The organism is Streptococcus sp. 1621 (genome assembly GCF_013276615.1).
In the GTDB taxonomy this organism is placed as follows: Bacteria; Bacillota; Bacilli; order Lactobacillales; family Streptococcaceae; genus Streptococcus.
Window position 1 is genome coordinate 1 of record NZ_VMLJ01000001.1, and the last position, 57,671, is coordinate 57,671.

At 40.3% G+C, this 57,671-nt stretch carries 49 protein-coding genes; 10 read left to right on the plus strand and 39 right to left on the minus strand.

Annotation, left to right across the window (positions count from 1 at the left end; translation table 11 throughout):
* Positions 1–76: 76 nt before the first annotated feature.
* Together HT697_RS00005 and HT697_RS00010 are read right to left on the minus strand one after the other, a co-directional pair.
* Positions 77–514, minus strand: coding sequence for an Rrf2 family transcriptional regulator (locus HT697_RS00005; RefSeq protein ID WP_001166796.1), 438 nt, complete (start codon positions 512–514; stop codon positions 77–79).
* Between the two features lie 75 nt (positions 515–589).
* Entirely contained in the window at positions 590–1,432 is an 843-nt protein-coding gene (locus HT697_RS00010) for a metallophosphoesterase family protein (RefSeq protein WP_164226489.1), read from the minus strand.
* Between the two features lie 111 nt (positions 1,433–1,543).
* Between HT697_RS00010 and HT697_RS00015 the strand changes: the two genes are divergently transcribed.
* Together HT697_RS00015 and HT697_RS00020 are read left to right on the plus strand one after the other, a co-directional pair.
* A complete protein-coding gene (locus HT697_RS00015) occupies positions 1,544–2,194 on the plus strand; it encodes a metal-dependent transcriptional regulator (RefSeq protein ID WP_054384446.1) in 651 nt (216 codons plus the stop codon).
* 163 nt (positions 2,195–2,357) lie between these two features.
* Positions 2,358–2,771, plus strand: coding sequence for a hypothetical protein (locus tag HT697_RS00020; RefSeq protein WP_078465556.1), 414 nt, complete (start codon positions 2,358–2,360; stop codon positions 2,769–2,771).
* Between the two features lie 38 nt (positions 2,772–2,809).
* Here HT697_RS00020 and dtd read toward each other — a convergent pair whose 3' ends face one another.
* Together dtd and HT697_RS00030 are read right to left on the minus strand one after the other, a co-directional pair.
* Positions 2,810–3,253, minus strand: a complete 444-nt coding sequence (gene dtd, locus HT697_RS00025; protein ID WP_173219879.1) for a D-aminoacyl-tRNA deacylase — start codon at positions 3,251–3,253, stop codon at positions 2,810–2,812.
* Positions 3,254–3,282: 29 nt separating this feature from the next.
* Positions 3,283–5,505, minus strand: a complete 2,223-nt coding sequence (locus HT697_RS00030; RefSeq protein ID WP_173219876.1) for a bifunctional (p)ppGpp synthetase/guanosine-3',5'-bis(diphosphate) 3'-pyrophosphohydrolase — start codon at positions 5,503–5,505, stop codon at positions 3,283–3,285.
* Positions 5,506–5,784: 279 nt separating this feature from the next.
* Here HT697_RS00030 and HT697_RS00035 point away from each other — a divergent pair, with 279 nt between their 5' ends.
* From HT697_RS00035 to HT697_RS00045, 3 genes are all read left to right on the plus strand, one after another.
* Positions 5,785–6,099: a hypothetical protein gene (locus HT697_RS00035; RefSeq protein ID WP_016397434.1), complete on the plus strand. Its 315-nt coding sequence runs from the start codon at positions 5,785–5,787 to the stop codon at positions 6,097–6,099.
* 86 nt (positions 6,100–6,185) lie between these two features.
* Positions 6,186–6,413 (plus strand): hypothetical protein, encoded by a 228-nt coding sequence (locus HT697_RS00040; RefSeq protein WP_316043872.1) that lies wholly within the window; start codon positions 6,186–6,188, stop codon positions 6,411–6,413.
* Positions 6,414–6,535: 122 nt separating this feature from the next.
* The gene (locus HT697_RS00045) at positions 6,536–7,165 is read left to right on the plus strand and encodes an MBL fold metallo-hydrolase (RefSeq protein WP_173219873.1); all 630 of its coding nucleotides are present in this window, start codon (positions 6,536–6,538) and stop codon (positions 7,163–7,165) included.
* A gap of 127 nt (positions 7,166–7,292) precedes the next feature.
* Here HT697_RS00045 and pepO read toward each other — a convergent pair whose 3' ends face one another.
* Entirely contained in the window at positions 7,293–9,185 is a 1,893-nt protein-coding gene (pepO, locus tag HT697_RS00050) for an endopeptidase PepO (protein ID WP_173261572.1), read from the minus strand.
* A 177-nt stretch (positions 9,186–9,362) separates the two neighbouring features.
* On the opposite strand from pepO, the gene HT697_RS00055 reads away from it, so the two are divergent.
* The 4 genes from HT697_RS00055 (at position 9,363) to tpx (ending at position 12,505) form a co-directional block, all read left to right on the plus strand.
* Entirely contained in the window at positions 9,363–10,085 is a 723-nt protein-coding gene (locus HT697_RS00055) for a metal ABC transporter ATP-binding protein (protein ID WP_173261575.1), read from the plus strand.
* Positions 10,082–10,930 (plus strand): metal ABC transporter permease, encoded by an 849-nt coding sequence (locus tag HT697_RS00060; RefSeq protein ID WP_000559787.1) that lies wholly within the window; start codon positions 10,082–10,084, stop codon positions 10,928–10,930. Before HT697_RS00055 ends, HT697_RS00060 begins: the two co-directional genes overlap by 4 nt.
* Before the next feature lie 31 nt (positions 10,931–10,961).
* Positions 10,962–11,891, plus strand: coding sequence for a metal ABC transporter substrate-binding lipoprotein/adhesin PsaA (psaA, locus tag HT697_RS00065; protein ID WP_054392830.1), 930 nt, complete (start codon positions 10,962–10,964; stop codon positions 11,889–11,891).
* Between the two features lie 122 nt (positions 11,892–12,013).
* On the plus strand, positions 12,014–12,505 hold the full coding sequence (gene tpx / locus HT697_RS00070; protein ID WP_000256026.1) for a thiol peroxidase: 492 nt from the start codon (positions 12,014–12,016) through the stop codon (positions 12,503–12,505).
* 93 nt (positions 12,506–12,598) lie between these two features.
* Here tpx and HT697_RS00075 read toward each other — a convergent pair whose 3' ends face one another.
* From HT697_RS00075 to pbp2b, 18 genes are all read right to left on the minus strand, one after another.
* Entirely contained in the window at positions 12,599–15,307 is a 2,709-nt protein-coding gene (locus tag HT697_RS00075) for an FtsX-like permease family protein (protein ID WP_173261579.1), read from the minus strand.
* Position 15,308: 1 nt separating this feature from the next.
* On the minus strand, positions 15,309–16,010 hold the full coding sequence (locus tag HT697_RS00080; RefSeq protein WP_061439708.1) for an ABC transporter ATP-binding protein: 702 nt from the start codon (positions 16,008–16,010) through the stop codon (positions 15,309–15,311).
* A gap of 216 nt (positions 16,011–16,226) precedes the next feature.
* The gene (locus HT697_RS00085) at positions 16,227–18,638 is read right to left on the minus strand and encodes a glycoside hydrolase family 95 protein (protein WP_173261582.1); all 2,412 of its coding nucleotides are present in this window, start codon (positions 18,636–18,638) and stop codon (positions 16,227–16,229) included.
* A 52-nt stretch (positions 18,639–18,690) separates the two neighbouring features.
* Positions 18,691–19,383, minus strand: coding sequence for a phosphoglycerate mutase (locus HT697_RS00090; protein WP_000240129.1), 693 nt, complete (start codon positions 19,381–19,383; stop codon positions 18,691–18,693).
* Between the two features lie 144 nt (positions 19,384–19,527).
* On the minus strand, positions 19,528–25,662 hold the full coding sequence (locus tag HT697_RS10185; RefSeq protein WP_240149757.1) for a ZmpA/ZmpB/ZmpC family metallo-endopeptidase: 6,135 nt from the start codon (positions 25,660–25,662) through the stop codon (positions 19,528–19,530).
* A 183-nt stretch (positions 25,663–25,845) separates the two neighbouring features.
* Positions 25,846–28,638 carry an isoleucine--tRNA ligase gene (gene ileS / locus HT697_RS00100; protein ID WP_173261585.1) on the minus strand — a complete coding sequence of 931 codons (2,793 nt, stop codon included), beginning with the start codon at positions 28,636–28,638 and terminating at the stop codon, positions 25,846–25,848.
* Between the two features lie 252 nt (positions 28,639–28,890).
* Complete coding sequence (locus HT697_RS00105; RefSeq protein WP_345789520.1) at positions 28,891–29,772, minus strand: DivIVA domain-containing protein; 882 nt, start codon at positions 29,770–29,772, stop codon at positions 28,891–28,893.
* An 8-nt stretch (positions 29,773–29,780) separates the two neighbouring features.
* On the minus strand, positions 29,781–30,566 hold the full coding sequence (locus tag HT697_RS00110) for an RNA-binding protein (RefSeq protein ID WP_173261589.1): 786 nt from the start codon (positions 30,564–30,566) through the stop codon (positions 29,781–29,783).
* On the minus strand, positions 30,563–30,826 hold the full coding sequence (locus HT697_RS00115; protein ID WP_000576512.1) for a YggT family protein: 264 nt from the start codon (positions 30,824–30,826) through the stop codon (positions 30,563–30,565). The genes HT697_RS00110 and HT697_RS00115 overlap by 4 nt, the downstream gene beginning before the upstream one ends.
* Positions 30,826–31,365, minus strand: coding sequence for a cell division protein SepF (locus tag HT697_RS00120; protein WP_173261592.1), 540 nt, complete (start codon positions 31,363–31,365; stop codon positions 30,826–30,828). Before HT697_RS00120 ends, HT697_RS00115 begins: the two co-directional genes overlap by 1 nt.
* 9 nt (positions 31,366–31,374) lie before the next feature.
* Complete coding sequence (locus HT697_RS00125; protein WP_173261597.1) at positions 31,375–32,046, minus strand: YggS family pyridoxal phosphate-dependent enzyme; 672 nt, start codon at positions 32,044–32,046, stop codon at positions 31,375–31,377.
* 4 nt (positions 32,047–32,050) lie between these two features.
* Positions 32,051–33,310 (minus strand): cell division protein FtsZ, encoded by a 1,260-nt coding sequence (gene ftsZ / locus HT697_RS00130; RefSeq protein WP_000144272.1) that lies wholly within the window; start codon positions 33,308–33,310, stop codon positions 32,051–32,053.
* 16 nt (positions 33,311–33,326) lie between these two features.
* Complete coding sequence (gene ftsA / locus HT697_RS00135) at positions 33,327–34,700, minus strand: cell division protein FtsA (protein ID WP_173261600.1); 1,374 nt, start codon at positions 34,698–34,700, stop codon at positions 33,327–33,329.
* A gap of 218 nt (positions 34,701–34,918) precedes the next feature.
* Positions 34,919–35,623 (minus strand): TIGR02206 family membrane protein, encoded by a 705-nt coding sequence (locus HT697_RS00140; RefSeq protein ID WP_173261603.1) that lies wholly within the window; start codon positions 35,621–35,623, stop codon positions 34,919–34,921.
* A 97-nt stretch (positions 35,624–35,720) separates the two neighbouring features.
* The gene (murF, locus tag HT697_RS00145; protein WP_173261606.1) at positions 35,721–37,091 is read right to left on the minus strand and encodes a UDP-N-acetylmuramoyl-tripeptide--D-alanyl-D-alanine ligase; all 1,371 of its coding nucleotides are present in this window, start codon (positions 37,089–37,091) and stop codon (positions 35,721–35,723) included.
* 84 nt (positions 37,092–37,175) lie between these two features.
* Positions 37,176–38,219: a D-alanine--D-alanine ligase gene (locus HT697_RS00150; protein WP_173261609.1), complete on the minus strand. Its 1,044-nt coding sequence runs from the start codon at positions 38,217–38,219 to the stop codon at positions 37,176–37,178.
* Between the two features lie 175 nt (positions 38,220–38,394).
* Complete coding sequence (gene recR / locus HT697_RS00155) at positions 38,395–38,991, minus strand: recombination mediator RecR (RefSeq protein ID WP_000966754.1); 597 nt, start codon at positions 38,989–38,991, stop codon at positions 38,395–38,397.
* Positions 38,992–39,001: 10 nt separating this feature from the next.
* A complete protein-coding gene (pbp2b, locus tag HT697_RS00160) occupies positions 39,002–41,059 on the minus strand; it encodes a penicillin-binding protein 2B (protein WP_173261612.1) in 2,058 nt (685 codons plus the stop codon).
* A gap of 296 nt (positions 41,060–41,355) precedes the next feature.
* Here pbp2b and HT697_RS00165 point away from each other — a divergent pair, with 296 nt between their 5' ends.
* Positions 41,356–42,207: a MurR/RpiR family transcriptional regulator gene (locus tag HT697_RS00165; protein ID WP_000360356.1), complete on the plus strand. Its 852-nt coding sequence runs from the start codon at positions 41,356–41,358 to the stop codon at positions 42,205–42,207.
* A gap of 61 nt (positions 42,208–42,268) precedes the next feature.
* Here HT697_RS00165 and HT697_RS00170 read toward each other — a convergent pair whose 3' ends face one another.
* The 16 genes from HT697_RS00170 to HT697_RS00245 all read right to left on the minus strand — a co-directional run bounded on the left by HT697_RS00170 (position 42,269) and on the right by HT697_RS00245 (position 57,585).
* Complete coding sequence (locus HT697_RS00170; protein WP_000384863.1) at positions 42,269–42,619, minus strand: type II toxin-antitoxin system RelE/ParE family toxin; 351 nt, start codon at positions 42,617–42,619, stop codon at positions 42,269–42,271.
* Positions 42,609–42,896 carry a hypothetical protein gene (locus tag HT697_RS00175; protein ID WP_173261615.1) on the minus strand — a complete coding sequence of 96 codons (288 nt, stop codon included), beginning with the start codon at positions 42,894–42,896 and terminating at the stop codon, positions 42,609–42,611. Before HT697_RS00175 ends, HT697_RS00170 begins: the two co-directional genes overlap by 11 nt.
* 96 nt (positions 42,897–42,992) lie before the next feature.
* Entirely contained in the window at positions 42,993–43,877 is an 885-nt protein-coding gene (locus HT697_RS00180; protein ID WP_173261618.1) for an ROK family protein, read from the minus strand.
* A gap of 17 nt (positions 43,878–43,894) precedes the next feature.
* The gene (locus HT697_RS00185; RefSeq protein ID WP_173225706.1) at positions 43,895–44,812 is read right to left on the minus strand and encodes a dihydrodipicolinate synthase family protein; all 918 of its coding nucleotides are present in this window, start codon (positions 44,810–44,812) and stop codon (positions 43,895–43,897) included.
* Between the two features lie 173 nt (positions 44,813–44,985).
* Complete coding sequence (locus tag HT697_RS00190) at positions 44,986–45,630, minus strand: YesL family protein (RefSeq protein WP_173261621.1); 645 nt, start codon at positions 45,628–45,630, stop codon at positions 44,986–44,988.
* Between the two features lie 134 nt (positions 45,631–45,764).
* Positions 45,765–46,217 (minus strand): YhcH/YjgK/YiaL family protein, encoded by a 453-nt coding sequence (locus HT697_RS00195; RefSeq protein WP_000575436.1) that lies wholly within the window; start codon positions 46,215–46,217, stop codon positions 45,765–45,767.
* A 227-nt stretch (positions 46,218–46,444) separates the two neighbouring features.
* A complete protein-coding gene (locus HT697_RS00200; RefSeq protein ID WP_001192007.1) occupies positions 46,445–47,284 on the minus strand; it encodes a carbohydrate ABC transporter permease in 840 nt (279 codons plus the stop codon).
* A gap of 15 nt (positions 47,285–47,299) precedes the next feature.
* On the minus strand, positions 47,300–48,166 hold the full coding sequence (locus HT697_RS00205; protein WP_162278974.1) for a sugar ABC transporter permease: 867 nt from the start codon (positions 48,164–48,166) through the stop codon (positions 47,300–47,302).
* 253 nt (positions 48,167–48,419) lie between these two features.
* The gene (locus HT697_RS00210) at positions 48,420–49,748 is read right to left on the minus strand and encodes an ABC transporter substrate-binding protein (RefSeq protein ID WP_173261624.1); all 1,329 of its coding nucleotides are present in this window, start codon (positions 49,746–49,748) and stop codon (positions 48,420–48,422) included.
* A gap of 114 nt (positions 49,749–49,862) precedes the next feature.
* Entirely contained in the window at positions 49,863–50,561 is a 699-nt protein-coding gene (locus HT697_RS00215) for an N-acetylmannosamine-6-phosphate 2-epimerase (RefSeq protein ID WP_049512393.1), read from the minus strand.
* Between the two features lie 180 nt (positions 50,562–50,741).
* Positions 50,742–51,845: a Gfo/Idh/MocA family oxidoreductase gene (locus tag HT697_RS00220; RefSeq protein WP_050073351.1), complete on the minus strand. Its 1,104-nt coding sequence runs from the start codon at positions 51,843–51,845 to the stop codon at positions 50,742–50,744.
* A gap of 239 nt (positions 51,846–52,084) precedes the next feature.
* A complete protein-coding gene (locus HT697_RS00225; RefSeq protein WP_172925310.1) occupies positions 52,085–52,918 on the minus strand; it encodes a carbohydrate ABC transporter permease in 834 nt (277 codons plus the stop codon).
* Positions 52,918–53,802 (minus strand): ABC transporter permease subunit, encoded by an 885-nt coding sequence (locus HT697_RS00230; protein WP_000237988.1) that lies wholly within the window; start codon positions 53,800–53,802, stop codon positions 52,918–52,920. The genes HT697_RS00225 and HT697_RS00230 overlap by 1 nt, the downstream gene beginning before the upstream one ends.
* Positions 53,803–53,880: 78 nt before the next feature.
* Positions 53,881–55,218, minus strand: coding sequence for a sugar ABC transporter substrate-binding protein (locus HT697_RS00235; protein WP_173261627.1), 1,338 nt, complete (start codon positions 55,216–55,218; stop codon positions 53,881–53,883).
* An 18-nt stretch (positions 55,219–55,236) separates the two neighbouring features.
* The gene (locus HT697_RS00240; RefSeq protein ID WP_173261630.1) at positions 55,237–55,689 is read right to left on the minus strand and encodes a YhcH/YjgK/YiaL family protein; all 453 of its coding nucleotides are present in this window, start codon (positions 55,687–55,689) and stop codon (positions 55,237–55,239) included.
* A 996-nt stretch (positions 55,690–56,685) separates the two neighbouring features.
* Positions 56,686–57,585, minus strand: coding sequence for an Rpn family recombination-promoting nuclease/putative transposase (locus tag HT697_RS00245; protein ID WP_173218885.1), 900 nt, complete (start codon positions 57,583–57,585; stop codon positions 56,686–56,688).
* Between the last annotated feature and the right edge of the window lie 86 nt (positions 57,586–57,671).

A 57,671-nucleotide genomic window follows, 5' to 3' on the forward strand; every position in this document is an offset into this window, starting at 1 on the left:
TAGCTTCCTAGTTTGCTTTTTGATTTTCATTGAGTATAAAAACCTTTTCATAAGCTTTTTTGTTTTAAAGAAAAAATCACTCCTTCATCTGACTCTCTGCATCAGCCACGACTTGCTCTAAACTGGTCTGACCAAGTTCAGCCTCCATAGCCAGCTGAATTCTCTCCAATTTTTGATCCAAAACATCATGAATATGAGCTCCAACTGGGCAATTTGGATTTGGATTGTCATGGAAACTAAAGAGTTGACCGGTCTTACCAAGACACTCAACCGCTTGATAAACATCTAAAAGACTAATGTCCTTGAGATCCTTGACAATCTCTGTTCCGCCCGTTCCACGCGCTACTGAAATCAGCTCTGCCTTCTTCAACTGGGACAAGGTTTTTCTGATAATGACAGGATTGACCCCGACACTAGCAGCCAGAAAATCACTGGTCACCTTGCTTTCCTTCCCCTTGAGGGCAATAATAATCAGCATATGAGTCGCAATGGTAAATCTACTTGGAATTTGCATCCTCTTCTCCTTTTTATGAGGCTAGCCTGCCTCTACTCTTCTTTTTCTATTATTATACCCTTTTCAGTTGTAATGTCAATCGTTACCACTTTTCAACCAAGCATCTAATTCCCTATCATAACCCTCTTTCTGGGCCAATTCTCTCAAAAATTCCTGATGATGAGTATGGTGGATCCCATTGACCAGACTTTCATAATAAACCTCAAAATAGGGAAGTTTGAGGTCTTTAGCCAACTGCAATTCAGCTGCCACATCGTAGTCTACCCGTCGGAAGTCCATATCTACCAAGCCCTTGTCATCAAACTCCAAAATCATATACTGGGCCCGCAAGTCCTTCCGTAGCTGAGCGTCTAAAAAGAAAGGTTGCCCAATCGAACCAGGATTGACAATCAATTGTCCACCAGTCCCGTAACGAAGCAACTGCTGGTGAATATGACCATAAACAGCAATATCGCAAGGCGGATTGGTCACCAAGCGATCAAAATCCTCTTGCGCTCCAGTATGAATCAACTCTCGTCCCCAATTCTTATCAGGAAGATGGTGGCTAATTCCTACCGTCAAATCCCCAAACTGACGATGGATCTGGAGTGGTTGATTATGGAGCAGTTCAATTTCTTCTAGGGAAATCTCCTCTAGAACATACTGGCACTGGCGCAAGAGATAGCGTTGGCTGGGACGAGTACTATCCAATTCCTTACGGATACCATGCCACAGACTATCTTCCCAATTTCCCAAAACTCTAGCTGTAATCGGTAGTTGAGCCAACAAGTCCAAAATCCTTCTACGCCCTGTCCCTGGCATGAGAATATCTCCCAAAAGCCAGTATTCATCCACTCCTCGCTGCCGAGCATCTGCCAAAACAGCCTCCAAGGCGGTGGTATTTCCATGAATATCTGAAAGAAGAGCTATTTTCGTCATATCCATCTCCTCGTTTTTTCTCTTGCAATAAGTATAACATAAAAAGTCACAGCTAGAGAAATCTAGCTTTTTTTGATATACTAGATAAAGATATTAGACAAGAGGAAGCGAATGACCCCGAATAAAGAAGACTATCTAAAATGTATTTATGAAATTAGCATAGATTTGCATAAGATTACCAACAAGGAAATTGCTGCCCGCATGCAAGTCTCTCCCCCTGCCGTAACTGAAATGATTAAACGGATGAAGAGCGAAAATCTCATCCTCAAGGACAAGGAATGTGGCTATCTACTGACTGACCTCGGCCTCAAATTGGTCTCTGAGCTCTATCGTAAACACCGCTTGATTGAAGTTTTTCTGGTTCATCATTTAAACTATACGAGTGACCAGATTCACGAGGAAGCTGAGGTATTGGAACATACTGTCTCTGACCTCTTCGTGGAAAGACTGGATAAATTGCTTGGATTTCCCAAGACCTGCCCTCACGGAGGAACCATTCCTGCCAAGGGAGAACTCCTAGTTGAAATCAATAACCTCCCACTAGCTGACATCAAGGAAGCTGGCTCCTACCGCCTGACTCGGGTGCATGATAGTTTTGACATTCTCCATTATCTGGACAAGCACTCACTTCACATCGGTGATCAGCTCCAAGTCAAGCAGTTTGATGGCTTCAGCAACACCTTCACTATCCTTAGTAAAGACGAGGACTTACAAGTAAGTATGGACATTGCAAAACAACTCTATGTCGAGAAAATCAACTAATTTCTCCAATCCCCTACCAACCCTGAAAGTTTGATTTTCAGGGTTTTCTTATCTATTTTTTATATCAAAAAAGATAGTAAACGCTTTCACACTCCAACTAAATATTGTATAATAATTATATTCAATATTACGTCACTAACAGATGAAAAAAGGAGGTTTTAGCATGAAAAAAATCATCTTCATCAAAACCATTGAGCTCCTTGCCATCGATGGAATTATGCTGGCATTTTTGACATTTAAAGAGGGGCTCACTTGGGATTGGATTTTAATTTATAGTGGTTGGCTCATTTTCTTTCACCCTGTGCTATTGGCCTATCTTTCAAACCAGCTTTGTGACCACTTTAGTCACCTCTATTCCCAGATTAGACCAAAATTCTGGCATTTTGCCTTACAAATCCTTCTATGGGATAGCCTGATGATTCTCTCCTTGATATGTTTGAGTGGTGTGCCACTTCTCCTTCAGGGAACTCTCCTAATCCTAGGACATCTCATCTCTTCCTATCGCATAAGCCAAAGACTGAAAAGAGACTTCCCAAAAGCCTATCAAGAAACGATTTCATTTTGGAGTATTTTATGATAGATGAGAAAAACCAAGCCGACTGGGCTTGGTCTTTCTTATCTATTTTTAGTATCTAGGATAATGGTAACTGGTCCGTCATTGACCAGCTCAACTTGCATATCCGCTCCAAAGATACCTGTCTGAACGGGTACTTCTTGCGCTAATTTTTGATTGAAAGCGTCATAGAAGTCTGATGCCATATCAGGCTTGGCTGCACCTGTAAAGGCTGGACGATTGCCTTTCTTAGTATCCGCAAAGAGGGTAAACTGAGAAATAGAAAGGAGTTCTCCTTCAATATCTTTGACAGACAGGTTCATCTTGCCTTCTGCGTCTGAAAAAATCCGCATGTTGACAAGCTTTCTCACAGCATAGTCCAAATCTTCCTCTTGGTCCTCTGGTCCTACACCAACCAGCAATAAGAGCCCCTGATTGATTTTCCCCTGAATCTGACCTTCGATACTCACTTGGGCTTTTGTAACCCGTTGGATAATGATTTTCATAATAGCCTTTCTAGTAAGAGCTCGGGCAATTAACCGTTAGTCCGTTTGACAGAGTAGACTTCTGGCACACTCTTAATCTTGTCCACAACCGTGGTCAATGTAGAGAGGTTGGCAATGCCAAAGGACACATGGATATTGGCAAACTTCATATCCTTAGTTGGTTGGGCGTTGACTGTTGATATATTCTTGGTTGTGTTTGAAAGAACTTGCAGTACATCGTTCAACAGTCCTGTACGGTTGAGACCGTAAATATCAATATGGGCCATATACTCCTTATTTGAGTTTGAGTACTGGTCTTCCCATTCCACATCAAGGAGACGTTGCTCGTAGTTTTCTTGGGCACGCAGGTTCATACAGTCCACACGGTGAATAGCCACACCACGGCCCTTGGTAATATAGCCGACAATATCGTCACCAGGAACAGGATTACAACACTTGGCAATCCGCACTAGGAGACCTGAGGCACCTTCAATGACCACACCACCCTCATGCTTGACCTTGAGGGTTTCTTTGTTTTCAACCTTGACTTCGCCACCCTTGACAAGTTCTTCTGCCTCCGCCTTGGCCTTGGCACGTTCTTCCTCACGACGTTCCTTTTCAGTCAGACGGTTAAAGACAGTAATAGCTCCAATTTCTCCAAAACCAATAGCCGCAAAGAGGGATTCTTCTGTCTTGTAGCTGGTCTTTTGTAGAACTTGGTCCATGTGGCGCTTGTCCATGAATTTATTTGCCACATAGCCGTTTTCTTGGAACTGGGCCATCAACATCTCACGACCCTTGTTGACTGACAGTTCCTTATCTTGGTTTTTAAAGAACTGACGAATCTTGTTACGCGCCTTGCTGGTCTTGACCATATTGAGCCAGTCACGGCTAGGACCAAATGAATTCGGGTTGGTGACAATTTCAACCTGATCCCCAGTTTTTAACTTGGTTGTCAGAGGAACCATACGACCATTGACCTTGGCACCAGTCGCTTTTTCACCAACCTTGGTATGGATTTCATAGGCAAAGTCAATCGGTCCTGAATCTTTGGGAAGAGAACGGACAGCTCCATCTGGGGTAAAGACGTAAATCTCCTCAGCCAGATAGTTTTCCTTGACAGAGTCCACAAATTCCTTGGCATCATCAGCCTGGTCTTGGAGCTCCATCATCTCCTTGATCCAGTTCATCCCAATAGCAGATTCCTTGCTGTTAACCTGCCCCTTAACGCCTTTCTTATAAGCCCAGTGAGCCGCAACCCCGTACTCAGCCACCTCGTGCATGGCCTTGGTCCGAATTTGGAACTCAATCGGTCCTTTTGGCCCATAAACTGTCGTATGGATAGACTGGTAACCATTGGCCTTGCGGTTAGCGATATAGTCTTTGAAACGACCAGGCATCGGTTTCCAAAGTTCATGCACATAACCCAACATGGCGTAAACATCACTTTGGGTGTCTAAAATACAACGAATGGCAATCAGGTCATAGATTTCCTCAAACCGTTTTCTCTTGTCCTGCATTTTGCGGAAAATCGAGTAAATATGCTTGGGACGACCGTAAATCTTCCCTTTTAGGTGACGATCTGTCGTATATTCCTCTAATTTTGTGACCACCTCATCCACCAAGGCTTCACGCTCCCTGCGCTTTTCCTTCATCATATGGGTAATCTTGTAAAACTCCGTTGGATTGAGATAACGGAAAGACAGGTCTTCCAATTCCCATTTGACACTGGAAATCCCCAGACGGTGGGCAAGTGGGGCATAGATTTCCATGGTTTCTTTGGAAATGCGCTCCTGCTTGTCTTTTCGAAGGTGCTTTAGGGTCCGCATATTGTGCAAACGGTCAGACAGTTTAACCAAGATAACACGGATGTCCTCAGACATGGCCATGAGCATCTTACGATGATTTTCCGCTAATTGCTCCTCGATTGATTTGTACTCGACCTTACCAAGCTTGGTAACCCCATCTACGATTACCCGCACATCAGGACCAAACTCTCTTTCCAAATCGTCCAAGGTCGCATCTGTATCCTCCACCACATCGTGCAAGAAACCACAAGCTACCGTTACAGCATCTAGCTTGAGTTTGGCTAAAATACCTGCCACTTGGATAGGGTGAATGATATAAGGCTCGCCTGATTTGCGATACTGACCACTGTGGCAATCCACCGCATAGACCAAGGCCTTATGGACAAAATGGACATCCTCTTCTGTTAAATATTCTTTGGTTAAAGCGACAACTTCTTCGCCTGTTAAATTCACTTCTTTTGGCATCTCTACTCTCCAATTCTTCCTACCATTTTATCACTTTTTTAAGAATATGAAAACTAGATTGGAACAGAATAGGAAAAAAATATTTCAGAATTGCTTGACAATTCTGAAATATTTTTTTATAATACATTGTACAGTTAGATTTTCTATTTAGGTGATAGAAGGAGAGATAGAAGAACGGAAACCATATTGTAACCTAAATATAATTTAACTCCCTATCCTTATCACCTTTTCATTCAAGTCAATATAGTTGAATGACGTCGTTTTACAAAGGAGTATTCTATGAAAAAAACTGTACTAACACTATTAGGAGCTACTGCTCTATCTATTACCGTTCCAATCACTGCTGCTGAAACTAGTACAACAAATAACTTTGAAGGTCCTCGTTATGAGCGTATATATTCTCATCGTTATAGTAAAACAGTAACAAAATACTATAACGATGATGGTTACATCCCACCAACTATCTACTATTCAGAATATAATGATAGTTTCCATTCAACCTTCAAAGGAACACTTGAAATAGACAGTGTACGAAGATCAAACGGTGGGACTCGTGTCACATACACTGGTACCTTGACTGGATTTTGGAATTAAAAATCCTCAAGATGCTTTCTTTTATCCTTTAGTTTATAAGGAGAACGCCTATGAAAAAAACTGCTATTTCTATCTTTTCTCTCCTAGTGTTAGGAGTTTGCTGCCTGTTCCTATTCAGCCAGCAAGGCTATAAAAAAACAGTCGTTCAATACTATGCTAACGACCAGAACCTGCCCAATAGAATAACTTATAGTGAATATAGTGACAAACGAGAAGCCAACTACGGTGGCACTCTAAACATCACATCTATCAAACAAGCTAATGACGGAGTTTATGCAACCTATGAAGGGCAATTGACACCTCTCCAATATTGATAAATTGATAACCAGCCTGTCTTCATCTAGTCATGCTGGTTTTTAAGTTCATCCTAAATCCTTACCTATTCTCCCTAACTGTGCTATACTTATTTAGTACATTCTTTGAGATTGGAGCTAATATGAAAATCCATAAAACCGTCAATCCTGTTGCCTATGAAAACACCTATTACCTGGAAGGCGAAAATCACCTTATCGTAGTAGATCCTGGTAGTCATTGGGAAGCCATTCGTCAGACAATCGAGAACCTCAACAAACCGATCTGCGCTATTCTCCTGACCCACGCCCATTATGACCATATCATGAGTCTGGACTTGGTTCGCGAGACTTTTGGCAATCCTCCTGTCTATATCGCAGAGAGCGAAGCCAGCTGGCTCTATACTCCTGTCGACAATCTCTCTGGACTTCCCCGCCACGATGATATGGCAGATGTGGTCGCAAAACCGGCTGAACGCACCTTTGTCTTTCACGAAGAATACCAACTGGAGGAATTTCGTTTCACTGTCTTGCCAACACCAGGTCACTCCATCGGCGGTGTTTCTATCGTCTTTCCTAATGCTCACCTAGTCTTGACAGGTGATGCTCTTTTCCGTGAAACAATCGGACGGACCGACCTTCCAACTGGTAGCATGGAACAACTCCTCCATAGTATCCAGACTCAACTCTTCACCCTACCAAACTACGATGTCTATCCAGGACATGGTCCAGCTACGACCATCGCCCATGAAAAGACCTTCAATCCCTTTTTCTAGTAAGATGGTGACAATGACTATCGCATTTTAAGTACATTATCCAGCAGTCTTTCCACTATAAAAGGCATCCTATCAAGGTTTTCACACCTGATTGGATGCCTTTTTTCTGATGACTAAATTTTTTGCCTTACCAAATAATCACGCGCGCTTCTGGTGAACGCCACATACCGTCTCCTTCTTTGACATCATAGGTTGTAAAGAAATCATCGAAGTTTGGTACTTGCACATTGACACGGAGTTTGGCTGGTGCGTGCACATCGACGCTAGCCAAAAGTTTCATAAATTCTGGTCGACCTTTCATGCGCCAGATGCGACCAAAGTTGTAGAAGAATTCTTCTGCTGAGAAGTCTGGTTCTCTCTTAGCTGCTTCAAGCGCTGCTGCGATTCCTCCCAAGTCAGCCACGTTTTCTGACACAGTCAATTTACCGTTAATGGTTGCTCCATAAGAATCCTGACCATCAAACTGGTCAATAACTTTCTGTGTTTTCTCCTTGAAAGCAGCATAGTCGCTCTCTGTCCACCAATCCTTGAGGCTACCATTTTCATCAAAGGAAGCTCCGTTGGTATCAAAGGCGTGGGAAATTTCATGGGCAATAACTGCCCCAATACCACCGTAGTTAGCAGAAGATGACTGATGCAAGTCATAGAAAGGTGCTTGTAAAATGGCCGCTGGGAAGACAATTAGGTTCTTCTGTGGATTGTAGTAAGCATTGACCATATGAGCAGGCATACCCCATTCCTTATAGTCCACGGGCTGGTTCCACTTGCTCCAACTGTGCTTGATTTCCACACGCGCAAAGGCTAGAGCATTGTCAAAAAGACTAGCCGTTTCATCCACTACCTTGTCCTTATAACGTTCTGGCAATTCTTCTGGGTAACCGATATAAGGCTTGATGACATTGAGTTTAACGATGGCCTTGTCACGAGTTTCAGGAGTCAGCCAGTCATTCTTAGCCAAGCGTTCCTTATAGACATCAATCATAGTTGCCACTTTTTTCTCCACATCCGCCTTAGCCTCTGGAGAGAATTTTTCATGGGCATACCAGAGACCCAAAGCTTGTTTGAAAGGACCTTGTGCTAGCTGATAGGCTGCCTTGACCTTATCTTTGGCTTCTGGAACTCCTGAAAGCGCACGGCTATAGGCACCTGACAAGACACGGATTTCTTCTGTTAAATAGCTGGTTGAGAGATTCACAACACTTAAAATTAAGGTTGCCTTGAGGAGAGGCCAAGCCTCTTCACTATAGAATTGGTCTGCTGCTTGCCAGAAACGTTCCTCGTCTACAATAACCTTGTCTGGTACTTGCCCAATAACGGCTTGGAAGAAGTCATCCAAAGGTAGGGCAGGTGCGAATTTCTTGAAATCTTCATAAGCATATGGATGGTAAAGTTTAGCATACTCTGAACTTTCTTCATTAGAGAGCACCACTGTCGCAACTCGGCGGTCCAATTCTAGTCTTTTCTCTAGCAAGTCTTCAATTTCTTCATCAGAGAAATCATAAGCCTTGAGGAGATTTACGCTGCTTTCTTTCCAAAGAGTCAAAAGCTCTTCTCGCTGAGGATGGTCTTCAGCATAGTAGGTCGTATCTGGAAGGATCGTGCTTGGAGCGCTAGCCCATAGAACATTGATTCTAGCATCCATAAAGTCTGGCGATACACCAAAAGGAAGGAAATTAGGTTTTCCTGCAAGCTCAAACTCTGCTAGTTTAGCTGTAAAATCCGCAAAAGTCTCCAATTCTTGGAATTCTTTAAGAAGTGGTAAGACAGGTGTGATACCGTCAGCTTCTCTCTTGTCAAAATCACGAACTAGGCGGTGATATTTGACAAAGTTTGCCAAGATAGCATCCTCAGGCACCTCTTCTCCTGCCAACCACTTGTCTGTTGTCGCCAGCATCAGATCTTCAATTTCCTGGTCTAAATCAACAAAACCTCCCGTTTGAGACTTATCTGCTGGAATTTCAGCTGTCTGTTGCCATTCCCCATTGATAGCATCATAAAAATCATCTTGATAACGTGTCATCTTGTTCTCGCTTTCATTTGTACTTGTTTTTAGCTTAACAAAAATTGCTTGGGAATGCAATTAAAAATGAACGGATGTTTCCCATTGTTTTTCAGTTATTATTTTAATTTTTTCAAAAATTAACTTGACTTAATTTTTTTTTTAATGTATATTAAGAGACAGGAGGAATATAAGTTTATGATACGTATCGAAAACCTCAGTGTCTCCTACAAAGAAACGTTGGCACTTAAGGATATTTCACTAGTGCTCCATGGACCGACAATTACAGGTATCATTGGCCCAAACGGTGCTGGAAAATCAACACTATTAAAAGGTATGCTGGGAATTATCCCACATCAAGGTCAGGCATTTCTCGATGACAAGGAAGTTAAAAAATCCTTACACCGAATTGCCTATGTCGAACAAAAAATCAATATCGACTACAACTTTCCCATCAAGGTCAAGGAATGCGTCTCGTTAGGACTCTTTCCCTCTATCCCTCTCTTTCGCAGTTTAAATGCTAAACATTGGAAGAAAGTGCAAGAGGCCCTTGAAATTGTCGGTCTAGCTGACTACGCTGAACGTCAAATCAGTCAACTGTCTGGAGGTCAATTCCAGCGGGTTTTGATTGCCAGATGTTTAGTTCAGGAAGCCGACTATATCCTCTTGGATGAACCCTTTGTTGGGATTGACTCTGTCAGTGAGGAAATCATCATGAATACGCTGAGAAATCTGAAAAAAGCTGGAAAGACGGTTCTCATCGTCCACCACGACCTCAGCAAGGTTCCCCACTACTTCGATCAAGTCTTGCTTGTCAATCGAGAAGTGATTGCCTTTGGTCCAACCAAAGAAACCTTTACCGAAGCCAATCTCAAAAAAGCTTACGGTAATCGACTATTTTTCAATGGAGGTGACCTATGATTGCAGAATTTATCGATGGATTACAAAAATTCCATTTCTTACAAAATGCCTTGATAACAGCTATTGTCGTCGGAGTCGTAGCTGGAGCTGTGGGATGTTTCATCATTCTACGCGGGATGTCACTCATGGGAGATGCTATTTCACATGCTGTCTTGCCAGGTGTAGCCCTCTCCTTCATCTTGGGCCTTGACTTCTTTATCGGAGCCATTGTCTTTGGATTGCTAGCTGCCATCATCATTACCTACATCAAGGGGAACTCGATTATCAAAAGCGATACCGCCATCGGCATTACCTTTTCTTCTTTCTTAGCCCTCGGTATCATCTTGATTAGTGTCGCTAAAAGTTCAACTGACCTTTTCCATATCCTTTTTGGTAATATCTTGGCCGTCCAAGATACGGATATGTTTATTACTATGGGTGTGGGGGCAGTCATTCTCTTGTTAATCTGGATTTTCTTCAAGCAACTCTTGATCACTTCCTTTGATGAACTCTTGGCTAAAGCCATGGGAATGCCTGTCAATTTCTATCACTACCTTCTCATGGTACTCTTGACTCTCGTGTCTGTGACAGCCATGCAAAGTGTCGGAACTATCCTGATTGTAGCCATGCTGATTACCCCAGCTGCAACTGCTTATCTGTATGCTAATAGCCTGAAAAGCATGATTTTCCTTTCCTCAACCTTTGGAGCGACAGCTTCAGTTTTGGGGCTCTTTATCGGCTATAGCTTTAACGTTGCGGCAGGTTCTAGTATCGTGCTTACAGCCGCTAGTTTCTTTCTCATTAGCTTCTTTATCGCTCCAAAACAACGATATTTGAAACTAAAAAATAAACATTTGTTAAAATAAGGGGTAAAACCCCAATAAATTGGAGGATCTAATGAAAAAATTAGGTACATTACTCGTTCTCTTTCTTTCTGTTATTGCTCTTGTAGCATGTGCTAGCGGAAAAAAAGATACAGCTTCTGGTCAAAAACTAAAAGTTGTTGCTACAAACTCAATCATCGCTGATATTACTAAAAATATTGCTGGTGATAAAATTGATCTTCATAGTATCGTTCCGATTGGGCAAGACCCACACGAATACGAACCACTTCCTGAAGATGTTAAGAAAACTTCTGAGGCAGACCTCATTTTCTATAACGGTATCAACCTTGAAACAGGTGGCAATGCTTGGTTTACAAAATTGGTAGAAAATGCTAAGAAAACTGAAAACAAAGACTACTTTGCAGTCAGCGAAGGCGTTGATGTTATCTACCTTGAAGGAAAAAATGAAAAAGGTAAAGAAGACCCACACGCTTGGCTCAACCTTGAAAATGGGATTATCTTTGCTAAAAATATCGCCAAACAATTGAGCGCCAAAGACCCTAACAACAAGGAATTCTATGAAAAAAATCTCAAAGAATATACTGATAAGTTAGACAAACTTGATAAAGAAAGTAAGGATAAATTTAATAACATCCCTGCTGAAAAGAAACTCATTGTAACCAGCGAAGGAGCATTCAAATACTTCTCTAAAGCCTATGGTGTCCCAAGTGCTTACATCTGGGAAATCAATACTGAAGAAGAAGGAACACCTGAACAAATCAAGACCTTGGTTGAAAAACTTCGCCAAACAAAAGTTCCATCACTCTTTGTAGAATCTAGTGTGGATGACCGTCCAATGAAAACTGTTTCACAAGACACAAACATCCCAATCTACGCACAAATCTTTACTGACTCTATCGCAGAACAAGGTAAAGAAGGCGACAGCTACTACAGCATGATGAAATACAACCTTGATAAGATTGCTGAAGGATTGGCAAAATAAGCCTCTGAAAAACGTCATTCTCACATGAGCTGGCGTTTTTTCTATGCCCACATTTCCGGTCAAATCATTGGAAAATTCCGGCTGTTTCAGCTAAAATGGAAGAAAAAAGATTGGAGTATCCTATGGTAACTTTTCTCGGAAATCCTGTGAGCTTTACAGGTAAACAACTACAAGTCGGCGACAAGGCGCTTGATTTTTCTCTCACTACAACAGACCTTTCTAAAAAATCTCTGGCTGATTTTGATGGCAAGAAAAAAGTCTTGAGTGTCGTGCCTTCTATCGATACAGGCATCTGCTCAACTCAAACGCGTCGCTTTAATGAAGAACTGGCTGGACTGGATAATACGGTTGTCTTGACTGTTTCAATGGACCTACCATTTGCCCAAAAACGTTGGTGTGGGGCTGAAGGCATTGAAAATGCCATCATGCTCTCAGACTACTTCGACCATTCCTTTGGACGTGATTATGCCCTCTTAATCAATGAGTGGCACCTATTGGCACGCGCAGTCTTTGTCCTCGATACTGACAATACTATTCGCTACGTTGAATACGTGGACAATATCAACTCTGAACCAAACTTCGAAGCCGCAATTGCAGCTGCTAAAGCCCTATAGAAAAAAATCCTCTGTCACAAAGAGTTCCCTGCTCTTTGAAACGGAGGATTTTTTACAAGTAAATTCAAGTTCGATCTGATAAAAACAACTAAATTACTCTACAGATTTCAAGGCTTCAAGCATATCAACCTTTCTCAGATGATAATTGACAAAGAAACCAAGCAAGGTCAAAATGGTGCTTACTGCTGCCACTGGGATTACATAGACTTCCCAGCCTACCTGCGGATAAAAGAGAATAGTCGCAGGCGAAATCATTTGAATCAAAAATTGGTGTAAATAGAAACCAGCTACCAGACCAAGTACGATTCCCACAAGGGACATCACAATCGTCTCACGGTAAATGTAGAGGGTGACTTCATTATTATGAAAACCGAGCACCTTGATAGTGGAGAGTTCACGGATTCTCTCAGCCACGTTGATATTGGTCAGATTGTAAAGGATAACAATAGCCAATAGAACCGACACGATGACTAAAATGGTCATGGTCTGATTGAGTGAGCTAGCGACAGAGTCAAAGAGTCGGATGGCTGAAGCATTCTGGACAACGCTGGACACCGCAGATTGATTCATAAGCAAGCCTGCCTGCCTTTCGATACTAGTAGCACTGGTATCCCTTAGCGAGACCAGATAAGTATTAGCTTGCGGCACCTGTCCGTAAAGTTGCTCATAGCTAGCCTGACTCATATAAATAAAGTGACCAACGTAGTTCTCAGCAATGGCAGCGACCGTTAGTTCCTTACCTTCAATTTCTAGAGTCTGCCCAACCTTGACATCTGCCAGCTGAGCCAGTTTAGCTGTAATAATGACCCCATCTTTTAATGTCAGCTCCTGCTGATGGTCTTGCAGATGCATAAAGGGAGTCAAATCTTCCTTCTCTGTCCTCATAAGGGTAATGGTCTGAAGACTAGCCTTACCTTTGAAATCCTTGTCTAGCGTCTTAGAATAAATTTTCTGGTAGGCTTGAATATCATGTCCTTTCAACATCTCTTCCAGTTCTGCCTTGTCCTGATTGGTCGCACTAGGATTTTCAGAGACAATCATTTGATACTGTTGGATTTGTTGAAACTGTCTAGACGGAACTCCTGCTACAGAGGATTGAATTCCCAAACCGGCAAAGAGCAGAGCGACTGAACCTGCCACACCAAAAATCGTCATCGACATCCGCTGTTTATAACGGAAGATATTACGGGCTGTTACCTTATGGGTAAAACTGAGACGACGCCAGATAAAACCGATGCGCTCCAGTAAGATTTTAGCTCCTTTAACAGGAGGTTTAGGCAGTAAAAGCTGGGCTGCTTCATCATGAAGTTCCCTCCGAGCCACCAGATAGGCTGGTAACACACTCGCCAACCAACTCAAACCAAGAGCCAGTAAGCTATAGCTCCAATAGAACTGAATCTGGATTTCTCCCACCACCATGCCTTTTGTAATGACACTTGAAATTACACCGGCTAGTAAATAATGTCCAAGTATACTACCTAGAGCTGTTCCTACAGTCCCAGCTACTAGACCGTAGAGGAGAAATTTGGCGATAATATCCTTACTGCGATAACCCAAGGCCTTAAAAATCCCTGCATGTGTTCGCTCTTCATCCACAAAGCGAGTCATAGTTGTAAAGGTCACCATGGCTGCTACAGCATAAAGCACTACAGGAAAGATATTGCCTACTGCCCGAATACTGGCTGAAGCATTACTGTACATGAGGTAGCCTTGACCGCCAGGCATGGTCTGACGATTATAGACTTGATACTTGGGCTCAGCTAAATCATCCAAGACTTGCTGATGTTTTTCTAATTTTTCCTTTTCTTGGGCTAAATTTTGTTCAGCCTGCTTTAGTTTGTCCTCTTCCTTGCCCAATTCCTGCTTGGCTTGGGTAAGTTGAGCACGGGCCTGCTCTCTCTGAGCTTGAGGAAGCAAGGCTAGTTGACTTTCTTGAGCCAGTATACGAGCTTGAGCAGCTGCTAAACGACGCTTGCCTTCCTGCAAATTAGTCTCAGCCTTGTCAAGGGCCTCTTGGCCCTTGTCGAGAGACTCTTGCCCTTCTTTTTTCAAGAGTTGCAGACGTGCCTTGCCATTATCTGATAGAACTTGTTCAAGTTCTTCCTGATGTTGCTTGGATTTTTCTTCATAAGCTGATGAAAAAGCATTTAAGCCTGCTAAATCTTGATATTTCAAACGAGCTATATTATAGACTTTCTGATCAAACTGACTAGGTAAAATCACCCCATAGGCTGTCAGAGTCCCACTTCCACTTGCTGCGTAGCCCATATCTCGCTGGGAGAGGATTTCAGCTGAATCCACAAAACCAGTAATGGTATAAGTATGGTCTTTTAAAGAGGAATGACCCTCTTCTTTTTCTTTAAAACTAATCTCCTGTCCCACACGATATTGGCCTTGCAAATGACTTGCCAAGGCGATTTCCTTATCTGACTGAGGAAGTCGTCCCTCTCTTAGCTGAAAGGTTGAAATTCGCTCTGATTTGGAGTACAGCCGAATGGCATCCTGCCCATTCTCCATAGTCACATCTGTCAAATAGCCAAACTCAACCTCTGCGCCCTCTATCTGTTCTAGTTCTTCTTGATCTGCTTGATCCAAACCATAATTAGACATAACTGCCAAATCCAAGGTTTTAGCAGTTGTTAAATAAGCATTAGCTGTCGCCTCCATGTTGGGACTGGTTACTTTGAGGCCTACTAAGGCTAGAGATCCCAACATCATCAGGATCAAGATGGATAAAAAACGCCCCTTGGAGCCTGTGAAGGACTGAATTAAGTCCTTCCAATAAGTTTTTCGCTTGATCATGCTAGTACTCCAAACTGTCAATATCCTGAGGATGCTGGTTGAGCACCACATCCTTAACACTGGCATCGTGCATATGAATCACGCGATCAGCAATGGGCGCCAAAGCTCCATTATGAGTCACGATAATCACCGTCGCTCCCTTTTGACGAGACATATCTTGAAGAATCTTCAAGACTTGCTTGCCTGTCTGATAATCCAAGGCGCCTGTTGGTTCGTCACAAAGAAGAATTTTAGGATTTTTGGCTACCGCGCGTGCAATGGAGACTCGCTGTTGCTCCCCTCCAGAAAGCTGAGCTGGAAAGTTATTGAGACGATGAGCCAGACCTACATCTGTCAAGACCTGTTCAGGATCCAAGGCATCCGTCACGATTTCAGAAGCCAGTTCCACATTTTCCTTAGCAGTCAAATTGGAAACTAGGTTATAAAACTGAAAAACAAAACCGACATCATTGCGGCGGTAATTGGTTCGCTGGTGGGAACTATAGTCTGCAATATTGGCACCATCAATCCAGATTTCCCCCTCATCATTGGTATCCATTCCCCCTAGGAGATTGAGAACTGTTGACTTACCTGCACCAGATGCACCAAGGATAATAACCAATTCACCCTTCTCAATCTCAAAATTCACATCACGATTGGCCACAATCTCCGTGTCCCCAACCTGATAACGCTTGTAACAGTGTTTCATCTCAATATAAGCCATCAGACCCACCCTCTCTTAAACAAATTATACTCCTCGAAAATCTCTTCAAAACACTGTTTTGAGCAACCTGCGGTTAGCTTTCTAGTTTGCTCTTTGATTTTCATTGAGTATTACTTCCTATTACCATTATAACGCTTTTTCAACTAGTTGGAAACTGCTTATATTCTTAAATCCTTATTAAAAGGCAGTCTCAAACTACTGCCTTCCATCATCTTCTTAAAAATAAAATTGAACCAGATCACCTTCTGCTGTTGCTACCGAAATACAATCTTTCCCCATGCATTTCGCTTTTATTTTTTCTTGATTCATTTTAATCACACTCTTCTCAATATCTGGATAAGAAACTCGCAAATCTCCTCCACTCCTTGATAAAATGGTCAACTGTAAGAGTTTTTTATTCTCCCACCTCATGCTCACTTCAAAATGTCCACGTGCCATTAAGCCTGAAACAGAACCTGTTGACCAAGCATCAGGTAGGGCAGCTAGAGGCACCAGATAAGCTGTATGAGACTGGAGCAACATTTCCGCCATGCCACTAGTAGCACCAAAATTACCATCTATCTGAAAAGGAGGATGGGTGCACCAAAGATTGGGCAAGGTGGATGTCTTTAACTGCTCTGCTAATAATTTATGGGCTCGATTGCCATCTCCTAGACGCGCCCAAAGATTGATCTTATTAGCCTTGGACCAGCCTGTGCCGCCATCTCCACGATCATTGAGGCTAGCACGCGCCGCTTCAAGATACTCTTGCCCCTTATGACTAAAGAGAGTTCCAGGATAGAGTCCCACCAGATGAGAAACGTGCCGATGCTGGGCCTCCACTTTTTCATTTTGAAAATGCTGCTCTTCCTCCTCATACCACTCCCTGATTCGACCAGATTGAGTGATTTGAAGAGGATTAAGCAAGTCAAACTTCTCCTTGACCTCAGTCAACAAATCCCCATCCAGCCCCAATTCTTGAGTAGCCTGAATAAAATCATAGAATAATTGCCAAATCAGAGATTGGTCATAGGTATTGCCAATCGAAATCGGACCATGTTCTGGCGAGTAAGACGGAGAAGACACCCAACGCTGCGCCTGCTGATCCTCATGTAAAAAATCATTCCAAAAATGAACCGTTTCCCTCAACATGGGATAAATTTTCTCCCTGAGATAGTCTTGGTCCCTGTAAAATGAGTAGAGCTCATAAACCGTTTGCATCATCCACGCATTGGCAGCTGGTGACCATCCCCAATAGTAATCCCAACCAGGTGCCGTCCAGCCAAAAGGAGTCGCTTGGGTATGGACTAACCAACCATTCTCTTCCCCTTTCTGAGAAACGATTCCTGCATACCTTGCAGCTGCTAGGCGACCATAGACACGCAAATCATCGATATAGTTGATGACTGGAAAAGCCGTCTCTAGGAGATTGGTAACATAGGCTGGCCAATAATTCATCTGCAGGTTGATATTCAGGTGATAGTCCGAATTCCAAGGAGGATTATCGACCGCATTCCAGACTCCTTGCAGGTTAGCTGGTAGCGAATCTGGGCAATCTCTAGAAGAACTAATCAATAAATACCGCCCATACTGGAAGAACAGTTCCTCCAAAGCCTGCCCTTCTTGTGGCTTATAATTTCTTAGCAACACATCTGTAGTAGAGGCGTCAACCTCAGCCCCCAAATCCAATTGAACACGTTGGAATAAGGCTTGGTAGTCCTCAATATGCCTTGATTTCAATTGGGCATAGCCCTTTTCTTTAGCTGTGTCCACCAAGTCTATCACCTGTTGCTCTAAATCTAGTTTCTTGCGATAATTGCTAGCAGGATTTTGGGCAAAATCCGTCTTAGCTGCCAAGAAAAGATTGGCATAACTGGCTCCTGATATCTGAACCTTATCTGACCAAACTCTAATGTCTCCATCCGTTTCCCAAGCTAAACAGCTAGCAAACCGCTGATCATTATCCTTAACTCTTCCCTTCATCAAGATATGAGAATCAGTAATATCCAGCTGGCACTCCTTGTAATCAGATTTTTCCTGCTCATACTTTCCATCAGAAGCCAAATCACAGGTCAAGGATAGTTCTATAGTAAAATCTAGAGTTTCCGCCCCTTCCTTAATAAAACGCTGAACCAAGAGATTATCTGGAAAACTCACAAAAGCTTCACGTTCAAATCGCGTTCCCTTATAGGCATAAGAAGTCGTCGCAAGTGCCTTACTGATATTCAGCTGTCTCTGGTAATCCGTCACCTGAGACAAAGTCTTGCCTTGATTACTAAACTCAATGTGAATATCCCCAAAGGACAGATAGGTCCCATATTGACTCGTTTTTGGCCCGACCAGATGATGTTCAGCCAGTTCCTTAGCAGTATTGCAGTCTCTCTTCTCCAAAGCCTGCCGAATCTCAGCTAAAAAACCATACTGGTCCTGAAGATTTCCATCTTGATAATCTGAACTATCAGGAAGTGGACCTCCAGACCAGAGACTTTTTTCATTGAATTGAATCCGTTCAGCCCCTACAAGCCCAAAGACTTTAGCCCCTAGAGAACCATTACCTATCGGTAAGGCCTCTTCTTCCCAACCCTTATATGTTGTCGACGCTGGTTGCTTGTAGGCCAATACATAATCTTGTTTTTTATTCCTTATCATACTACCATACTAACATAAAAAGCCTAGAAATCAATCCTAGGCTTACAATTTTTTATTTTCCAAGGTAGTATTCAGAAACGACGTTCAATTTTTCGTCAAATTCGAATACCAATGGTGGGAAGTTAGGAATTTCCACGTCCATGATTTCGTCATCTGACAAACCTTTGATGTGTTTTACAAGGGCACGGATTGAGTTACCGTGAGCTCCTACGAATACGTTTTTACCATCTTTAAGAGCTGGAGCGATTTTATCTTCCCAGAATGGAAGGGCGCGTTCCAAAGTCACTTTCAAGTTTTCAGCATCTGGGATAACTGAGTCGTCAAGTGAAGCGTAACGACGGTCTGTGTGAGCTGAGTGCTCATCATCACGGTCCATGTTTGGAGGCAATACATCGTATGAACGACGCCAGATGTGAACTTGCTCATCACCAAATTGTTCAGCAGCTTCAGCTTTGTTTTTACCAGTCAAACCACCGTAGTGACGTTCGTTCAAGCGCCATGATTTTTCAACTGGAACCCACAATTGGTCAGAAGCTTCAAGAGCCAAGTTCGTTGTTTTGATAGCACGTTTCAATACTGAAGTGTAAGCTTGGTCAAATTCGATACCAGCTTCTTTGATCAATTTACCAGCGTCAATCGCTTGTTGTGTACCTTTTTCAGACAAATCAACATCAGCCCAACCAGTGAAAAGGTTAGCTTTGTTCCATTCAGACTCACCGTGGCGAGCAAAAACCAATTTTACCATTAGATGGATTCTCCTTTAAATTTTCCGAGGTTTCCCCTCGTTTATCTATTCTATTTTACACAATTTTTCACAAAAAAGCTAGTCAAAACCAAAAAGGAAAGAGTTTCACACATGAAGAAACGAAACCTATCTTCATGTGCTACTCTAATTAGTAAATTTATTTTCCTCATCAAAAATTGAACTTCTAAAATCATCAGTTTTATCTAGATAAGCTTTGAAAATAGCTTTTTTAAGTTTGTAAACTTTACTGCTTTCTTTTGGATATAATATTGAAGCATAATTAGTAGCATCCGCCTGAACCGCTTCTTTAATTATATTTCTTAACTTAGCAATACTATCAATAGTTATCGTCTCTTGACGTCCCCAATTATTAGGATTTATAAAGCTAATATTTGTTAAGTTATTAAATTTATTTTCTCGTTCTTTATACATAGCTTTTTTAAAATCAGCCCAAGATGAATACTGGTTATTAAATATCTTATTAAGCACTAATTTATCAGTTACCAATCCTACTTCTTTACCGTATGAATTAATTTTACTTCCATTAGCTTTCGCTTCATTTTCATATTGGTTAGAAATATATGGTACCATACCTTCTTTATATCCTTTTGCAGCTAATAGTTCAAATGCCATACGACGAGCCATTAAATCACCCGGAGTCCCTTTATCACTACTTAAGGCAGAATATATTGGCGAGAAAAGATTGATTGTGTAGTATCCATTTCGTTTATACTCACCTTCATCAATATACCCTCTTCTTGTGATTATATCGTTTTCTATTAAACTATTGAAAGAGGTTAACTTATTAAGCTCATCAGGTTTTAATCTACGGACTACATTCGTTGCATAAACATCATTTCCATCAGGATCAGGTTTATACTCATTCTCTATTTTCCTTAATAGCTCACCTTTCTCATTGGCACCTAAGTTAACTACTGCTTCTCCTTCTAATTTTTCAAGTGTATAAACTAAATCGAATAAGTTATGCATATATTTACGCAAGTCTTCTGCATTATTAAATCGTTGAGTTGGATTTTTCACTTGTAGTCTATTAGCATTTTCCGCTTCATCATATTTCAATACAGAGTTTATCGTGATTGTTGCATCATCTGGATGATCGGGAGCTTGTAATAATCCTTTTGCATAAAACTCTGGTCCAAGCCCATTTCTTCTTCCATATCCTCCAAGATAAATTTCTCTATCTGAGTTGTGTGTCATTTCATGAGTATATGTTACTGCGCCAGCCTTATCAAGCATACGATAAGCCATATAGTAGAACGCATCTCCCGTAGCATATGCTCCGTGTCCATTATGAACAACATTATTCCCCGCAGGACCGAAGAAATGTTTTATTGCTGGATGATCAGTTTCAAAATCTGCTTGACTAGTATTTTTATCTTTATCATTACCAAATCTAAAAGAATCATATACCAAAATACTTCTAAACAATTTATCTTTTTCTTTCGTATCTAGTATTTTGTACCAATAATCATAATGATCTCTAAATCGTTTAGCCGCTTCTTGTGCATTATCTTCTACAAATTTGTTTAACTTTTCTCCCTTAGGATATTCTGAACTTCTATATCTGTCATAGGCTCCAAATCCTATAGTTGAAATATTCGCTATCATAAACACTGATTTTTCAGGTAGTGTTAATAACGGTAACACCATACTTTGATATTTCCAAGAAGGGCTAGTTAATCTATCATATACTCCAATAGAATACTTCGTCCCTTCCTTAGATTGTTTTTCGCTTACTTCAGGAATTGTAGATTTTTCTTCTACTATATAAGCTTTAGATTGTTCTTTAAACCATTCGTTATTTGTTTTATTCGGCACTAAAACTTTTCTATATTTTTCCAATGCCTCAAATAAACTCTTAGTTCCATAATTTTTTGATAATAATACATTATAAGTAATTACATTATTTTTAGCTAATAAATTGTTAAATCCTGATTTACCTAGCTCAATAACATTATCTAATGCAGAACTATTAGATTTACCAAAGAAATCTAAATGATATAATACTAAATCTTTTGTACTTGCATTATCATATTTAAAATTATACCAACGTTCAAGATATGTTAAACCTAAAAGCAACGCCTCTTTATTATTCTTAATTTTTTCTACTACATAATTATCTATTATCGAATTATTATTTTCAGCTATTGCCGCATCTGCAGAAAGAAGTTTTGATAAAGTATCTTCAATATTTGCTTTTGTTTTATCGAACTGTTCATCTAGATATAATTCTGTTAATTTTATATCATTAGAAATATCTAATACTTTTCTAACATCAGCTGAATTATATTGAACAGATTTCAGATCATTTAAAACAGATTTTACAATATTATTGTAATTATGTAATAACGTATTAGGTGTGTATATTAATTTTGTATTAGTTATTTCGTATTCTGCTACTTTAGAGAAATCTTGTAGATATTTTATATCTAATGTTTGAGAAGTATTATCTGAATAATGTAGTAACAACTTATTAATACTAGCTTTATGTTTATTAATATCAGAAATTACTTCTTTGTCATGCATTGAAACTACAGACACAAGATCCTTAGTATATAAAGCATTATTAGTATCCACTAAATTACCATACTTAACAATAGTCTCTCTGTTATAAAATGGCAGTAATTTTTCTATATTTTTATACACCCTTAACCTAGAAACATCAACATCTTTTAATTTACTATAATCCGTTCCATATTTAGAAGAGAAATTAAAGTCCTCAGTTTTAATATTATTTTTAGGAACAAGTTGAGCTTTTTTCACATTAATCTCATCCGCTTCTAGCACAGTTCCTCTTTGCTCTTCAGAATCTTTACTAAGTACTTCGTCATCTACTTGAACTACTTTTACCACCTTATTATTTTTATTACTATAAGTGTTAGTTGCTTTTATACCATTAAAATCATAACCAGCAATAGCATTACCGTTAGTAACATTGACATCGCTTAATACATCAGATAGTCGACCTGAATTTTCAACTTCACCTGAATTATCCCAAAGATTACCTACAACTCCTCCTACTTTACCAAAAGGCTTCACATTGTTAAGATTTCCTTCAACGTAACTATTACTAATTCTAGCACTTCTATCAACAACCCCAGCTATACCACCAACTGTTTGGTCCCCTTGATTAGCGTTTGTCGCCATATCGATAGATGAAATTGAGTTTTCTATTAAAGCACCAACACCTGAAAGTTTGCCAACTAAACCACCTATTTGATAAGTAGCATTTGTATTATAAGTATTTGTTATTCTACCTGTAAAACTACTATTAGAAATTGTAGAGTCAGTTACTTTTGAAACCAAACCACCAATGCTACGCTCACCAGCAATTACACCTGATGAATGAACATTTGTAATTGTAGTACCATTATTCGCCTCTTTCGCTATTGTAGCAGCATCTTCTTTCAAAGAAACATTAGCTTCTTTTATTGAAAGATCTTGAATAGCAGCATGATTTAAAACTTTAAATAACGGTTTTTTCAAGTTATATATAGCATAGTTCTTATCATTGTTTGTACCTATTAATGTACCACTAAATTCTTGATTTATATAACTTTCTTGACCATCCGAAAGTTCTACTTCACGAGCATCCATAGTTGCTCCTAAACGAAACGTACCATGTAAATTTCTATTCATTGCTTCTACTAGATTTTTAAATGATGTATAAACTTCGTTTTCACTATTAATAGTTTTTGGTAAATAATAAGTATAATTTTCTACAGTACTATCATTTTCATGTTGAATTAAATCATTTGCTCGACCAACAATTTTATATACTTCTTGATTATCTCTTCTGACACTTGTAATACTTGAGACAGGTAACATCACATCTTTAAACTTCTCTGATTTTACTTTCATAAAGTAGTTACTAGGATTATTTGGAACCGTATCAAATGAGGTTACATGTCGATATTTATTATTTTCTACTGTAAACAATTCCACATTTGAAATATTTCTAAGTTCTAGTTTCTTGTCGACTTGTTTTTCTTCTGCTTTTGGTGCTGATTCTTCTTTTCCTGTAGATGTTCCTTCTGTTGACGCTGTTGGGTCTGATCCTACTTGTACAGCTGGTTCATCACCCTGTGGTTTTTCTGAATCTGAATTAGATGATTCTGAGTTTTCGTTCACAGTCGAAGCTTCAGTATTTTGTGAATTTGTTTCTTCTTTATTGCCTTCTGTTACTGAAGGTGATGACTCTGAATTACCTGAATCATTTGTAGCATCTACAGATGGAATAGTTGAAGTTTCTGACGTTGGTTCGGATTTATTTTCTTCTCCAGCTGGTTGTGTAGCTGGTGCCCCACCTTCAGAGACAGTTTCTGAAGCCGGCTGTTCTTCTGTAACTGTTGTATCCCCTGCAGATGAATCTTCTTCTTTCGACTCTGATTCTGATGGTACTTCTGAAGCTGGGGTTGCCGCCTCTGGCTCTTCCGCTTTTGGTGCTGTTGCTGTTTCCGTAGTTGCAAGTTCTTCAGCTTCCGATGTTGAATCTGTTTCTGCTTCTACAGCTGGCTGCGTAGCTGTTGACTCCCCTTCAGAAGCAGTTGATGAAGATTCAGTTGAAGAAACTGAATCCTCCGCTTTACCTTCTTCTCCTGATTCTTTTGGTGCTGGGGTTGCTTCTGCTATTATTCCTGGTTCTTCAGCTTCTTCCGTTGCTTCGGCTTTACCTTCTTCTCCTGCTGGTGTTGATTCCACAGTTGCAGATGTTCCTGGTTCTGCTGACTCTTCTGCTTTTGCTTCTTTTTCTGTTGCTTCTGGTGTTGTTACCGCTTCTTCTTTAGACTCAGCTGACGGTGTATTTGTTGCGCTATCTTGTTTTCCTGTCTCCTCAACAGAGGTTTCTTCTGCATTGCCTACTTCACTTGAAGTTGTAGCCTCTGTAGCTGCTTCTGTTGAAGCTGGGGTTTCTGGTTTTGATGGTGCTGGAGTTTCTTCTGCTGGTTGACTTTGTTCTCCTGAAGTTGTAGCCTCTGCCACTGGTGCTTCTGAAACTTCTGCTTTTGGTGTTGTTCCTGAAGCTTCTTCTGTTGAACCTAGAGTCGCTTCTGAACTTCCTTCCGCTGCTGGTGCACCTGTTGTAGCTACTTCTGAACCTGTTCCTGCTTCTTCAGTTTCTTTTACTTCATTTCCTGCTGTTGTTCCTGCTTCTTTTGGAGCTGGTTTCGCTGCCTCGGACTCTGTTACTTTTGGTTCCGGTGCTTCTGTTGCACCTGGTTGTTCTTCTTTATTTTCTGGAGTTGTAGGTGCTTCTGTTTTTGGTTCAGCCAATTCTGCTGACTCTGTTCCTGTTTCTCCTTCTGAAACTGTTCCTTCAGGTGTATCTTCTTTTGGAGTTGTAGGTGCTTCTGTTCCTGATTCTTCAGTTTCTTTTCCTGTTACTCCTGGAGTTACTTCTGAAGCCCCTTCTGTTCTTCCTGAAGCTCCATTTGCCACTAATTCTGTTGAATCTGGTGCTGATTCTGCTGTTCCTGTAAATGTTCCTTCAGGTGTTGATTCTGCTTCTTTAGGCTCAGCTGGTTTTTCTACCTCTGGCGCTGATTCTGTTGGTGCTGGAGACACTGGTTTTTCTGCTTTTGGCGTTGTTACAGTTGGCTCTTCTGCTTTTTGTGCTACTGGAGCTTCTGTTTCTTCTTTAACTTCTGGGCTTGTCTCTGCTGGTGCTTCTGAATCAGGTTCTTCATCCGATTCTTCCGCTCTTTCCACTACTGGTGCTGATACAGGCTGATAAACTGGGCTATAGTTCACAGTCATTTTTTCAACTTTCTCAGTGACATCTGTTAATTCAAAGGTAACAGCTTTTGTTTCCTGATCTTTCTTGAGCAAGACTTCGTAAGTGCGAACTTCGCCACTTGCACCACTTTCTTTGATGACAATCTTGTGTTTTGTGACTGTATCTGAAACCGTTTCAGCTTCAGTAAAGTACAATTCATTGTGTGGTAAGAATAAATTCTTACCTGAAGCTTGATTCATTTCTTGGAGTACATCTACCGGGATATTGCTTGCTTCGCTGATAACACTTAATGTATCTCCCCACTTAATGACATACTTAAATAAATCACCTTCTTTTTGAAGGTCAGCTTTCACTTCCTCAACTGTTCTGGCTACCCAGATACCATCTTGTTCACTGGCTGACACAGTTGGAGCTAAAAAGCCCAGACCTAGCAAAATCACACCTGTCGCAACAATTGCACCAGTTCTCAATTTTCTAAAGCCACGGAGGGACAAGCTTCCTCTAACATTTGTTTGTCTCATAATGTTTATTTTTCCTCACTAGTTTAAGAAATCGCAAGAAAAACAATCTTGCGATTTTAGCATACTTACTTTCTCCTAGTATTAGCAAAACCAATTCTCATCAAACTTTAGCATCTCACAAGAGAGATTATAAACTTGGAATAACTGATTTTTATATACTAGACGCATAGAAACTTTTCAACCTTATTTCTCTTCAAATCCTTCTGCGACTGCGTCCGCAAAGTTTTCTTCTACGATACTTGCACAGTGGTCACAGATGACTGCCTGGTAGCTGCGTTCTGCTGTTGTTGGGTCGATACGACGGCAACGGTCACATACTTGGCCTGCAGCGCGTTCAACAGTGAAGGCTACATCTTCGAAGCTAACGGCAGCTTCTGGAGCTGGCCCTTCTGCGATGGTCAAGTCTGACACGATCAAAAGTTGAGCTACATTGCTGTTTACTGCTTCAAGTAGAGTTTTCACAACTTCGTTTGGATAAACTGTCAAGTGAGCTTCAAGTGATTTACCGATAACTTTTGCATTACGTGCTTCTTCCAAGGCTTTTTGAGCTTGTCCACGGAAGTCCATGAAGGCAGCCCATGTATCCAAGATTTCTTCTTGATTAGCAAATGTCTCTGCTTCTGGCAATTCTGACAATTGAACGAAGTCTTCTGCTTCAAACTCAAGGTATGACCAGATTTCCTCTGCTGTGTGAGGAAGGATTGGAGTCAAGAGTTTCGTGATTTTCACAAGAATGTCATAGAAAACAGTCTGCATCTGACGGCGTTCCAGTGATTTAGCACCTTCGATGTAAACAACATCTTTGGCAAAATCAAGGTAGAAGGCTGACAAATCAACGTTGATAAAGTTCACCAAGGCCTTGTAGATTGTCAAGAATTCAAAGTCCGCATAGGCATCACGAATGGTCTTGACAAGCTGGTTAAAGCGAATCGTCATGTACTTATCAACTGAACGAAGTTCATCGTAAGCGACTACATCTTGAGCTGGGTTAAAGTCAGATGTATTGGCAATCAAGAAACGAAGAGTGTTACGAATCTTACGGTAAGTTTCAGAGACTTGGCTCAAGATATCCATAGAGATACGCACGTCATTGCTTGAGTCAACACTTGTTACCCAGAGACGCAAGATTTCAGCACCAAATTGTTTTTCAACATCGCTTGGAGCAATAGTATTTCCAAGAGATTTAGACATCTTCTCACCTTTACCGTCAAGGGCAAAACCTTGTGACAAGATTTGTTTGTAAGGTGCTACACCATGGTTGGCAACAGATGTGATGAGTGATGAGTTGAACCAACCACGGTATTGGTCAGAACCTTCTAGGTAAAGGTCTGCTGGGTAAGTCAACTCAGGACGGTTTACAACCACTCCATTCCATGATGAACCTGAGTCAAACCAAACGTCCATGATATCTGTTTCTTTCTTGAATTCACCATTTGGTGAACCTGGATGAGTAAATCCTTCTGGTAAGAGGTCTTTGGCATCACGTTCCCACCAAATGCTTGAACCATGTTCCTCAAAGAGTTGAGCCACGTGTTCAATCGTTTCAGCAGTCATAATCGCTGTACCGTCTTCAGCGTAGAAGATAGGAAGTGGAACACCCCAAGCACGTTGACGAGAGATAACCCAGTCGCCACGGTCACGGATCATGTTGTAAAGACGGACTTTACCCCATTCTGAGTGGAATTTCACTTTTTCAATTTCATCCAAGATTTCTTGGCGGAATTTAGAAACTGAGGCAAACCATTGTGGAACTGCACGCCAGATGATTGGTTTCTTCGTACGCCAGTCAAATGGATATGAGTGAGAGATTTCTTCTTGGGCAAGAAGGAGGTTGCCAAGTTTCTCGATAACAGTTGGAACCACCTTTTCATAGAATTGACCTTCAAACTCAGGACCAGCATTCTTCATCATGATACCACGCTCGTCAACAGTGACTGCAACTTCAAGACCATTAGCAATACCAACATTGTAGTCGTCCTCACCAAAACCAGGGGCTGTATGGACAATACCAGTACCAGAGTCAGTGGTAACGTGGTCACCAAGGATAACGAGCTCATCTACAGCTGTATCCCATGGGTGTTCTGTTACGATGTGGTTCAATTCTTGACCACGGTAAGTTGCCAACACTTGAACATCAGCCCAACCAAATTTCTCAGACAAGCTAGTCAATAATTCTGCAGCAACGACAAACTTACGAGTTTCACCAGCAGGTTGAACTAAAACGTAATCAATATCTGCTCCAACCGTCAAACCACGAGAAGCTGTGATGGTAAATGGAGTTGTTGTCCAGACTACGATATAAGTATCTGTATCTAGAACACCTTTGCCATCTTTTACCTTGTTGGCATAGTAAAGGGAAGTTGAAACCAAGTCATGATATTCAATCTCTGCTTCAGCAAGGGCTGACTCAGATGACCAAGACCAGTAAACTGGCTTGGCACCACGGTAGATATAACCTTTATTAGCCATCTCACCAAATACACGGATTTGGGCTGCTTCATAATCAGGAGTCAAAGTCACATATGGATTTTCCCAGTCACCAGAAACACCCAAACGTTTAAAGTCTTCACGTTGTTTATCTACTTGAGAAAGAGCATATTCACGGCAAAGTTTCAAGTACTCAACCAAGTCCATTTCTTTACGTTTGACACCTTGTTTTGCCAAAACTTGCTCGATTGGCAGACCATGAGTGTCCCAACCCGGGATAAATGGTGCGTAAAAACCTGACATAGATTTTGAACGAACAATGATATCTTTTGAAATCTTGTTCATCGCATGTCCAACGTGGATATTTCCGTTAGCGTATGGAGGGCCATCATGCAAGGTGAAATGAGGTTTTCCTTGGTTCAATTCTTGACGACGTTGATAAAGTTTTGCATCTTCCCATTCCTTTTGCCAAACTGGCTCTTTGGTAGGAAGGCCTGCACGCATTGGGAAAGCTGTTTTCCCAAGATTAAGAGTATCTTTGAGTTTCATGGTATCTCCTTTATAAATAATAACAAATTAAAAACCACGACTGCCAAAAAGGACGAAAATCGTGGTACCACCTTTATTCGGAAAAAGATTTAGTCTTTCTCCCTCTTATCCCGTAACGTGGGGAACGTCAAATCTTACTCCATTCAGACTTGAGTTTTTGAGAGGATAATCTTATCGTTAGGGAATGCAGGACTCACACCATCTCCTGCTCGCTGGAAATATAAGGATAAGATATTGTTCTCAGAATATTTCTTATAAAATTGTAACAGATTCTTGCGGTGCTTCAAATCCTGGTGCTGAATCAAACGTTTCTGTAGCTGGTGTTGGAGCCGAAGGATGTACTGGAGCTACTTCTGGTTCTTCGTACATTGGACCAACTGGATGAGCAGGCTCTTCTTCCATTTGAGGACTCACTACAGGAGTTGGATTTTCCACTTCCTGTTTAGCCTGAGCTTCAAATTCAGCCAATTCTTTATTGGCTGCCTCAATACGAGCTTGTAACTCTGCCATTTCTGCTTGAGAGAACTGACGTGTCATATCAATTGGTTCTTCCTCAATTGGAGCTGGAATCGGTTCTCCAAGTACTTCGCTAACCACTTCTTTAAAAGCTTCATCACTGGTTTGAAGATAAGTAGCTGTTGGACGGAGAATATCTTCCCAATCTGAAGATTCAACAATAGCTAACTGGCTCTCAATTGTAGATTTAAGACGTTGGTGGAAGACACGGCTCTTGTTCTTCAATTCTTCGGTTTCAACAGCAACTTTCTTAGCATTGTCTGTTGCTTGACGAAGAATCTCGTTTGCCTTATATTTAGCTTCTTCCAACAAGCGTTGCGCATCTTGTTCTGCTTGGTGAACGATATTGTTTGAACGTTCATGTGCCGCTTGTTTCACTCGCTCAGCTGTGTCTTGGGCAATCAATACAGACTGGCTCAATGAATCTTTCATTTCGTCAAAGTAAGACAAACGCTCTTCTAAACTCTTAATACGCAAATCTTTATCATGATTCGCACGAACAAGATCTTCGTAATCACGAACCACAATATCTAAAAATTCATCGACTTCTTCTGGATCAAAACCTCTGAATCGAGTTCCAAAGGTTTTGTCCTTTATTTCTAATGATGTAATTGGCATTCTATTCCTCACTTACTTAATAATAACTGGACGGTTATTTTTTTCTTCTCTTTTTTTGTTTGTCCCTTATCTTGAAGCAATCTCAAGCGCCCAAATTTTCTCACACTAATCAAGTCTCCGACTTGAACAGTGTAATCTGATTTGTCTACCACATGATAATTTACTTGGACAAGTTTCTTTTCAATCAACTGGTTTGCTTGATTCCTAGATAGTTTCAAAACATTTGATAAAAGAACATCTAATCGAAAACTAGACACAGATAAATCCAGCTCTCGGTACTGCTCTATCTTATCTATTTTCTCGGTGAAAGGACGTTCCTCCAGCGAAACGGGTATACGGCCAATTTTCTTTAATCCATCTTGAAAGAGAAGAAGAAATTGCTGATTGACCATAATCTGCGCCCGTTCTTCATCTACTAGGATATCTCCAAAAAGTTTCCGTTTAATCCCTAATTGATTGATGACTGTCCCTAAAATCTTAGCATGCGTTAAGTGTTCAAATTTATTGGAATACACTATTTCCTGGAGAGATATTTCAAAATCTGAAAACTCTGGCTGGAAATAATCTGGGTATAATAAAACTCGAACATACTCACTCGAGACGAATTCCCCACTACTGCTACAAGCAAGACCATAAGTTTTGGCCAAAATCTTTAATAGCTTCTCCTGATGAGGGTTGATAAAAGGAGTTAAAAAAGGAGCATAGCTATCTTCTACCTTCTTTATCCATTCCATTCCCTTGTCAAGAAATGGACGATCTTCTATGGAGAAATGCTGGTAAATCCCTTTATTCATCCTATCATCGCCAGAAAACGGACTAGGTTTTCTCCTAAAAATCGAATCAAAACAATCGCAACCCAAACAGATAAATCAAGACCTGCTATCTGTAAAGGCAGGCGTTGCAAGGGAGCAAGAACTGGTTTTACCAACGCTACAATCCAACGACCTAAACTTGATTCATAGGCACCTGGAAACCAAGACATGACAGCAAAGGCCACCAAAATCAGGGAGTAAATATCCACTGCATTATAAATCATACGAATTAAAAAAATCATTATCGTACTCTATTTCGCTTCATATCAAAACCAAACTCACCATTTTGTTCTTCATCTGGTAAACGAATATCTTCTACATTGACAATAACATTCACTGGTGTCAACAGATACATGGTAGAAGCTACCTTTTTCAAATTTCCAGCTAAAACATGGCAAGCCCCATCCAAATAGTCCAAACAACGACGGGCCTGCACTTCTGTCATATATTGAAAATCAATCAAGATACTTTCGTTTCCTGCCAATAAATCAACAATTTCTGTTGCATCTTCATATTTTCTAGGATAACGAACATCTATAATTACCTTATCAGTTGAACGCTGGCTCTGATTTGCCAATTCCTGTTGTCTTGCATGCAGTCTGGTGATATTGTTCTCCTTTGTTCCAGCTGATTGTGGAGTTTGAGTGATTGGGAGAGCCGGTTCCTGTGAAGAATTTACTGGAGTAAACACAGGCTCATCTCTTTTTTCATAAGGGAGACTTGAATCCTCATCCTCCGTAAAATAATCTATAAATCTATCGAATCTATCTTTTAAAGACATGGTTCTCTCCTACTTAAAAAATGATGTACCTATACGAACAAAGGTGGAACCGAATTGAATCGCTTCTTTATAATCACGACTCATTCCCATACTTAACTCTGTCATAGGCATATTTGGAATTTGTTTTTCTTGGATTTCTTTTTGTAAATCTTGGGTTGCCTTGAAAATCTCTTTCAACTGCTCACTGCTAGCTTCAAAGGGTGCCATCGTCATCAAACCAACATATTCAATCTTATCTAGTCTGGCTAACTCTGGCAAGATTTCCAGCAGTTCCTCTCTCGAAAAACCGTGTTTGCTTTCTTCTTTAGAAATATTTACTTGAAGGAAACACTTGATAACTCGGTCACTTCTTTTTTGAATTTCCTCTGCTAGCTTGACGGAATCCAAGGCATGGAAATAATCGACAAATTGTATGACCTCTTTCACCTTACGTCTTTGCAAGGTACCAATCAAATGCCAAGTCACATCTCGATCTTTTAAAGCTTCATATTTTTCCAGAAACTTATCGACACGATTTTCACCGATATGATGAACACCTAGCGGAAGCAAGGCTTCCGCTGTCGGTACATCTACATACTTGGTAACTGCAATGACAGAGACTGAACCACTCTCTCGATGAGCACTCAGACTAGCCTCTGCAACTTCTCGAAAAACAAGTTCTGTATTTTCTTTTACATTCATTTACTTAACGATTTTTGAAAAATGGAGGTGTATCCAATTCATCTTCATCTTGTGATGTTGGGGCTTCAAAGCGTTCAACTGGAGAAACGACTGAATCTGTTGTACGAACAATCGATTCACGGCGAAGATCCCAATCACCAAAAGCAGATGCTTGAGTTGGTTCCAAACGACGTGGATTTTGTTTTGGCAATTCAGCTGTTTCTGCCATATCAAAATGACGATCAAAGCCATGTGAATGAGCTGGTTTCACTGTCTCACGGTAGTTAGTAGTCGGTCTAGCTTGTGGAGCCACAACCTTTTCTACGCGGTCTTGACGAACACCCGTTGCGACAACTGTTACACGAATTTCATCACGCATACTTTCATCAATTGAAGTACCGAGCCAGATGTTCACTCCTTGACCTGCCGCCTGGTTCACAATTTGTGAAGCCTCTTCTGCCTCAATCAAGGTTAAGTCAAGACCACCAGTTACGTTGACGATAACATCCTCAGCACCGTCAATTGTTGTTTCAAGAAGTGGAGAGTAAATTGCCTTACGCGCCGCTTCTACCACACGTTCTTCTCCACTACCGATACCAATCCCCATAAGAGCATTCCCTTTATTTGCCATAACTGTTTTCACATCGGCAAAGTCAAGGTTAATCAATCCTGGATTGGTAATCAAATCGGTAATTCCTTGAACACCTTGACGAAGAACGTTATCCGCTTCGCTAAGAGCCTCCAAGAGCGGTGTTTTCTTATCAACAATTTCAAGCAAGTTGTTGTTTGAGATAATCAATAGAGTGTCTACATGCTCACGCAGTTGATTGATTCCTTCTACAGCAAATTGTCCACGTTTGCTTCCTTCAAAACCAAACGGACGTGTTACAACACCAACTGTAAGAGCACCTAAATCTTTAGCGATACGAGCAATAACAGGAGCAGCTCCAGTTCCAGAACCTCCTCCCATACCAGCAGTGATGAAGACCATATCTGCACCACTGATAGCTTCCGTCAGTGTTTCTTCGCTTTCTTCAGCAGCTTTACGACCAACCTCAGGTTGACCTCCTGCACCCAAACCACGAGTCAATTTAGGCCCCAACTGAATAACAGTCTCAGCTTTTGTACTACTCAATGCTTGTACATCTGTGTTTGCTGCGATAAATTCTACGCCTGTAACACCTTCGTCGACCATACGGTTGATGGCATTGCCACCACCTCCACCGACACCAATTACTTTAATCACTGCACCTTGAGCAGCAGCTGTATCAAATGAAAATGTCATAATTTATTTTTCCTCTTTATTCGTCAAACATGCTTCCGATCAAGCCACGGAAACGATCTGCTAATTTCGGTTTATTTTGTGAAGCTTGTTGGAAATCCGCCATTGGTTCTGTAGGAGCCACCGGCTCTACTTCTGGAGCAGGAGCTTGTTGAACAGGCGTTGATTGTACAAACTGAGCTGTCTTTTGCAGCATCCCACCAAAACTAATTGGCTGATGACTTAAATCATTCTCACCTTTTATCGCTCTCTGAGCCAAAAGATTAACTTCTGTTAATTGACCCGCAAATTCTGATAAACTAATCACATGCGCAAAGGCTGGATTACGGATACCAACTTGATTTGGAACATAAAGCTTGACACGGACGCCAAAGACTTCCTGAGCAAGTTCAACCATACCTGGTAAAATGGCATTCCCACCGATTAAGACAATACCACCAGGGAGCTCCAATAGACGTCTTCTATCTAATTCTTGCTTGATTTGTTCAAGGATGTGCTTGATTCGTGCAGAAATAATTTCTGACAAGTAGGCTTCCGTCACTTCGACTGCTTCTACTTCTCCAATAACTTCTACTTGGAAGGTTTCTTTGCTTGCAAGAGGCGGATAGGCTTCCCCGTAATTCAGTTTCAAACCTTCTGCTAATTTGCGAGAAGTTTTCAAGACTTTAGAGATATCCTTAGTTACATAATCTCCGCCTTCTTGGAGAATATTGGTAAACTGGAGTTCTTGGTTACGGATTGTAGCGACAGTCGTTTGACCTGCCCCCATATCAATCACTGTAGCACCAAATTCACGTTCACCTTCATTCAAAACTGATTGAACCATTGCTAGTGGTGAAATGATAATATTTTCAACCTGAACACCTGCACGCTCAACCGTCTTACGCAAATTGTGCAAGATAGTACGAGGACCTGTATAAAGCAAGCCACGCATTTCAAGGCGAACCCCCATCATGCCACGTGGGTCACGAATCCCTTGGAAACCATCCACAATAAATTCTTCAGGAATAAAGGTAATGACTTCACGGTCAGGTGTCATACTCTTTGTCAAAGCTGATTTGACAACATTTTCAACATCTTGATCCGTAATTTCCTTGGTATCAGATGTTACTGGAATCATCCCTTGAGTTGGTTCGACCTGCAAAAGATTACCAGGCAAGCCGACATTCACTGATTTAATCGAAATGCCTGCCTTTTCTTCTGCTTGGGAAATAGCTGATTTGATAGCAGTTGCTGCTGCATCAATATCAACAATAATTCCATCCTTTACACCTTTACTTTTGGCATTACTCACGCCAATTACATTTAATTCACCATTTCTCTTCTCGGCTACAAGCACCTTGACAGAGCTTGTTCCAATATCTAGACCTGTAAAAAAGCCTTCTCTAGCCATTACATCGCATCCTCTCTATCTTCCAAGTTTCGCACTTCGTATTATTCCATAGCTAAACCTAGGCATAGCTATTCACAGAATATTATAACACAAAAATTTTAATCGTGCTTGCTTTTTTCCTAAATTTCCCAGCCAATTTTTGAGTTTGTCTATTCAGAAATTTTTATTTTATAAGCTGCTTGTAAAAACTCTCTAAGACAAAAAAAGAAAGCTCTGTGTTAAGCTTTCTTTGCGATCATTTTTTCTTCTTCTTGTTCTAAAAATAATTCCAAGATTTTCTTTGTCAATGTAATCGCTGCTGCCAGGGCCAGGGAAACGATTAAATAATTAGCTACTAAGCCATGGTCCCCAACCAATGGTGGTTTTGTCAGGAATCCGTAATCTCCACCTGTCACCAAATTAACTACAAAAATCAAGGCATTTAGGGCAAAGGTCATGAGAAAAATCCCCTTCACATCCAGCAATCGCGCATTATACTGTCTCAATAGATAAACTAGAGAGTTCCCCAAGAGTGCTAAATGCCCAAAAATAAAGGATAAAATAGTGATATGGGGGAAAGGATAGGCATCTGACACTGGATAAACAAAGGCTGCTAATGTCCCAAATGTTCCTAGTAATGCAAAATACTGCCTATATTTGGACTGACCAGGAAGCAAAAGTACCACAAACATGGCCATACGGCAATGGTAAAAGGGTAAGCTTTCTGATAGTGGCATATGATTGACCCAGTACCAACCATAAAGTAGGATTAACTGAACGGCCTGTAAAATCTGGAAAAATCGTTGGTAGGCCTTCTTTTCACGATAACGATAGGCTGTATAAAAGGTCAAAGCCAAGAGTGTAAATATACTGACATACCAAAAAAGGTCAAATTGGGGTGGCTCTGTGGCTTGGGTCGTAAAGAAAATATCCCATAAATTCATCTAGTCTTCCTCATGATTCAAAATTTTCCTGCATTTTATTATACCATGCTACTTAAAAAAAATGAATTTAGAAATACGTAAATGTTTGGCAAAATCACTAGCATTCATTTTCTAAACTTTCTACCAGTTTGGCTAGATTCATAGAATTGGAGCCTTTGAGTAGGATTTGGTCGTGGGCTCCAAGGCTTTCTTTGACCTGCTTGACTAGGTCTTCAAATTGGTCTTGATCTTCTGTTTTTTTGAAGTAGTAAACGTGGCCGATTGGGAACATTTGACTAGCCAATTGGGCTAATTCAGCAATATCTTCTCCATAGAAAATCACGGTATCAAGCACATCTGGCGAGAGGCTCAAAATCATCTGGTTATGGAGTTGAACTGACTGGTTACCCAGTTCCTTCATGTCCGCTAAAACCGCAATTTTCTTGCCCCCTTCATTGGCTGGAATGGCAGAAAAAGTCTCCAAAATTAACTTCATAGCAGTTGGATTGGCATTATATACGTCAGACAGGATATCTGCTCCATTTGCTGCTTTCTTCCACTCGGTACGGTTACGCGTCAATTCAAGATTTTGGAAGGCCTGACGAATTTGCTCCTCTGAAACCTCTTCTTGTAGGGCAACATAGGACGCAATCATAGCATTGGTGGCATTGTACTTGCCAGTTACCGGCAAGTCAAGGGCTTGTTCCAAGAAATTAGCCTTAAAGGTCAGACTATCCTTACGTTCTACCAGGTCGGTAATTTCCAACTCAGCTCCTTGCCCAAAACGGACCACCTTTTTATCAGCTGGCAAGTAGGCCTCTACAATAGGGTCAGCTGGCGCTAAAAGCAAGGAACCAGCTGCCATCCCGTCTGCAATTTGCATTTTTCCTTTGGCAATCTCAGAACGGTCTTTGAAAAAGGCCAAATGGGCTTCTCCAACCAAGGTCACGATGGCTGTTTTTGGACGAGCCAATTCAGACAAGAGATGAATATCTCCCAAGTGATCCTGTCCCATCTCCAAGACCAACTTTTCTGTCCCTTCAGGCATATGGAGAACTGTGTAGGGAAGACCAATCTCGTTGTTGTAGTTTCCTTGTGTTTTGTAGGTTTTGTAGGTTGTTGATAGCAAATGCGCCAACATATCCTTGGTCGTCGTCTTACCATTTGAACCTGTAACTGCAGAGACATCAACAGCCGTTTTCTCAAGATAATAGGCTGCTAGTTTTTGAAAGGCAGTCAACACGTCGTCTACTAGAATGTAGGGATGATTTACAAGCTCTTTCTCAGACAGGGTTACAGCAGCACCATTTTCAAAGGCTGTTTCGATAAAGTCATGGCCATCACGCGCACCTTTGAGGGGCACAAACAAGTCCCCTTCCTCAATCAAACGACTGTCAAACTCAGCATTTTCTAACTGGATGTCCTCAAAGATGCTGACATCATTTTTCGCTCCAACAGCTTGGGCAACTTCGTGGATAGTTAATTTCATTTCTACTCCTTTAAAAAGGGTCGAAGCCCGAGAACTCTGATCACCTTGCAGTGATGGTTCTGGCTTCTACCCTCTCTTTCATTTTTATAGCAAATGCGCTTCGCGCTTGTCAAAACTTTCCTTGGCAAGGTCAACCAGTCGCTCAATTAGGTCTGGGTAGCTGATTCCCATATTGTCCCAAAGAAGTGGATACATAGACCACTGGGTAAAACCTGGCATAGTATTGAGCTCGTTTAGGAAAATCTCTCCCTTGTCTGTATAGAAGAAATCGCAACGAGATAGACCTAGACCACCAATGGCACGGAAGGCCGTTTCTGCATTTTGACGCATGACAGCTATCACATCATCACTGATTTTAGCTGGGATATCCATGGTAATCTTGTTGTCAATATACTTGGCATCGTAGTCGTAGAAGGCAACATCCTTGACAACTTCTCCTGGCAGCGTGCTTTTGACATCGTAGTTTCCCAAGAGTCCAACCTCGATTTCACGGGCATTGACCCCTTGCTCTACCAAAACACGACTGTCATATTGGAAGGCAAGTTTCAAGGCTTGACGGAGTTCTTCTTGATTTTCAGATTTAGAAATACCGACACTTGAACCCATATTTGACGGCTTAGTGAAGACTGGATAAGTCAATTTTTCTTCCACTTCAGCGATTTTAGAAGTCATATCATCACCTTCAACGATAGCCACATAAGGAACTTGAGCAATGCCAGCAGATTCTAACACACGCTTGGTCGTGATTTTGTCCATGGCAAGACTAGATGACAATATGTTACAACCAACATAAGGCATTTTCAAAACTTCGAGGAAGCCTTGAACAGAACCATCTTCTCCCATCGGACCGTGAAGAACTGGAAAGACAACTGCCCCTTCTTCATAGATAGCACTTGGAGCAATTTTCTTATCCCAATCAATAGTTTCATTGGTCATGAGACGGTCCTCTTGACCTGGAGTCTGACTAAATTCCTGCGTTTTGATAAAGTCACCTGACTGACTGATAAAGAAAGTCTTAACTGTGAAACGATCGTAGTTGACCGCACGCATGACACTCTCAGCTGAAAGGACAGAGACTTCACGCTCTGCACTACGCCCACCATATAAAAGAATAATCGTTTGTTTCATATTATTTGTCCTAATTCTACTAGAATACTCGCTCTTTAGTATATCATATTTGCTTGTTTTTTTAAAACTTGAACCTGATCCTACTCATCACACTATACAAAAAGAGGCCGATATGAACGATTTTCAGCCTCCTTGATTTTTTATAAATGGATGAAGTTCGTAAATTTACCTACACTTACAACTCTGTCCGATTTTCAATGGCTCGTAAGAGTGTGACTTCGTCCGCATACTCGATATCTGCTCCCACAGCAAGGCCTCGTGCCAGACGCGTAACCTTAATCCCAGCTGGCTTGAGTAAGCGGGAAAGATACATGGAAGTCGCTTCCCCATCTGCTGTGGCATTGGTTGCTACGATGACCTCTGAAACTTCACTATCCATCAGACGAGTCATAAGGCTCTTGAGATTGATATCGTCTGGACTGATACCATTCATAGGAGAAATAAGGCCATGCAGGACATGATAGAGTCCATGGTATTCTTGGATATTTTCCATGGCCGCCACATCCCGACTATCCTCTAGCACCAAAATCGTTGTCTGGTCACGAGTTGGATCGGTACAGATAGAACAAGGATCGTCGTCTGTCAAACGTCCACAAATAGAACAGTAGGTCAGTTCTCTCTTAGCAGAAAGGAGATTTTTTGCAAATTCATTGACATCATCATCAGACATCCCAATCGTATAAAAGGCCAGACGCGTAGCCGTCTTAATCCCGATACCTGGTAACTTAGAATAACTGTCAATCAGCTTGGCAATGGGTGTTGGATAAAGCATAATTTCCTTTCTAGTTCATCGGATGGTATTTTTGATACAGATTGATAATGTCACGCGCAATGGAAGGTCCTACACCATTTGTTAGATTGGTATTATGAGGAAAGACTACTGCAACAGCGATTTGGGGATTATCAGATGGGGCATAGGCTACCGCATTGGTATTGGTTGCTTGCTGACCATCTGCCACATAGCTTTCGGCTGTACCCGTTTTTCCGCTAATGGATACCAAGGCACCATTTGAAAAGGCACGTCCAGTTGTCAATCCACTAGTCCCATGAGCAACCTGATAAAAACCTTGGTGCAAGACACTCATATCGGAGTCGGATATATTGACCTTATTCATCTCTGTCGGTTGCAGTTGCTGAATCAAGTCGCCCAGTCCTCCCTTATCATTATTTCCATAAATGCCTTCAACAATACGAGGAGCCACACGAACACCATCATTTGCAATAGTTGCTACATACTGAGCCAACTGCATCGGCGTATAGTTATCAAACTGCCCAAAGGCATTGGTGATGAAATTGGCAAAGTTATACTCTTTGGGAATAAATCCAGTAGATTCATATGGTAGGTCAATCCCGGTCGCAGACCCCAAGCCATATTCGCCAAAGGTTGAACGCAATTTCCCCATAGCAGACTCTAGATTGCTGGTTCCGACAAACATATTTGGTTGATAGGTTTGCCCCATAAGACCTAAGGCTGTTTGGACCATATAAGCATTGGATGAATACTCTAGAGCCTGAACCGCTGTAATCGGCATTGGCACAGAAAAGGCAGTATACCAAGAATTAATTGGAGCTGAACCTTGGAAGACAATGGACTGGTCTGTCAAGGTCTGGTTTCCTGACAAGACTCCATTTTCCCAACCTGAGCTGATGGTCGCCGCCTTGACAACCGAACCTGGAACAAAGACATTGGTTACCGTTCCCAAGGAATCAGGCGTCAACTCTCCCGTTTTCAAGTCCTGTTTAATCCCTGACATAGACAAAACAGCACCTGTTTTTGGGTTAAGGGCGACTGCATAGACACCTTCAGAATACTTGGCTCCACCATTTCCCAACTCTGAATTGAAATAACTTTTCAGCAAGGCATCCACGCTATCTTGAAAGGCCAAATCAATGGTCAGTTTAATATTATTCCCTTTGGTACCATCTTCGATATTTTCGACACTTTCCATATTACCGTACTTGTCTAGATGAATTTCCTTCACCGAGCGTTTACCTTGCAAGGTTTCCTCGTATTGCTTTTCTAGGTAAGAAGTCCCAACACGGTCATTTAGAGAGTAACCTTTTTTAAGATAAGCATCTGCTTCTTCTGCTGGGAGACCAGCTTTTTCACTCGATACACTACCTACTATAGAAGAAAGGGAAGTTTCCAAAACCTTTCGATCCCAAGAAGTAGAAATACTAATGCCAGGCATCTCCTTTGAAATAGAGGCAATAACAGCCACCTGAGAATCATTTAGAGGATCTGTCGCAATGGTTCCTGTCGCAAAGTTTCCAACAGCATTTAACTGACTAAAAAGATAGATTTCTTTCTTTTCATCCTCTGTATAGTTTAGTTGACTTGTTGGAACACTATCGACCGCATTGTTATACAGTTCTGATTCGGATAGGCGATTGCCATCTGAATCCAAGCGTTTCTCACTTGGGAGAGCTTCCACTGTTTTTTTATAGATTTCAGGATCAGCCAAATAGTAATCAGCCAGCTGGCGTTCTGTCAAATTTGGCGAACTGATGCTCACATAAGTCAGTAACTTTTTAGCTATTTCTTTTAAGTCTGTAGCCGTCATTTTATTGCTACGCGTAAAGGAAACAACCTGTTTTAACGTATTTTCTACCAAAGGTTTTCCACTAGCATCATAGATTTCCCCACGGGCAGAACTAGTTGTGACCTTGGTCTGACTAGCTGAGGCTAGCTTTTTTTCGTAAAAATCCTTGTTCAAAACCTGCATATACAACAAACGACCAATAATGGTCATAAAGAGCAAAATGACAATTGAAAACAATAAATTAAGCCGAATCGGAATCGAATGGCTGTTAAATTTTCTCATACAAATCAGTCTCATTTCTAATACTCAATGAAAATCAAAGAGCAAACTAGGAAGCTAGCCGCAGGCTGTACTTGAGTACGGCAAGGCGACGCTGACGCAGTTTGAATTGGATTTTCGAAGAGTATAATTAAAATCTTACTCTTAATTGTACCATAATTTGAGCAGAAAATTATGGAAAAGTAAGAAGCTTTTTTTCGTTTTTACAGTAAGATACGTTTTTATTTATTCCTCCCTATATTATGTGTTATAATTAGGTATGACTATTCCCTAATCTAGTCTTCCAGTATGACTCATGTAAAGGAGCCTTCCCTATGGACAAACCAGATATCGCAACTGTCATTGATTCACATTTTGAAGAAATGACAGACCTAGAGCAAGAAATCGCTCGCTATTTTTTGCAAGCTGAAACGATTACAGATGATTTATCTTCTCAACAAGTCACCCAAAAATTACATATTTCTCAAGCTGCTTTGACCCGCTTTGCTAAAAAGTGTGGCTTTACTGGCTACCGAGAATTCATTTTCCAATACCAACATGAGGCAGAAAATCAAACCAACCAAGTCTCCAAGCACAGTCCATTGACCAAACGAGTCCTCAGAAGTTATAGCAATATGAGGGAACAAACACAAGACTTAATTGACGAAATCCAACTAGAACGAATTGCCCAGCTAATCGAAGATGCTGAGCGTATCTACTTCTTCGGAACAGGGAGTTCTGGTCTTGTTGCCCGTGAAATGAAATTGCGGTTCATGCGTCTGGGTGTAGTCTGCGAGGCCTTGACCGATCAAGACGGCTTTGCCTGGACAACCAGTATTATGGATGAAAATTGTCTCGTACTTGGTTTCTCACTTTCTGGCACAACACCTTCTATTTTAGATAGTCTATTAGATGCCAAGGAGATGGGGGCAAAGACTGTACTCTTTACAAGTGTTCCCAATAAAGATAGCCAGACCTACACAGAGACTGTTCTTGTAGCCACCCACAGCCAGCCTTCCTACATCCAACGAATATCCGCTCAACTTCCTATGCTCTTCTTTATCGATTTGATTTATGCCTACTTTTTGGAAATCAATCGCGAAAGCAAGGAGAAAATCTTTAATAGCTACTGGGAAAATAAAAAACTCAACGGCTATCGTAGACAAAAACGTGTCAGAAAATCCTAGTTTGGCTGAGCCAAACTAGGATTTTTATTCATCACTAAACATACCTCTTCAAGATTATGAATCAGTCGTATCTTGACTTAGTCTTAAATAATTTCATGTAGTCACTTTTTGAAGGGAGTAAATAAGCAAGTCTGACAGTATCCTCAACAATTGTATATAATACGATGTAATCCTTACTCAAGGTCAATCCTCGCGTTTGGTAGTGAGGATCTAATTTCTTACCAAATTTTTCATCGGCATCAAATCCAGCTTGGGGGAAAATTTCTAGCCGATTAATATCTTTTCTGATACTCGCCACTTTTCGTCTCGCAGCCTCTACAGAACCGATTTCCTCCGCTATATACTGATATATTTTATCCAGACTATCAATCACTCTAGGAGAATACAAAATCCTATATTTTTTATAATCCATAGCGTTTCACGACATCCTCATCTGTCAAGTAATTTCCAGCCTCAATCTTGGCATAACTTTCTTGAACTTCTGCTTGCAATTGCCTAAACAAATACTCCTTCTCTAATTCCTCTTCACTAAGTAAATCTACTTCATTTGTTACGGCAACATTCTTTAAAAATAATCTGAGTGCCGATGAAAGAGAGAGATTTTGTTCTTTTAACACTTCCATGGCATCATTTACCAATTCTCTATTAGCTTGGAAGGTCACAATTTTATTTGAATTCGCTATAGCCATTTTATATAACTCCTTTATATATTTTATTTATTATCTCATAATTATAAAGAAAGTCAAGGGAACTTGATTAGAAAATCCTAGTTTGGCTGAGCCAAACTAGGATTGTTTTGTCTTAAAATGATAATATGCACCAAGCATCCCTGCTGTATTTTGGTGATGAGCAAATTCTAATCGTGTTTTTTCTGCTAAACTTGGTACCAAAGCATCTTTCAAAGCTTTTCGAATTTTAGGCTTGAGAATAGCTTCTTGCCCCATGATACCGCCACCGAGAATGACCACCTCTGGATTGGCAACGTAGCAAATATTTGCCAGACCTTTTCCTAGATAGTCAACCATACGGTCAATACCAGCCATGCAGAGTTTATTGCCTTCCGTAGCTTCCTTAAAGATACGACGACCATTCCACTGGTCAACTGGATCTCCATGAGCTGCTGCTACATACTCCACCAAGGCTGTCGTAGAGGCTAAGTCTTGGAAAGCTCCATCCTGCATATGCATATAACCAACTTCACAGGCTGAATTGCTAAATCCATGGAAGACTTTCCCATCCATAATCAAGCAACCACCAATACCTGTTCCAATGGTCAAGCAAAGGGTGACACTCGCTCCCTTGCCTGAACCAGATACCGCTTCAGCCAGACCTGCACAGTTGACGTCATTCTCAATTTCACAAGGAATAGTAAAGCTAGTCTCGATTTCCTTCTTGAACTGGGTTCCTGCATAATTTGGAATCTGAGGCCCAGCATAGAAAATCTCACCCTTATCTGGATCCACCATTCCTGCAGAAGAAATGGCAACACCTGCTACTGGGCCTTTTTCTAAATAGCTAGCTACAATATCTTTGGTTTTTTGTAAGATATGAGGTCCACCCTTATGCGCCTCTGTTGGCATTTCATGTGATTCAACAAGTTGGCCTTCTTGGTCGATTAAACCATATTTGATGTTGGTTCCACCAATATCAATTGCAACGTAGTGTGTCATAAATACCTCCTTATGGATTAGAGGAAGCGCTCCTTGGTTTCGCGAATCAAGGCTGCAGCTGCTTCTACAACTGGACGATCTTCTTCAGTCACTGGTGTCAATGGTGAACGAACAGAACCAATGTTCAGTCCTTCATTGAGCTTCAAGACCTCTTTGATGACACCGTACATATTTCCATGTGCAGCAGTCAATTTGCCAATGATTGCATTGATAGCATATTGCAATTCGCGCGCTGTTTCCAAATCTTTGTCAGCAATCAATTGGTTGAGTTTCAAGAAGAGTTCTGGCATAGCACCATATGTACCACCGATACCAGCTTTGGCACCCATGAGGCGACCACCTAGGAACTGTTCATCTGGACCGTTAAAGACGATATGGTCTTCCCCACCAAGGCTCACAAAGGTTTGGATATCTTGAACTGGCATAGAAGAGTTCTTCACACCGATAACACGAGGATTTTTCAACATTTCTGTGTAAAGGCTTGGAGTCAAAGCAACCCCTGCCAATTGAGGAATGTTGTAGATGACATAGTCTGTGTTTGGTGCTGCAGCACTAATGTCATTCCAGTATTTAGCAACTGAGTATTCTGGCAAGCGGAAATAAATTGGTGGAATCGTTGCAATAGCATCTACTCCCAAGCTTTCAGCATGGCGAGCAAGTTCCATACTATCTTTAGTATTATTGCAAGCAACATGGGCAATAATGGTCAATTTACCTTTGGCAACTGCCATGACTTCTTCCAAAATCAACTTGCGGTCTTCAACGCTTTGGTAGATACATTCACCAGAAGAACCATTGACATAAAGACCTTGAACACCTTTATCAATGAAGTATTGAACCAAGGCACGCGTACGCTCTGGACTTACTTCTCCTTGATCATCATAACATGCGTAGAAGGCTGGAATGACACCTTCATATTTTTTCAAATCTGACATAGATTTTCTCCTATTATTTTTATTTTCTGCTAAAGCAGATTCTTTCTTTACTTCTTTAGTATACACTTTACCGAAAAGGCTTTCAATATCTTATAGACACTTAGATTTTAGTTTCTCGCTTATAGAATAGCGTTTGGAGCGTTTGAAAGTAGTTTCAGAAATAATTGCACCCCTTACTCATACTTAGCAAATAGCTTTTCCATCACTCCCACTTGTAAAAAAGTAAGAAGTCCAAAACCAAAGAGAATAAAAGCTGATCCTCCCAATAGAAGGGTAAAGGCTGATAGATATAGAATCATCAAAATCAAAAAGATAATTACGATCATCAAGATAAACCAAGGAGCATTAAAACTAGCCAACATCAATCCTTTTTGAAGAATTTCTTTCCAAGATAGGTCATAACGTGCCGCAATAGGGTAACTAGCCAACATCACAATGGTAAGGAAAATCAAAATGCCTAGACAAATAGCTTTCAGCAATTGGAAGGGCAGAGCTGTTTGACCCCAGAAAAGATATAGATCTGAAAGAGTTAGAAATACAATTCCTAATTCTAACATCCCCAACTGAAAACCTAGTTTCAGATTTTGCCTGAAAACTCTTAGATAGGTTCTAAAAACTGGAACACGTCTGCTCTTCTTAACTTCGAACATGGTCTCGTAGAGGCTGATTTTAGCCACTCCAATCGTTACGATTGGCAAACAAGTTACTACAAAGAGAAGATTGACTGTTACAATATCTAAAACCTTCTCACTAATTCGCATTAGAAAATTATCTGTATCAAATGCAGCCTTGATGAGACTTCTTCCTTTTTGTGACATGTTTGCTCCCCCTATAATTTAATTTATATCACTTGCTAAATCATTCCGATTTAGCAAGTGATAAGATTCAACTCTTAAACTCAATTTTCAAAAGTGCTTAATAAGATAGTCATCAGCTATCTCTGCTGATCATTCTAATCAATTAAAATTTTAAACAAATACTTGCGAACTTGATCTTCCATACCTGCATAACCATTTGGTTGATGTGGCTCTCCTGGGAAGAAAATCGCAAAATTGTGATAACCCAACAAGAGTGGGTAGTGTTCATGACAATGGACAAAACCAATGTCACTTGCTTCGTCAAATGCTACTGCTTCATCTTTGATACGTGAACCGTAGCTCGAATATTCATGTCCTTCTACCAGCAAATGCAAGTCTGCATAGTTCTTGTGATGTTCAAACTGGTCATTTTCAGCTTTATTTAGGACATTTTCTTGAACAACTAGAAAGACCTTGTCACCATCAATATCATATTTTCCTAACTCGAATGAATCTTTACGATGTTCATAAAGATAATCAATTGCCTTGTCAAGATTGGGATGAATCCCTTTATAGAAGCTAATATTTTTCAAATCGTCAAAAATCATACTCTTTCCTTCGTTTCTGATAGTTAACTAAAACCATTCTTAAGTTGATAAGTGTCTGACAAAACTTCATAAAGTAACTGCATACCCTCCATTTTGTAGACACTTATAACTCTATATTCTCTTATACTCGATGAAAATTGAAGAACAAACTAGGAAGCTAACCGCAGGCAATACTTAAGTATGGCAAGGTGACGCTGACGTAGTTTGAATTCGATTTTCGCAGAGTATTATCCTTTGACCGCTCCCATAGTAATACCCTGTGTGAAGGATTTTTGGAAGACAAGGAAGACTGTTACGATTGGCACGGCTGCAAGGGCAGCTCCTGCCATAATCAAACCATAGTTGGTTGCCATTTCAGCCTGCATGGTCGCAACCCCAAGTGAAATAGTCAAATTGTTACGTGAAGTCAACATAACCAATTGCATGAAGTAGTCATTCCAAGTATTGATGAAGGTGAAGATTGCAAGAGCCGCAAACCCTGGTTTTACAATTGGGAAGGCTACGCTCCAGAAAGTACGAATCTCACCACAACCATCGATTTTAGCTGATTCAAGCAACTCTGTAGGGATATTTTCACTGAATTGTTTCATGAGGAAGACCCCAAATGGCCATCCAATCAAAGGCAAGATAACTGCCCAAAGAGTGTCATGAATCCCCATGAAGTTGACGATACGTACCAATGGTACAAGGACAACTTGTTTTGGAAGCGCCATGGCAGCGATAAAGATAGCAAATAGAATGCGTTGACCATAGAAACGTTTTTTAGCCAATACATAACCTGCTAGAGATGAGGTTGCACAGACTAAGAACATGGTTACCAGCGAGATAAACACAGAGTTCCACATCCACTGCAAGGCAGGGTTCTGCACCATGAGTTGTTGGAAGTTTTCCATGGTTGGCATTTTAGGGAACCACTGAGGAGGAATAACGATTGTATCAGGTTGTGATTTGAATGCCCCTGTCAAAATCCAGTAGAATGGAAAGATGAACAGCACAGTCAACAAGAGCAAAATGATTGTTGAAATAACAGTAAAGGCTGTTAATGGTTTTTTTTCTGTAGATTGCATAGCTGTCTCCTTTCTTTAGTATTCTACGTCGTTTCCGAGCGCCTTAAATTGAACAAAACTTACGATCGCAATCATGACTGCCAAGAAGACACCAATTGTGTTTGCATAACCATATTCTGTCAATTGGAAGGCTTTTTCGTACAGGTAGTACATCAAGGTACTTGTAGAGTAGTTTGGCCCACCAGATGTCAACAATTGAATCAAGGCGAAAACTTGGAAGGAGTTGATTGTCGTGATGATTGCGATATAAAGAGTTGTTGGAAGAAGGCTTGGCCATTTAATCTTCCAGAAAACTTGAAATTCAGTTGCACCGTCAACACGAGCTGCTTCAACCAATGAATTGTCAATATTCCCCATAGCTGCGATGTAGAGGATAATCGGTTGACCAACAGACGTTGTCAAGAGGATAATCATAATCGCCAGCAATGCCCAGTGCTTGTCGCCCAGCCATGAAATATTTTGAGTAATGATATGACTAGATTTCAAAACAAAGTTTAAGATACCTGATAGCGGATCATAAATCCATTTCCAAACAACTGTTACGGCAACACTACCTGTTACAACTGGAAGGAAGAAGACAAAACGGTAGAAAGATCTAGCAATAGCATTTTGATGGTAGGTCTGTGACGCTACAAAGAGCGAGAAGAGAACAACAATCGGTACAGAGCCAACAACCAAAATAACTGTGTTAATCAGAGATTTTGTAAAGACAGGATCTTTAAACATACGGACATAGTTATCTAAGCCCACAAATTCAAAACTAGTCATAGAGTAGTTAAAGAAACTTGTGATGAAGCCCATAATCATTGGTACTAAAACAAAGATAATAAAGAAGAACAACACTGGTGCTAGGAAAGCATAGGAAATCACTGTTTCCCTCATACGGATTTTATTGACTTTCACAGTCGGCACCTCTCTTTCAAATAGAATAATTTTTTGACTTTCTTGAACTGTTTTAAAATCAAAATGAAATTTTTTATGATTCGCTTATGTAAGAACTTCATTTTAATTTCGTGACAGTTCCTTACATTTTAAACAAAAGTCCCCCTTTTCTTACACTATCTGTGTAGAGGGAAAAGGGGGTATACACTCTTAGGTTCTTTAAAAAAACTACTTTTTATAGAATAACTAAGGACTATTGTTTCATAGCTTTTTTGATTGTTTCGTTCGCTTTTTCAGTGAAGGCTTTCAAAGCGTCCGCTGGTTTTTCGTCACCATTTGATACAGATTGCAACATTGGGAACCAAAGTGTTCTCATTTCAGCAAATCCATCAATAGTGTTGTAGTATGGTGAGTAGTATTGAGTCCAGCTGCTGATTGTTTCCATACGTTTGTCATCATAAAGTTTGCCAAATGATGTACGGACTGGGAAGGCACCTGTACGAACAACGTCTTTTGGACCCCATTCTTTGTCATCTGCGATAAATTGGATGAATTTCTTAGATGCAGCGACTTTCTTGTCGTCTTTGTTGTTGAATACTGCAAATCCGTTTACAAGGTATTCAAGAGCTGGCTTACCTTCGTCTGATGGGAATGGTACTTCTACCACTTCTACCTTACTTGCTTCTAAAAGTTTAGCTTGGATACCATTTTGAGCTGGTGCCCAAAGGATTGTGTAAGATGTTTGACCGTTGGCAAAGTTTTGGATATCTGCTCCACCGTCAAATTGTGAACCATTATTGAGCAAATTGTCTTTAATCCAGCTAGTTGCTTTTTCAAGACCTTTGACGAATTTAGGATCATCAGTTGTATATTTGCTAACTTTTTCATCTGTTACAGAACCGCTATAAAGGTTAGAGATAAAGGCACGTGTTCCTTGGTCTCCCCCTTGACCAGAACTGAACAATGAACCTGGTGTGTAACCCTTGTCTTTGAGTGCTTTCAATACTTTTTCAAAATCATCAGTTGTCCAACCTTCTTTTACAAGGTTTGCCACTCCAGCATCTTCTAACATTTTCTTGTTCATTGCCATGTAGAATGGGGCAGAACTAATTGGATACATGTAAGCCTTGTCTCCAGCTTTACTTGCTTGTACGATGTTTTCGTTATTGACATCTTTAACAAATTCATCTGTGAAAAGGTCGTTCAACTCAGCCAATTTACCGTTTTTACCGTATTGGATGATACGTCCTGGTGCATCAAAGAGTACGTCTGGAGCTGTTCCAGCTTCGATAGCTGTTGTGATTTTTTCAGGACCTGACTTGAAGTCGATGGTTTCCAATTTCACTTTTACATCTGGGTTTGCTTTTTCAAAAGCTTCGATGATTGATTTTTCATAAGTTCCAACACCGTCACCAGTTTTTTCTTGGGTAAATACTGGGAATGCCCACCAAGTGATTTCTGTTTTGGCACTGTCACCACCTGATTTGCCAGCATCTTTACTTCCGCCAGAATTGCCACAAGCAGCAAGACCAAGAACCGCAGCACTCGCAAGTACTGTACAAGCTAATTTTCTAAATTTCATTTGTATTCTCCTATGTAATAAGCGTATCCAACTTGGATAATAAGTTCTTTATTTCTTGTATGCGATTTCATTTCATCCTACTCATCCACCACTCTCCTCTTTTTTAAGATTGTGTTATTTGAGACCAGCAACGAAGCGTTCTGTAATCTCTTTTGGTCTAGTAATGGCGCCACCAACAACGATGCCTCGCACTCCATATTCAAGGATTTGTTTGGCTTGTTCTGGTGTATGAATTTTTCCTTCTGCAATGACATCTACACCTGCATCGCAGAGTTTTTTGATGAGTTCAAAATCTGGACCGTCTACTTTTGGACTGTAGGAGGTGTATCCTGACAAGGTTGTTCCGACAAAGTCAATTCCTGCTTCTACAGCTGCTAGTCCTTCTTCGAAGATACTAGTATCAGCCATCAAGAGCTGGTTAGGATATTTCTCCTTAACCTGACGAATGAACTCTTGAATTTCCAAACCATCGTAGCGTTCACGCTTGGTACAATCCAGAGCAATCACCTCGATGTCCAGTTCTGCCAATTCATCAACTTCTTTCATGGTAGCCGTGATGAAGGGTTCTTGTGGCGGATAATCTCGTTTGATTATCCCAATAATCGGAAGTTTGGTGACTTCCTTGATTTCCTTAATATCGCGAACACTATTGGCTCGGATACCGACTGCTCCACCTTGCTCAGCCGCTTTGACCAGCAAGGGAATCACCCCTCCCGCTTCTGTATAAAGCGGTTCATGAGGAAGAGCCTGACAAGAAACGATGATTCCATCTTTGATTTGCTCAATCAAAGCTTCTTTGCTAATCTGTGGCATCCTCTTTCCTCCTTTTCCTTTTTTCTTTGTTTCTATGAGATTATTATACCTTAAAAATAAAACGCTTTCAAGAGTTTGTAGTATAATAGATTTCAGTTTCAAAAACTAGCCAAGTCAAACAGCTCCTCTAAAAGTACTTTCAGAGGAGCAAGTCAACCTATAATAGGAGAATACCAAAATTTAGTTTACAATTTCTGACAATTTTACTTTGCGATCTTCAAACATAGACTGGGTACAAGCATCTGCAGTGGCAATTGCTTCTAGTGCAGCTTCACCTGTCAAAAGTTTTGCAAATTCTTCTGATACTGGAGCTCCTTGCATAATCTCATGCAGATAGCGCATTTCTTTATCAATCACAGATGATAGCCATAATGGAGTACGTTTACCTGGTTTACCATAAGCAATTGCTCCGTCCATCTCTGTACTATGATAGATACGAGTACGATCATCATCTTCTTCTTGTGATTCATGAATCAAGAAATAACTTTCTTGTCCATCTAGCTTAAGAGTTCCTTTACAGTTGAATAAGTCTAAGCGGATAGCACCTTTGGTTCCTTGGATTAAGACATAATGTTCACCCCAACGATAAGCTGAACCCCATTCTAACAAAGCAAATCGCTTATTAGAAAATTCCATATTGACAAAAATCATATCATCTTCATCACCGAAATGTTCACCTTCATGGGCCACATTTCCACCTGTCATGGTTACAGTTTCAGGCATGCCACCCATAAGGAATTGAACACAATCCAACTCATGGATGTGGTGATACAAGTGACCACCTGATTTTTCACGAATTTTTTTCCATGATACTGACGGTTGTTGTTCTTCCCAACCATTACGAGCTGTGTGACAATATAGAACGTCTCCGATGACTCCTTGATTAATGAGTTCTTTTGCATGATGGACACCATTAAAGAAGTTCATAATATGTCCTGCCATAAAGGTTACATTGTTTTCTTTGCATGCATCTACCATCTCGCGACAATCTTGATAAGAAAGCGCAATTGGTTTTTCACAGAAAACATTTTTACCATGTTGTGCAGCCTTAATAACCGGTTCCTTATGAAGATTATTTGGAGTTGCGACGATAACACAATCTACTTCATCGCTAGAAACCAACTCATCTAAGGAACTTGCTACTTTTGCTCCCAATTCTTCTGCAATTGCCTCTGCATTATCTGGATCATAGAGAAGAGTAATCTCTGCTCCATCATTCTTTTGCATATAGCGAGCCAATTCAGCTCCAAAATATCCTGTTCCAACAACACCGTATTTAACCATGTTTTTTCTCCTTTATTATTGAATAAACTTTCTAATTTTAACTTATACTCTTCGAAAATCTCTTCAAACCTCGTCAACGTCGCCTCACTGTGCGTATGGTTACTGACTTCGTCAGCTTCATCTACAACCTCAAAAACATGTTTTGAGCTGACTTCGTCAGTTTTATCTGCAACCTTAAAGCTGTACTTTGAGCGGCCTGCGGCTAGTTTCCTAGTTTGCTCTTTGATTTTCATTGAGTATTACTTCACAGATCCCTCTGATAATCCACTTGCAATTTTATTTTGGATGATAGAGAAGAAAATGATTGATGGAAGAACTACAATAACAGATGCTGCCATCATATCTCCCCAGTCTAAGATTTCTGAACCATTAAGTGAACGAAGGGCTACTGCTACTGTCATCTTTCCTGTATTGTTAATCAAAATCAAAGCATACAGGAATTCATTCCAAGCATTGATAAATGTATAAATAGCTGTTGCTACAATACCTGGTGCTACAATCGGTAGCACAACTTTATAAAACGTAACAAATTTATTTGCACCATCAATTCGAGCTGCTTCTTCAATTCCAATTGGAACTGTTTGGAAAAATCCAACTAAGAGCCAAACTGCATATGGAACACTAAAAGATAGATAAACCATCATCAAGCCAAATAAACTATTTGTTAACCCAACTTTAGCAATGGCAATTGAATAGGGAATTGCTAACAGAATTGGTGGGAAAATGTAGGTAATGACGAGTAATCTTGACATGATTGCTCCCAATTTAGGGAAGAATCGAACAATACCATAGGCTGCCATAGCAGAAATAATAATCGCAATAACGGTTGTAGCTAAGGCAATGATTAAACTGTTTCGAATGTTATCAATAAAGTGCAAATCGTTGATAACATGAGTGAAATAATCTAATGTAAATTGTTCAGGCCAAAATCGTGTTGGATACTGAGTTAATTCCCCTTTACCCTTGACAGAAGATATGATAATCCATACCAATGGGAAAATTGCAACAATAGTCGCACCAATCAAGAGTACATGTGAGAGAACATCTAAATAAATACCGGATTTCTTCTTCATTATTTTCTACCCTCCTTTTCCCACTTACTGATGATAGCAAAGTAGATAAAGCAAATCGCCACCAAGAAGATAAAGAGCAATACTGTAACTGCTGAAGCACGACCCAACAATTTAGTTCCCCAACCTAGGTTGTAGGCAAAAATTGGAAGCGTCGTTGTAGCATTGGCTGGTCCACCACCTGTAATTAGGTAGATAATGTCAAAGTTATTAAAGATCCATACAGTTCTCAAAACAACTAGAAGTCCTACAACCACTTTAATATGTGGAAAGACGATAAACTTGAACACCTGCCAACTTGAAGCACCATCTATCTTAGCAGCCTCAAATTGTTCTTCTGGTACTGTTTGCAAAGCTGAAAGTACATTAACCATAATCATCGGCGCTCCAAACCAAATGTTGATAAACACCAAACATAGGAATGCCCATGTACTATCTGTCAAAAATGCAGGTGTATGTTCCATTAAACCTAATTTTACGATTAGATTAGGTAAGTAGCCATAAACCCCGTTTAGAATCCACTGCCAAGAAAAGGCAATAACGATGGTAGGAAATGCCCAAGGAACAATCAATAAGGTCCTATATAATTTCTTGAAGTGGCGTACTCTGTGAAGAGCTAAAGCCAATACAAACCCTACTAAAACTTGACCAACTAATGAGAAAACGGTCCACTTAATTGAATTAAAGAACGCATTAAAGAAGTTGGGATCTGATAGCACAGCTTTATAGTTAGCTAAACCAACAAATTTGTAATTGGGCATAATCAAATGCTTATTGGTAAAGCTATAAAAAATACTCGAGAAAAACGGATAAACAAAGAGTAATCCTACGATAATCATAGCTGGCAAAACAAATATCCAGCGAGTTAAATTACGTTCTTTAACCATTCTCCTTCTCCCTTCTTTTACAAGATTGGGCTAGGGCTTTTCAGCTCACTAGCCCACCTATTTTCTAGTCTTTTACACCTACTGAACAGCCTCAAATAAATCGTTTAATTGTTTTTCTGCTTCTTTTGCTGCTTTCATAGGATCTGTTCCATTTGTAATGATATCTTGGAACATCTGTTCAATAATGTGTTGGTTAGTCAACATACCAGCTTGTACACTTGGTCCATTTTCATAACCAATAGCAGTACCTTTTTTAACAGCTTCAGTAATCACTTCTTCAGCATGTTTAAATTTCTTACGAGTTTCATTTTCTTTATAGGCTGCAGAATCGCTAATCCCCTTAATAGTTGGCAACATACCTACTGGAGTTGAATCAAGGAATTTAACGTAGTCTTCTTCATTATAAAGTGATTCTAAGAATGCTTTAGCAACTTCTGGATATTTTGAATTTTTCCAAACAACCATTGGAATGTTTGAGGTTTCAATTCCTTGATCTCTATCAGACTCTTTGATTTTTGGAATAGGATAAGCATCAATCGAATCAATCAATTGAGGACTGTTGGCATTGATTCCTCCAATATGGAAGCCAGAGTTAAAGTCAAATGCTGTTTTTCCTTGATAGAACAAGGTAGCTTGTTGAAGGACATTAAAGTTCAAAGAATCTTGAGGTGAAATTTCTTTATACATTTTAACCCAGTATTTAATACCATCTTGAGCAAGTTGACTTGTCAAATCTGCTTTAAGATCTTTTGTTAAGAGGCTTCCTCCACCACTACGTACGTAGAAGTTCAAGAAACGTGTTGCCATTAAGTCATTTGTTCCGAACGGAACAGACAATCCATAAACTCCAGCTTCTTTCAATTTTTTAGAAGCTTCATAGAGTTGATCCCAAGTTTTAGGAACCTCAATGTTATGTTCTTTTAACAAATCAGTTCTAACCCACATAACTTGTGCATGTGAATAAAGAGGAACAGAGTAGTAATCATCTCCGATTTTTGCTTCATTTAAGGCAGTTTCGTTAAATTTATCCTGTCCAATACGCTTGATAGAATCATTTAGCGGAACCAAAGCATCTGAGTTGACCATTTCCATTACTTGGTTAGGAAGAGCTGTACTGATATCTGGCACATTCCCATTTGCTAAACCTGTAGTCCATTTAGTATAGAAGTCATTCCAAGAGAATGTTTCAATCTTAATTTTCGTTTTCGGATGCTTTTGCATGAAAGCATCTGCTGATTTTTGAATACTTTCTAAACGCGGTCCTTGAGTAAAGGAGTGCCACATTGTAATCTCACCAGATAATTCTGTCGGTGGTTCAGTGTCAGCTGTATTTTCTTTCTTTCCTGAACAAGCTACCAAGGCAACGGCTGCTAGCGCAATTCCGGCTAGACATAAAAACTTTCTCATTTTTTTCATGGTTCTTCCCTTTCTACATTAAGAAATCGCAACTTTAAAGACAACTTTTTTCACAGGTTCATCATTTATACGAACCTTGGGTTGATGTAAATCTTCTGGAAAAGTGATGAGACATTCGCCAGCTCTCAAATGAACCAACTGTTCCACTTTCCCTGTGTATAATTCAATATCCTTCTCTTCATCATACTCTTGGGTAACGCTTACATTTTCCAGCGACGTAACAGCCATGGCTTCTTCGTTTTCCAAAACTAAATGAATATCCAAATATTTTTGGTGTGTTTCAAAGAAAGCCCCTGCTTGACCATCTGCTAGATAAGTAAAGCAATTCCCAAACAATCGATTACCATCGATAGCAATCGGACCTTCTGTTAAATTTTCTAGTCCTGTTTTTTCTAGAAAATCTATCAATGTTGCAAAATGTGGATTTACTCCCACATAAGTTCCTAAACGGCTAATTTTTGTAATAATCATCTCTTTTTAACCTCCTTTCTCAATCTATTTTTCCTATCCAAGTTCCCCATTCTTCTGTCTAGCATTTTCTACTAGAAGGACATAAAAACACTACTCTCTAGCCTATACTCTTTGAAAATCTCTTCAAACCACAGTCGCTTCACCTTGGATTATATAGGTCAGTCTTATCTACAACCTCAAAGCGGTGTTTTGGGCAATCTGCTACTAGCTTGCTAGTTTCTTCTTTGATTTTCATTAAGTATCTCCTCAATCTTCACAAGGAGGTCTGATTTTTCTAGCGACAAACAGAATAAATAAGTTAGTTCAATTAGCTACCTTCCTTATAGATGAAATTGATATTCATGAAGGAAGTCGCCCTTTATTTTTTGCAAAAGATACTAGTATGAATCTATTTGGGGACTTGAATTTATAAGTTGGTCACTTCGTTTTTCTAAAATAATTCTAATCTATTATTCTAGCACTAATAGACTCTTTGGCTAAATCTCCTTTCTACATCTCGTTTCACCAAGAACTTTTAAGAGAGAAATACTCTAAATTAGTTTTGTTACCGTTTTCAATTAGAGTATACTTTTTTTTTTTAGTATTTCAAGTCTTTTTCTAATTTGGAATTTAGTTTCAAATCTTTTTAACTATATCAACTACATTAAAAGTACTTTCAAAAATAAGTAGGTTTCTTGCAAGACCTGTTTCGAGTGGACAAGATAAGAAACAAGAAAGTCAATTTTAGGAGAAAATGAAGGAAATAATCTTGTGATATAACAGTATAATATGAAAATTGAGCAAATTGATTGGCAAATTCAAACCAATTTCTAATAATGATTTAAGAAGTGTAGTGTCCTAATATAGATTCAATGCACTATAAAACGCATAGTATCAAGTTTTCTTAATCCCCTGATACTATGCGTGTTTGTATTTTTTAAGATTTTGTGCCTAGAGTTTTTTAATTCCAAGAATGCCATCTTAACCAGATGGTTTTCTTGTCTATTATTGCTGATCTTACAACAACGCCTCAAACTCAGATACTGACATACCCAACTGCTGACTGGCAACCTCGGAAGTCAGAAGTCCTTGGCGAACCATATCCAGAAAGGCAAAAAGTTTTCCACGTTCAAGTCCTTCTGCCCGACCTCTCTCCAACCCTTTTTCTTCAGCTTGTTCCAAGGCATAGTCCTGTGCTAACAAGGCTTGTTCTTCTCGCATACGTAGTTGACTAAACATTTTCCTGTCCTCCTCGGACCAGCTCTTGTAGTCCAGCAGTTGATCTGCTTGGCTGATGGCTCGCTCGGGGCGCTGGGTAAAGGGTTTGTTCCCAAAAAACTCCAACCACGGTTTGCGAATGCTATCTTTGCTGGTTTCTCTGTATTTTTTTAATTCCAAGAATGCCATCTTGACTAGATGGTTTGCTTGACCGTTATTTGTGATGGTTAAGACCTCACCTGTCGTATCCTCGCGCATGCTAAAGCTATGAAAAGCTAAGTCATCTTGAAAATAATTACTGTCCACGATAGCGATAGCGTATACTGGTGCGATATGCTTGTAACTCTGGTGGGTATCACCTTCTCGTTGACGAATTTTTTCGAGATTTTGATTGACCTGACTACACAAGTAAGCCCACAGGCGATTGATGAAAAAATTCTGATGATGTACCTGAATCTCAATAATAACTTGTGTCCCATTGTCTAACTCTGCCAAGACGTCTATACTGGTATAGAAATCCTGTGCCGAGTAGGGTAGGGAAGGCAAAACGTGAATATTGCTTCCCTCTAAAATGGTTACATTTTTGGCTGGCAAGTCCAGCATATCGCGAATAAATTGACAAGTGATTTCTGGGTTGCTGAAAATTTTCTTAGCAACCAAGTCATTGGTCGGGCTAATGCCCGGATGTCTTAGAATCATCCTTTTCCTCCTTCTATTATACCATAGTTTTAAATCTAATTTTGCTAGATTCTATGGTTCTATCTATTTATTCGGAAAAGAAGTGA

Excerpts from the sequence above, each read along its gene's own strand:
- murF (WP_173261606.1), bottom strand. The coding sequence starts at position 37,091 with ATGAAATTAACTATCCACGAAGTTGCCCAAGCTGTTGGAGCGAAAAAT.
- HT697_RS00230 (WP_000237988.1), bottom strand. The coding sequence starts at position 53,802 with ATGGTTAAAGAACGTAATTTAACTCGCTGGATATTTGTTTTGCCAGCT.
- HT697_RS00105 (WP_345789520.1), bottom strand. The coding sequence starts at position 29,772 with ATGCCAATTACATCATTAGAAATAAAGGACAAAACCTTTGGAACTCGA.
- HT697_RS00035 (WP_016397434.1), top strand. The coding sequence starts at position 5,785 with ATGAAAAAAACTGTACTAACACTATTAGGAGCTACTGCTCTATCTATT.
- HT697_RS00205 (WP_162278974.1), bottom strand. The coding sequence starts at position 48,166 with ATGAGGGAAACAGTGATTTCCTATGCTTTCCTAGCACCAGTGTTGTTC.
- HT697_RS00170 (WP_000384863.1), bottom strand. The coding sequence starts at position 42,619 with ATGGATTATAAAAAATATAGGATTTTGTATTCTCCTAGAGTGATTGAT.
- HT697_RS00210 (WP_173261624.1), bottom strand. The coding sequence starts at position 49,748 with ATGAAATTTAGAAAATTAGCTTGTACAGTACTTGCGAGTGCTGCGGTT.
- HT697_RS00010 (WP_164226489.1), bottom strand. The coding sequence starts at position 1,432 with ATGACGAAAATAGCTCTTCTTTCAGATATTCATGGAAATACCACCGCC.
- HT697_RS00215 (WP_049512393.1), bottom strand. The coding sequence starts at position 50,561 with ATGCCACAGATTAGCAAAGAAGCTTTGATTGAGCAAATCAAAGATGGA.
- HT697_RS00080 (WP_061439708.1), bottom strand. The coding sequence starts at position 16,010 with ATGGCTTATATTGAGATGAAACACTGTTACAAGCGTTATCAGGTTGGG.
- ileS (WP_173261585.1), bottom strand. The coding sequence starts at position 28,638 with ATGAAACTCAAAGATACTCTTAATCTTGGGAAAACAGCTTTCCCAATG.
- recR (WP_000966754.1), bottom strand. The coding sequence starts at position 38,991 with ATGCTTTATCCAACACCCATTGCCAAGCTGATTGACAGTTATTCTAAG.
- HT697_RS00005 (WP_001166796.1), bottom strand. The coding sequence starts at position 514 with ATGCAAATTCCAAGTAGATTTACCATTGCGACTCATATGCTGATTATT.
- HT697_RS00175 (WP_173261615.1), bottom strand. The coding sequence starts at position 42,896 with ATGGCTATAGCGAATTCAAATAAAATTGTGACCTTCCAAGCTAATAGA.
- HT697_RS00225 (WP_172925310.1), bottom strand. The coding sequence starts at position 52,918 with ATGAAGAAGAAATCCGGTATTTATTTAGATGTTCTCTCACATGTACTC.
- psaA (WP_054392830.1), top strand. The coding sequence starts at position 10,962 with ATGAAAAAATTAGGTACATTACTCGTTCTCTTTCTTTCTGTTATTGCT.
- HT697_RS10185 (WP_240149757.1), bottom strand. The coding sequence starts at position 25,662 with ATGAGACAAACAAATGTTAGAGGAAGCTTGTCCCTCCGTGGCTTTAGA.
- tpx (WP_000256026.1), top strand. The coding sequence starts at position 12,014 with ATGGTAACTTTTCTCGGAAATCCTGTGAGCTTTACAGGTAAACAACTA.
- HT697_RS00235 (WP_173261627.1), bottom strand. The coding sequence starts at position 55,218 with ATGAAAAAAATGAGAAAGTTTTTATGTCTAGCCGGAATTGCGCTAGCA.
- ftsZ (WP_000144272.1), bottom strand. The coding sequence starts at position 33,310 with ATGACATTTTCATTTGATACAGCTGCTGCTCAAGGTGCAGTGATTAAA.
- HT697_RS00140 (WP_173261603.1), bottom strand. The coding sequence starts at position 35,623 with ATGAATTTATGGGATATTTTCTTTACGACCCAAGCCACAGAGCCACCC.
- HT697_RS00110 (WP_173261589.1), bottom strand. The coding sequence starts at position 30,566 with ATGAATAAAGGGATTTACCAGCATTTCTCCATAGAAGATCGTCCATTT.
- HT697_RS00125 (WP_173261597.1), bottom strand. The coding sequence starts at position 32,046 with ATGAATGTAAAAGAAAATACAGAACTTGTTTTTCGAGAAGTTGCAGAG.
- HT697_RS00060 (WP_000559787.1), top strand. The coding sequence starts at position 10,082 with ATGATTGCAGAATTTATCGATGGATTACAAAAATTCCATTTCTTACAA.
- HT697_RS00090 (WP_000240129.1), bottom strand. The coding sequence starts at position 19,383 with ATGGTAAAATTGGTTTTTGCTCGCCACGGTGAGTCTGAATGGAACAAA.
- HT697_RS00085 (WP_173261582.1), bottom strand. The coding sequence starts at position 18,638 with ATGATAAGGAATAAAAAACAAGATTATGTATTGGCCTACAAGCAACCA.
- HT697_RS00115 (WP_000576512.1), bottom strand. The coding sequence starts at position 30,826 with ATGATTTTTTTAATTCGTATGATTTATAATGCAGTGGATATTTACTCC.
- HT697_RS00245 (WP_173218885.1), bottom strand. The coding sequence starts at position 57,585 with ATGATTCTAAGACATCCGGGCATTAGCCCGACCAATGACTTGGTTGCT.
- HT697_RS00180 (WP_173261618.1), bottom strand. The coding sequence starts at position 43,877 with ATGACACACTACGTTGCAATTGATATTGGTGGAACCAACATCAAATAT.
- pbp2b (WP_173261612.1), bottom strand. The coding sequence starts at position 41,059 with ATGAGACTGATTTGTATGAGAAAATTTAACAGCCATTCGATTCCGATT.
- HT697_RS00015 (WP_054384446.1), top strand. The coding sequence starts at position 1,544 with ATGACCCCGAATAAAGAAGACTATCTAAAATGTATTTATGAAATTAGC.
- HT697_RS00200 (WP_001192007.1), bottom strand. The coding sequence starts at position 47,284 with ATGCAATCTACAGAAAAAAAACCATTAACAGCCTTTACTGTTATTTCA.
- HT697_RS00165 (WP_000360356.1), top strand. The coding sequence starts at position 41,356 with ATGGACAAACCAGATATCGCAACTGTCATTGATTCACATTTTGAAGAA.
- HT697_RS00045 (WP_173219873.1), top strand. The coding sequence starts at position 6,536 with ATGAAAATCCATAAAACCGTCAATCCTGTTGCCTATGAAAACACCTAT.
- HT697_RS00190 (WP_173261621.1), bottom strand. The coding sequence starts at position 45,630 with ATGTCACAAAAAGGAAGAAGTCTCATCAAGGCTGCATTTGATACAGAT.
- pepO (WP_173261572.1), bottom strand. The coding sequence starts at position 9,185 with ATGACACGTTATCAAGATGATTTTTATGATGCTATCAATGGGGAATGG.
- HT697_RS00220 (WP_050073351.1), bottom strand. The coding sequence starts at position 51,845 with ATGGTTAAATACGGTGTTGTTGGAACAGGATATTTTGGAGCTGAATTG.
- HT697_RS00030 (WP_173219876.1), bottom strand. The coding sequence starts at position 5,505 with ATGCCAAAAGAAGTGAATTTAACAGGCGAAGAAGTTGTCGCTTTAACC.
- ftsA (WP_173261600.1), bottom strand. The coding sequence starts at position 34,700 with ATGGCTAGAGAAGGCTTTTTTACAGGTCTAGATATTGGAACAAGCTCT.
- HT697_RS00055 (WP_173261575.1), top strand. The coding sequence starts at position 9,363 with ATGATACGTATCGAAAACCTCAGTGTCTCCTACAAAGAAACGTTGGCA.
- HT697_RS00195 (WP_000575436.1), bottom strand. The coding sequence starts at position 46,217 with ATGATTTTTGACGATTTGAAAAATATTAGCTTCTATAAAGGGATTCAT.
- HT697_RS00150 (WP_173261609.1), bottom strand. The coding sequence starts at position 38,219 with ATGAAACAAACGATTATTCTTTTATATGGTGGGCGTAGTGCAGAGCGT.
- HT697_RS00020 (WP_078465556.1), top strand. The coding sequence starts at position 2,358 with ATGAAAAAAATCATCTTCATCAAAACCATTGAGCTCCTTGCCATCGAT.
- HT697_RS00120 (WP_173261592.1), bottom strand. The coding sequence starts at position 31,365 with ATGTCTTTAAAAGATAGATTCGATAGATTTATAGATTATTTTACGGAG.
- HT697_RS00240 (WP_173261630.1), bottom strand. The coding sequence starts at position 55,689 with ATGATTATTACAAAAATTAGCCGTTTAGGAACTTATGTGGGAGTAAAT.
- HT697_RS00185 (WP_173225706.1), bottom strand. The coding sequence starts at position 44,812 with ATGTCAGATTTGAAAAAATATGAAGGTGTCATTCCAGCCTTCTACGCA.
- dtd (WP_173219879.1), bottom strand. The coding sequence starts at position 3,253 with ATGAAAATCATTATCCAACGGGTTACAAAAGCCCAAGTGAGTATCGAA.
- HT697_RS00075 (WP_173261579.1), bottom strand. The coding sequence starts at position 15,307 with ATGATCAAGCGAAAAACTTATTGGAAGGACTTAATTCAGTCCTTCACA.